Annotated in this window: 56 protein-coding genes, 1 pseudogene and 1 riboswitch (2 of these 58 running past the window's edge); of the genes and pseudogenes, 27 read left to right on the top strand and 30 right to left on the bottom strand. The window is 62.5% G+C overall.

Annotated features, from left to right (window positions below; genetic code table 11):
• The 4 genes from ACSW29_RS11405 to ACSW29_RS11390 form a co-directional block, all read left to right on the top strand.
• Window positions 1–847, top strand: partial view of a Gfo/Idh/MocA family oxidoreductase gene (locus ACSW29_RS11405; RefSeq protein ID WP_448277259.1) — the 3' portion only. The gene continues 179 nt to the left of window position 1, outside the view; the window shows 847 of its 1,026 coding nt (coding positions 180–1,026); the start codon falls outside the window, past its left edge; the stop codon is at window positions 845–847.
• Window positions 844–1,620 carry a TIM barrel protein gene (locus ACSW29_RS11400; RefSeq protein ID WP_448277258.1) on the top strand — a complete coding sequence of 259 codons (777 nt, stop codon included), beginning with the start codon at window positions 844–846 and terminating at the stop codon, window positions 1,618–1,620. The genes ACSW29_RS11405 and ACSW29_RS11400 overlap by 4 nt, the downstream gene beginning before the upstream one ends.
• 174 nt (window positions 1,621–1,794) lie before the next feature.
• A complete protein-coding gene (locus tag ACSW29_RS11395; RefSeq protein WP_448277257.1) occupies window positions 1,795–2,979 on the top strand; it encodes a phytanoyl-CoA dioxygenase family protein in 1,185 nt (394 codons plus the stop codon).
• Between the two features lie 61 nt (window positions 2,980–3,040).
• Window positions 3,041–3,355, top strand: coding sequence for a hypothetical protein (locus tag ACSW29_RS11390; protein ID WP_448277256.1), 315 nt, complete (start codon window positions 3,041–3,043; stop codon window positions 3,353–3,355).
• Window positions 3,356–3,394: 39 nt separating this feature from the next.
• Here ACSW29_RS11390 and ACSW29_RS11385 read toward each other — a convergent pair whose 3' ends face one another.
• The 5 genes from ACSW29_RS11385 to ACSW29_RS11365 all read right to left on the bottom strand — a co-directional run bounded on the left by ACSW29_RS11385 (window position 3,395) and on the right by ACSW29_RS11365 (window position 7,973).
• Complete coding sequence (locus ACSW29_RS11385; RefSeq protein WP_230812387.1) at window positions 3,395–3,820, bottom strand: hypothetical protein; 426 nt, start codon at window positions 3,818–3,820, stop codon at window positions 3,395–3,397.
• A gap of 58 nt (window positions 3,821–3,878) precedes the next feature.
• Window positions 3,879–5,315 carry a rifampin monooxygenase Iri gene (iri, locus tag ACSW29_RS11380; protein ID WP_448277255.1) on the bottom strand — a complete coding sequence of 479 codons (1,437 nt, stop codon included), beginning with the start codon at window positions 5,313–5,315 and terminating at the stop codon, window positions 3,879–3,881.
• Window positions 5,316–5,436: 121 nt separating this feature from the next.
• A complete protein-coding gene (locus tag ACSW29_RS11375; protein WP_448277254.1) occupies window positions 5,437–5,838 on the bottom strand; it encodes a hypothetical protein in 402 nt (133 codons plus the stop codon).
• A 142-nt stretch (window positions 5,839–5,980) separates the two neighbouring features.
• Window positions 5,981–7,129 carry a Gfo/Idh/MocA family protein gene (locus tag ACSW29_RS11370; protein ID WP_448277253.1) on the bottom strand — a complete coding sequence of 383 codons (1,149 nt, stop codon included), beginning with the start codon at window positions 7,127–7,129 and terminating at the stop codon, window positions 5,981–5,983.
• A 106-nt stretch (window positions 7,130–7,235) separates the two neighbouring features.
• Window positions 7,236–7,973, bottom strand: a complete 738-nt coding sequence (locus ACSW29_RS11365; protein ID WP_230812384.1) for a GntR family transcriptional regulator — start codon at window positions 7,971–7,973, stop codon at window positions 7,236–7,238.
• A gap of 199 nt (window positions 7,974–8,172) precedes the next feature.
• On the opposite strand from ACSW29_RS11365, the gene iolC reads away from it, so the two are divergent.
• Genes iolC through ACSW29_RS11325 form a run of 8 tightly spaced genes read left to right on the top strand, consistent with a single transcriptional unit; the run spans window position 8,173 to window position 17,375 of the window.
• Complete coding sequence (gene iolC, locus ACSW29_RS11360) at window positions 8,173–9,177, top strand: 5-dehydro-2-deoxygluconokinase (RefSeq protein ID WP_230812382.1); 1,005 nt, start codon at window positions 8,173–8,175, stop codon at window positions 9,175–9,177.
• Window positions 9,170–10,069 (top strand): Cgl0159 family (beta/alpha)8-fold protein, encoded by a 900-nt coding sequence (locus tag ACSW29_RS11355; RefSeq protein ID WP_448277252.1) that lies wholly within the window; start codon window positions 9,170–9,172, stop codon window positions 10,067–10,069. The genes iolC and ACSW29_RS11355 overlap by 8 nt, the downstream gene beginning before the upstream one ends.
• 21 nt (window positions 10,070–10,090) lie before the next feature.
• On the top strand, window positions 10,091–10,963 hold the full coding sequence (gene iolB / locus ACSW29_RS11350; protein ID WP_448277251.1) for a 5-deoxy-glucuronate isomerase: 873 nt from the start codon (window positions 10,091–10,093) through the stop codon (window positions 10,961–10,963).
• Between the two features lie 14 nt (window positions 10,964–10,977).
• A complete protein-coding gene (iolD, locus tag ACSW29_RS11345; protein WP_448277250.1) occupies window positions 10,978–12,933 on the top strand; it encodes a 3D-(3,5/4)-trihydroxycyclohexane-1,2-dione acylhydrolase (decyclizing) in 1,956 nt (651 codons plus the stop codon).
• 52 nt (window positions 12,934–12,985) lie between these two features.
• Window positions 12,986–13,891, top strand: coding sequence for a sugar phosphate isomerase/epimerase family protein (locus ACSW29_RS11340; RefSeq protein ID WP_448277249.1), 906 nt, complete (start codon window positions 12,986–12,988; stop codon window positions 13,889–13,891).
• Between the two features lie 26 nt (window positions 13,892–13,917).
• Window positions 13,918–14,958 (top strand): Gfo/Idh/MocA family protein, encoded by a 1,041-nt coding sequence (locus tag ACSW29_RS11335; protein ID WP_448277248.1) that lies wholly within the window; start codon window positions 13,918–13,920, stop codon window positions 14,956–14,958.
• A gap of 2 nt (window positions 14,959–14,960) precedes the next feature.
• A complete protein-coding gene (locus tag ACSW29_RS11330; protein WP_448277247.1) occupies window positions 14,961–15,845 on the top strand; it encodes a sugar phosphate isomerase/epimerase family protein in 885 nt (294 codons plus the stop codon).
• A 24-nt stretch (window positions 15,846–15,869) separates the two neighbouring features.
• The gene (locus ACSW29_RS11325) at window positions 15,870–17,375 is read left to right on the top strand and encodes a CoA-acylating methylmalonate-semialdehyde dehydrogenase (protein WP_448277246.1); all 1,506 of its coding nucleotides are present in this window, start codon (window positions 15,870–15,872) and stop codon (window positions 17,373–17,375) included.
• A gap of 62 nt (window positions 17,376–17,437) precedes the next feature.
• On the opposite strand, the gene ACSW29_RS11320 is transcribed toward ACSW29_RS11325, so the two are convergent.
• Complete coding sequence (locus tag ACSW29_RS11320) at window positions 17,438–18,010, bottom strand: dihydrofolate reductase family protein (protein ID WP_448277245.1); 573 nt, start codon at window positions 18,008–18,010, stop codon at window positions 17,438–17,440.
• Window positions 18,011–18,129: 119 nt separating this feature from the next.
• The gene (locus ACSW29_RS11315) at window positions 18,130–18,528 is read right to left on the bottom strand and encodes an Rv0361 family membrane protein (protein ID WP_448277244.1); all 399 of its coding nucleotides are present in this window, start codon (window positions 18,526–18,528) and stop codon (window positions 18,130–18,132) included.
• A gap of 103 nt (window positions 18,529–18,631) precedes the next feature.
• Here ACSW29_RS11315 and ACSW29_RS11310 point away from each other — a divergent pair, with 103 nt between their 5' ends.
• Window positions 18,632–19,942: a D-alanyl-D-alanine carboxypeptidase family protein gene (locus tag ACSW29_RS11310; RefSeq protein WP_448277243.1), complete on the top strand. Its 1,311-nt coding sequence runs from the start codon at window positions 18,632–18,634 to the stop codon at window positions 19,940–19,942.
• Here the strand turns inward: ACSW29_RS11310 and yhjD are convergent.
• The 7 genes from yhjD to ACSW29_RS11275 form a co-directional block, all read right to left on the bottom strand.
• The gene (gene yhjD, locus ACSW29_RS11305; protein WP_448277242.1) at window positions 19,939–20,973 is read right to left on the bottom strand and encodes an inner membrane protein YhjD; all 1,035 of its coding nucleotides are present in this window, start codon (window positions 20,971–20,973) and stop codon (window positions 19,939–19,941) included. The two genes, ACSW29_RS11310 and yhjD, sit on opposite strands and share 4 nt — an antisense overlap.
• A gap of 51 nt (window positions 20,974–21,024) precedes the next feature.
• On the bottom strand, window positions 21,025–22,059 hold the full coding sequence (trpS, locus tag ACSW29_RS11300; protein ID WP_448277241.1) for a tryptophan--tRNA ligase: 1,035 nt from the start codon (window positions 22,057–22,059) through the stop codon (window positions 21,025–21,027).
• A gap of 26 nt (window positions 22,060–22,085) precedes the next feature.
• Window positions 22,086–22,580, bottom strand: a complete 495-nt coding sequence (locus ACSW29_RS11295; protein ID WP_448277240.1) for a barstar family protein — start codon at window positions 22,578–22,580, stop codon at window positions 22,086–22,088.
• Window positions 22,580–23,107: a ribonuclease domain-containing protein gene (locus ACSW29_RS11290; RefSeq protein ID WP_448277239.1), complete on the bottom strand. Its 528-nt coding sequence runs from the start codon at window positions 23,105–23,107 to the stop codon at window positions 22,580–22,582. The genes ACSW29_RS11295 and ACSW29_RS11290 overlap by 1 nt, the downstream gene beginning before the upstream one ends.
• A gap of 26 nt (window positions 23,108–23,133) precedes the next feature.
• A complete protein-coding gene (locus ACSW29_RS11285) occupies window positions 23,134–23,979 on the bottom strand; it encodes an exodeoxyribonuclease III (protein WP_448277433.1) in 846 nt (281 codons plus the stop codon).
• A 36-nt stretch (window positions 23,980–24,015) separates the two neighbouring features.
• Window positions 24,016–25,155 carry an MFS transporter gene (locus tag ACSW29_RS11280; RefSeq protein ID WP_448277432.1) on the bottom strand — a complete coding sequence of 380 codons (1,140 nt, stop codon included), beginning with the start codon at window positions 25,153–25,155 and terminating at the stop codon, window positions 24,016–24,018.
• A 199-nt stretch (window positions 25,156–25,354) separates the two neighbouring features.
• A complete protein-coding gene (locus tag ACSW29_RS11275; RefSeq protein WP_019747659.1) occupies window positions 25,355–26,578 on the bottom strand; it encodes an NADP-dependent isocitrate dehydrogenase in 1,224 nt (407 codons plus the stop codon).
• A 305-nt stretch (window positions 26,579–26,883) separates the two neighbouring features.
• Window positions 26,884–27,024: riboswitch (SAM riboswitch) on the top strand.
• A 143-nt stretch (window positions 27,025–27,167) separates the two neighbouring features.
• On the opposite strand from ACSW29_RS11275, the gene ACSW29_RS11270 reads away from it, so the two are divergent.
• The 4 genes from ACSW29_RS11270 (at window position 27,168) to ACSW29_RS11255 (ending at window position 32,149) form a co-directional block, all read left to right on the top strand.
• Entirely contained in the window at window positions 27,168–28,493 is a 1,326-nt protein-coding gene (locus tag ACSW29_RS11270) for a bifunctional o-acetylhomoserine/o-acetylserine sulfhydrylase (RefSeq protein ID WP_347872014.1), read from the top strand.
• The gene (gene metX, locus ACSW29_RS11265; RefSeq protein WP_448277238.1) at window positions 28,490–29,626 is read left to right on the top strand and encodes a homoserine O-acetyltransferase MetX; all 1,137 of its coding nucleotides are present in this window, start codon (window positions 28,490–28,492) and stop codon (window positions 29,624–29,626) included. Before ACSW29_RS11270 ends, metX begins: the two co-directional genes overlap by 4 nt.
• A 169-nt stretch (window positions 29,627–29,795) precedes the next feature.
• Complete coding sequence (locus ACSW29_RS11260) at window positions 29,796–31,574, top strand: DEAD/DEAH box helicase (protein ID WP_448277431.1); 1,779 nt, start codon at window positions 29,796–29,798, stop codon at window positions 31,572–31,574.
• Window positions 31,574–32,149 (top strand): hypothetical protein, encoded by a 576-nt coding sequence (locus tag ACSW29_RS11255; protein ID WP_448277237.1) that lies wholly within the window; start codon window positions 31,574–31,576, stop codon window positions 32,147–32,149. Before ACSW29_RS11260 ends, ACSW29_RS11255 begins: the two co-directional genes overlap by 1 nt.
• 5 nt (window positions 32,150–32,154) lie before the next feature.
• Here the strand turns inward: ACSW29_RS11255 and ACSW29_RS11250 are convergent, their stop codons facing one another.
• Window positions 32,155–32,439 carry a DUF3017 domain-containing protein gene (locus tag ACSW29_RS11250; RefSeq protein WP_230812347.1) on the bottom strand — a complete coding sequence of 95 codons (285 nt, stop codon included), beginning with the start codon at window positions 32,437–32,439 and terminating at the stop codon, window positions 32,155–32,157.
• 5 nt (window positions 32,440–32,444) lie between these two features.
• The gene (locus ACSW29_RS11245) at window positions 32,445–33,302 is read right to left on the bottom strand and encodes a bifunctional methylenetetrahydrofolate dehydrogenase/methenyltetrahydrofolate cyclohydrolase (protein ID WP_007727401.1); all 858 of its coding nucleotides are present in this window, start codon (window positions 33,300–33,302) and stop codon (window positions 32,445–32,447) included.
• A gap of 31 nt (window positions 33,303–33,333) precedes the next feature.
• On the opposite strand from ACSW29_RS11245, the gene ACSW29_RS11240 reads away from it, so the two are divergent.
• Entirely contained in the window at window positions 33,334–33,846 is a 513-nt protein-coding gene (locus ACSW29_RS11240) for a GNAT family N-acetyltransferase (protein ID WP_448277236.1), read from the top strand.
• 32 nt (window positions 33,847–33,878) lie between these two features.
• The gene (locus tag ACSW29_RS11235) at window positions 33,879–34,154 is read left to right on the top strand and encodes a DUF1905 domain-containing protein (protein WP_448277235.1); all 276 of its coding nucleotides are present in this window, start codon (window positions 33,879–33,881) and stop codon (window positions 34,152–34,154) included.
• Window positions 34,155–34,160: 6 nt separating this feature from the next.
• Here ACSW29_RS11235 and ACSW29_RS11230 read toward each other — a convergent pair whose 3' ends face one another.
• Entirely contained in the window at window positions 34,161–34,781 is a 621-nt protein-coding gene (locus ACSW29_RS11230) for a pentapeptide repeat-containing protein (protein ID WP_448277234.1), read from the bottom strand.
• Here ACSW29_RS11230 and ACSW29_RS11225 point away from each other — a divergent pair.
• Window positions 34,771–35,391 carry a hypothetical protein gene (locus tag ACSW29_RS11225; RefSeq protein WP_448277444.1) on the top strand — a complete coding sequence of 207 codons (621 nt, stop codon included), beginning with the start codon at window positions 34,771–34,773 and terminating at the stop codon, window positions 35,389–35,391. The two genes, ACSW29_RS11230 and ACSW29_RS11225, sit on opposite strands and share 11 nt — an antisense overlap.
• A gap of 17 nt (window positions 35,392–35,408) precedes the next feature.
• Here ACSW29_RS11225 and ACSW29_RS11220 read toward each other — a convergent pair.
• Window positions 35,409–35,504 (bottom strand): annotated as a pseudogene (locus ACSW29_RS11220) (DUF2510 domain-containing protein); the annotation flags it as partial.
• Between the two features lie 135 nt (window positions 35,505–35,639).
• Between ACSW29_RS11220 and ACSW29_RS11215 the strand changes: the two are divergent.
• Window positions 35,640–36,104, top strand: coding sequence for a tRNA (cytidine(34)-2'-O)-methyltransferase (locus ACSW29_RS11215; protein WP_200315653.1), 465 nt, complete (start codon window positions 35,640–35,642; stop codon window positions 36,102–36,104).
• Between the two features lie 6 nt (window positions 36,105–36,110).
• Here ACSW29_RS11215 and ACSW29_RS11210 read toward each other — a convergent pair whose 3' ends face one another.
• On the bottom strand, window positions 36,111–40,295 hold the full coding sequence (locus tag ACSW29_RS11210) for a molybdopterin-dependent oxidoreductase (protein ID WP_448277233.1): 4,185 nt from the start codon (window positions 40,293–40,295) through the stop codon (window positions 36,111–36,113).
• A gap of 180 nt (window positions 40,296–40,475) precedes the next feature.
• On the bottom strand, window positions 40,476–41,309 hold the full coding sequence (locus ACSW29_RS11205; protein ID WP_448277232.1) for a DUF3626 domain-containing protein: 834 nt from the start codon (window positions 41,307–41,309) through the stop codon (window positions 40,476–40,478).
• Window positions 41,310–41,400: 91 nt separating this feature from the next.
• Between ACSW29_RS11205 and ACSW29_RS11200 the strand changes: the two genes are divergently transcribed.
• Window positions 41,401–41,571, top strand: a complete 171-nt coding sequence (locus ACSW29_RS11200) for a hypothetical protein (RefSeq protein ID WP_317825321.1) — start codon at window positions 41,401–41,403, stop codon at window positions 41,569–41,571.
• A gap of 12 nt (window positions 41,572–41,583) precedes the next feature.
• Here ACSW29_RS11200 and ACSW29_RS11195 read toward each other — a convergent pair whose 3' ends face one another.
• Window positions 41,584–42,495: a LysR family transcriptional regulator gene (locus ACSW29_RS11195; RefSeq protein ID WP_230812341.1), complete on the bottom strand. Its 912-nt coding sequence runs from the start codon at window positions 42,493–42,495 to the stop codon at window positions 41,584–41,586.
• Between the two features lie 90 nt (window positions 42,496–42,585).
• Here ACSW29_RS11195 and ACSW29_RS11190 point away from each other — a divergent pair, with 90 nt between their 5' ends.
• Entirely contained in the window at window positions 42,586–43,671 is a 1,086-nt protein-coding gene (locus tag ACSW29_RS11190; protein ID WP_317825320.1) for a TDT family transporter, read from the top strand.
• Between the two features lie 74 nt (window positions 43,672–43,745).
• A complete protein-coding gene (locus tag ACSW29_RS11185; protein WP_317825319.1) occupies window positions 43,746–44,387 on the top strand; it encodes a dihydrofolate reductase family protein in 642 nt (213 codons plus the stop codon).
• A 48-nt stretch (window positions 44,388–44,435) separates the two neighbouring features.
• Here the strand turns inward: ACSW29_RS11185 and ACSW29_RS11180 are convergent, their stop codons facing one another.
• Window positions 44,436–44,744, bottom strand: a complete 309-nt coding sequence (locus ACSW29_RS11180) for a rhodanese-like domain-containing protein (RefSeq protein ID WP_230813203.1) — start codon at window positions 44,742–44,744, stop codon at window positions 44,436–44,438.
• Between the two features lie 85 nt (window positions 44,745–44,829).
• Here ACSW29_RS11180 and ACSW29_RS11175 point away from each other — a divergent pair, with 85 nt between their 5' ends.
• Both ACSW29_RS11175 and ACSW29_RS11170 read left to right on the top strand, forming a co-directional pair.
• Complete coding sequence (locus ACSW29_RS11175; protein WP_317825318.1) at window positions 44,830–45,669, top strand: CPBP family intramembrane glutamic endopeptidase; 840 nt, start codon at window positions 44,830–44,832, stop codon at window positions 45,667–45,669.
• 33 nt (window positions 45,670–45,702) lie between these two features.
• Window positions 45,703–46,593 (top strand): poly(ethylene terephthalate) hydrolase family protein, encoded by an 891-nt coding sequence (locus tag ACSW29_RS11170; RefSeq protein WP_448277231.1) that lies wholly within the window; start codon window positions 45,703–45,705, stop codon window positions 46,591–46,593.
• Here the strand turns inward: ACSW29_RS11170 and ACSW29_RS11165 are convergent.
• The 4 genes from ACSW29_RS11165 to ACSW29_RS11150 all read right to left on the bottom strand — a co-directional run bounded on the left by ACSW29_RS11165 (window position 46,580) and on the right by ACSW29_RS11150 (window position 52,280).
• Window positions 46,580–47,587, bottom strand: coding sequence for a zinc-dependent alcohol dehydrogenase family protein (locus tag ACSW29_RS11165; protein WP_448277230.1), 1,008 nt, complete (start codon window positions 47,585–47,587; stop codon window positions 46,580–46,582). The genes ACSW29_RS11170 and ACSW29_RS11165 overlap by 14 nt on opposite strands.
• A 57-nt stretch (window positions 47,588–47,644) precedes the next feature.
• Window positions 47,645–48,415, bottom strand: coding sequence for a glucose 1-dehydrogenase (locus ACSW29_RS11160; protein ID WP_448277229.1), 771 nt, complete (start codon window positions 48,413–48,415; stop codon window positions 47,645–47,647).
• Window positions 48,416–48,429: 14 nt separating this feature from the next.
• Complete coding sequence (locus ACSW29_RS11155) at window positions 48,430–48,777, bottom strand: hypothetical protein (protein WP_230812334.1); 348 nt, start codon at window positions 48,775–48,777, stop codon at window positions 48,430–48,432.
• A gap of 215 nt (window positions 48,778–48,992) precedes the next feature.
• On the bottom strand, window positions 48,993–52,280 hold the full coding sequence (locus ACSW29_RS11150) for an error-prone DNA polymerase (protein WP_448277228.1): 3,288 nt from the start codon (window positions 52,278–52,280) through the stop codon (window positions 48,993–48,995).
• Between the two features lie 268 nt (window positions 52,281–52,548).
• Between ACSW29_RS11150 and phoA the strand changes: the two genes are divergently transcribed.
• Complete coding sequence (phoA, locus tag ACSW29_RS11145; protein ID WP_448277227.1) at window positions 52,549–54,081, top strand: alkaline phosphatase; 1,533 nt, start codon at window positions 52,549–52,551, stop codon at window positions 54,079–54,081.
• A 31-nt stretch (window positions 54,082–54,112) separates the two neighbouring features.
• On the opposite strand, the gene ACSW29_RS11140 is transcribed toward phoA, so the two are convergent.
• The 4 genes in view from ACSW29_RS11140 to ACSW29_RS11125 are tightly spaced (at most 32 nt apart) and all read right to left on the bottom strand, a layout consistent with a single transcriptional unit that may run on beyond the window.
• Window positions 54,113–54,883 carry a (2Fe-2S)-binding protein gene (locus ACSW29_RS11140; protein WP_317825312.1) on the bottom strand — a complete coding sequence of 257 codons (771 nt, stop codon included), beginning with the start codon at window positions 54,881–54,883 and terminating at the stop codon, window positions 54,113–54,115.
• Window positions 54,880–55,677 (bottom strand): ABC transporter ATP-binding protein, encoded by a 798-nt coding sequence (locus ACSW29_RS11135; RefSeq protein WP_347871998.1) that lies wholly within the window; start codon window positions 55,675–55,677, stop codon window positions 54,880–54,882. The genes ACSW29_RS11140 and ACSW29_RS11135 overlap by 4 nt, the downstream gene beginning before the upstream one ends.
• Window positions 55,678–55,709: 32 nt before the next feature.
• Complete coding sequence (locus tag ACSW29_RS11130; RefSeq protein WP_448277226.1) at window positions 55,710–56,750, bottom strand: FecCD family ABC transporter permease; 1,041 nt, start codon at window positions 56,748–56,750, stop codon at window positions 55,710–55,712.
• Window positions 56,747–57,120, bottom strand: partial view of an ABC transporter substrate-binding protein gene (locus ACSW29_RS11125; protein ID WP_448277430.1) — the final stretch only. 622 nt of this gene lie beyond the right edge of the window; the window shows 374 of its 996 coding nt (coding positions 623–996); the start codon falls outside the window, past its right edge — the gene reads right to left on this strand; the stop codon is at window positions 56,747–56,749. The genes ACSW29_RS11130 and ACSW29_RS11125 overlap by 4 nt, the downstream gene beginning before the upstream one ends.

Here is a 57,120-nt window from a genome sequence, read left to right as displayed (position 1 = left end):
CCTTGAGCTGATTGCCGATCCGACCGTCGAAGCGGTGCTCATCAGTACGCCCGCATCAACTCACACCGATCTCGTGGTGGCCGCCGCGGAGGCCGGCAAACATGTCTTCTGCGAAAAGCCGATGGCCTTGACACTCGAGGACGCCGATCGCGCGATCGGCGCGTGTGCCGCGAACAACGTTGCGCTGCAAGTCGGTTTCAACCGGCGCTTCGCCGCCGACTTCACCGCGGCCCACGACGTGATCACCGCCGGCGGGATCGGAACCCCACAGCTACTTCGTTCTCTGACCCGCGATCCGGGAATCACCGCCGACGTCGCCTCCCGAGTCAAGCCGTGGACCATCTTCAACGAGACGCTGATTCACGACTTCGACGCTCTGCTCTGGCTCAACCCCGGCGCACGCGTCGTCGAGGTGTTCGCGCAGGCCGATGCTCTCATCCATCCGCAGTACAAGGAGCAGGGGTACCTCGACACGTCGATGGTTCAGTTGCGCTTCGACAACGGCGCCCTCGCGTCGGCCGAGGCCAGCTTCCAAGCCACCTACGGTTACGACGTTCGCGGCGAAGTTTTCGGTTCCGGTGGAATGGTGAGTGCAGGCGAGGTCACGCGGACCGCGATGCGTCATTACAGCGCACCGGGCGTTCTGGCCGACACACCTCGGGTGAACATCGAACTGTTTCACGACGCATATGTTGCCCAGCTGGCGCACTTCGCAGACTGCATCCGCTCCGGCAGTGCGCCGTCGGTCGACGGTCTCGATGCTCGCAACGCCCTGGAAATTGCCTTGGCTGCAAAAGAATCCGTGGAAACCGGGCTGCCGGTGTCGCTGTTGTCGGTGCCGCGATGAACCCCTTCGACTTGGCGGTCTCCGCCGAAATGACGTTCACCGAGCTCCCCTTCGTCGAGCGTGTTCGGCGGATCTCGGATGCGGGTTTTGCGGCAGAGATCTGGAGTTGGCAGGACAAGGACCTCGACGCTCTTTTCGCCACCGGAGCTCGGTTCTCCTCGATGACCGGCTACCTGCACGGCGATTTGTTCGACGAGGCGGGCAGCGCCGAACTCGTACGCACGGCGCAGCTGTGCCTCGCTCCGGCAGCGAAACTTGGCGTTCCACGGCTGAACTTCCATACCGGTGAGCTGATCGACGGGCAGGCTGCGCGCCCGCAGTATCGAACTACCGGGGCGATGTGGCTGACCGCCGGCCGCGCACTCGAGAAGATCGCGCGCCTCGGCGAAGACGCCGGAGTTGTCTTCTGCCTCGAGAACCTCAATACGATCGTCGACCACCCTGGTGTACCGATGGCCCGAGCCAAAGACACTCTGGCACTGGTGGAATCCGTCTCACACCCGAACCTCAAGATGATGCTCGACCTCTACCACGCGCAGATCGGCGAGGGGAACCTCATCGAACTCGTGCGGCGTTGTGGTGCGAACATCGGAGAGGTTCAGGTGGCCGATGTACCAGGTCGCTGCGAACCCGGAACCGGCGAGATCAACTACCCCGCGATCGCACGCGTTCTCGCCGACCAGGGTTACACCGGCACAATCGGTTTGGAGGGTTGGGCGTCCGGAGACAGTGAAACCGCACTCACTGCTTTCCGGAAGGCCTTTACTCTCTAGCCCTCCCCCGGGAACGTGATCCCGTCGCAGCGCGCGGATCTTCCGTCACTGGTCGAGTCCACGGGGAGCGCTTCCTGAGGTCCTTTTGATGGGTTCCAGGGGTAGTTTCGATGACTTCTCCTTGGCAGTCTTTGAGGTACAGCGCATCTTGAACACTGCAGGAAAGGTCCCCGAATGACTCCAGCACTGACCGACCACACCGTGCCGTCCGCGGGTAGGTTGCACCGAGAAGATTGCACCATCGAAGACTTCGCCGCTCTGGTCGCACACGAGACAGACCTCGCCGATTACCCGTACGCCCACTCGGTGGCCGACGGCGTCCTTCTCTACCGCTCGGATGCGCTGGTCGACCCATCGTCGAATCCTGACATCCGCGCCGAGATTCAGGACGAGATCGCCCGGGCGTTGCTTACCGGTCCAGGTATCACAGTCTTCCAAGGCGCGTTCGACGCGGAGGTATTGGATCGCGCCAGTGCGGTCTTTCGTGAAATCATTGCGCGCCAACACGAATCCGGCGCGACGTCCGGGGATCACTTCGCCAAACCCGGATCCAATGACCGAATCTGGGGCGCACAGATGAAGTTGGCGCTCGAAGATCCCGGCGCCTACGTCGACTACTACTCGAACTGCATCGTCGCTCTGGCTTCCGAAGCATGGCTCGGCCCCATGTACCAGGTGACGTCGGACGTCAACGTCGTCAATCCTGGTGGCATCGCGCAGAACCCGCATCGCGACTACCACCTCGGTTTCATGTCGAGCGACGTCGCTGCGAAGTTCCGGGCGCACGTTCACCGCTTGACCCCCGCACTCACCTTGCAAGGTGCAGTCGCCCACGTGGATATGCCAGTCGAGACGGGACCGACGAAATATTTGCCATACTCCCAGCAATTCGAATCCGGATACCTCGCGTTCGAGCGTCCCGAGTTCAAGGAGTTCTTCGAAGCCAACTACGTCCAATTACCTTTGAAGAAGGGAGATGCCGTCTTCTTCAACCCAGCACTGTTCCACGCGGCAGGCCACAACAAGTCCGCGGACGTCCTGCGTATGGCAAATCTTCTCCAGGTGTCGTCGGCCTTCGGTCGAGCCCAAGGAACCATCGACCGGGAGGCACTCGTCAACGCGATCTATCCGGCACTGCTCGCTCTCAGCGAGGCGGGGTCCGACGAGGCAGTTCGGTGCGCCGTCGCCGCCTCGGCCGAGGGCTACGCCTTCCCGACCAATCTGGACCGAGACCAACCGATCGACGGCCTCGCGCCTCAGACGCAGGCCGAACTAGTGACGGATGCGGTTCGCGATCGGATCTCGCCTGACCATCTTGCAGAGTTGCTGAAGGCACAGTCCGAAAGGCGAATGAGCTGACGGATGGCAGCGCTGAAGAGACTTGGGTCGCTTAATGCCGGTCAGTCGGTACGCTCGTGGCATGGGGTGGGACTTGTTGGTGCTGTTCGCCATGATCGGCCCGTTGGGCGTGTTCGGGTGGGCGACTGTCCGGGCAAAGCGCCGCGGACTCGGCGGATCGTTCGTCGGACCGTTTCAGGAGATGTTCGATCCCGGTGCTGCGCGAGCCCAGACCGTAATCGAACAGATCGCGGAACTACCGGATCCTGCGGACTCCGGCGACCCGGACAACGACGACGTGCCGTACACAGTCACCTACGAGGGGGTTCGGCTCTACATCAACCCCGGTAAGGATCGACCGCGTGCAGGCGAAGGGACCGCCAAGCGAGCCGAGTGACAGTCGGACCGGATACAAACTGAAGGAGAACTGGTTCGGTCAGGACCGGCGCAGTTGATAGGTGACACCGTTTTCCAACTCGTCCGAGCTGAAGGACTCCGGGGAAAAGCGGCCCAAGCTCACCTCGTAGTTTCTCTGGTTTGCGGGGACGGCATCAAAATGTGCGGTGTAGGAGCACGTGCTCATTCCGTCAGGAAGTTGATCGATTGCCTCGACCTCGAGTGTCGACCTGGCGGACGCAGCGCCACTGCCCCCGAAAATTTGAATCTGGTCGTTCGGAGCCACACGGATCGAGTCGATCACGCACTCTCCAGAGCCGGCCTCGACTTGCTCTGCCTGACCGGTCACCGTCAATGTGGCAGCAAATGTTTTCGGCACATCGACATTGGTCGTGCAGCCCGTGAGTATCAGCACTCCGACGGCGATCAAGGCCGCGGGCGCGATCTGCCCCAATCCTTGTCCCATAAACGGCAACGGTAATGCACCCGAGGTGTCACGGTGCTCGGTTACCGAAATCGAAGGGTCACGCGCGGTCCCTCGCCGGCCGGCCGAACCACTTGGACAGCTGAGTATCCAACTCCGCCTGCGTTTCCCCGACCCATGCCACATGACCGTCCGGCCGAAGCAGGACAGCCGGAGCGTCCCATTCAGTGCTTGTGTCAACGATATGGTCGGCGCGATCGCTCCAACCATCGACGGACAGTTGGCCACCCTGGTCGAGAAGAAGTCCGCGGCCGGATCGCATCAAGTCGTAAAGGTTGCCGCGGGTCAACGCGATGTTCCGCAGCCGCCGACCGAGTAGGTCGTCGCCTTCGCCGAAATCGTAGCGAATCGAGATCGCAGTGATCTTCTCGGTCAGATAACGCTTGACGTCTTCGAATTCCATCAGCTCGGAGATCAAGCGCCGCACAGCTTGTGGACCGGCTGCGGTAGAGATCAGCTCGGCCTGCGCGCGCGTGTTGTCGAGAACGTCGGCAGCCACCGGACGCCGTTCCGATTCGTAAGTGTCGAGCAGGCCCTCCGGTGCCCAGCCGTTGATCTCGGCGGCGAGCTTCCAACCTAGGTTGAAGGCGTCCTGAACACCGAGATTGAGGCCTTGACCACCCATCGGTGGGTGGATGTGAGCGGCATCGCCGGCGAGGAACACCCGGTCACGCCGGTAGTGCTCCGCCAGTCGGGTGGCGTCACCGAAGCGCGAGAGCCACCGCGGGGAGTGCACACCGAAGTCGGTGCCGGCAATGGCCAATAGTTGTTGCTTGATGTCGTCGAGGGTGGTCGGAACCGCGCGTCCGCTGGCAACTTCGGCCGCAGGGACCACGACACGAAAGGCACCATTGCCGGCGGGTCCGATTCCGAATCGTTTGTGCGTTTCCCGGATTTCGGCGACAACGGCGGCCAGTTCATCAGCCGGCATTGTCACGTCCATTTCGCCGATCAACGTGTCCGCGCTCGATGGCTCGCCGGGAAACCCGACGTCGATCAGCTTCCGAACGGTGCTACGCCCGCCGTCGCAGCCAACGAGGTAGCGCGCGTGAAGTGTTGTGCCGTCGGATAATTCCGCTGTGACGTTGTCGGTATCTTGACGGATCGCGACGACGCGCTTCCCTCGCTGAATGTCCGCGCCAACTTCGGTGGCATGTTCGGCAAGAATCCTGTCGATCTCGGGCTGCGGTATGCCCAGTACGTACCCGTGCGCAGTATCCAGGTGCGCGGGTGCCGGTTTGCTGATCCCTGCGAAGAATCCGCCGAGCGGGTACTTGCGGCCGTGCGCGAGGAACTTGTCCAGCAACCCGCGCTGCTCCATGATTTCGATGCTGCGAACATGAATACCGAGGGCACGGACGAACTGAGTCGGCTCCTCGTCTTTGTCCACGACGACGACATCGGCGCCCTGTAGCCGGAGCTCACCTGCCAGCATCAATCCGGTTGGTCCAGCACGGACAATGATGACGTCACTCATGCGATCCCCTCCTTCGGGCAAGGCATTTGCTTGCTCGCAGCAGACGAGTGTGCACCATCACCCGGGCCTTGCCGCAAGCCCCGTGTCCCGCGTTATGATGAAGGTGGCGGGAAGCCCCTCTTCATCGGCGCGCCAACACCACAGCACCTGTATCGCGTGGGAGCCGCCAACTTTCGATCACCGTCGGCACCAGCATGATTCCAAGAACACCCAGAGTCAGCGAAAACGGCGCTCCGCCGCCGAGATCGCCCGACTCCGCCAACGGTGTGCAGAGCGTGATCACCAACGCGGACAGTGCAATACCCAGACCGGATGCCAACTCTTGCAGCGTTGCATACAGAGTATTGGCATCGGTCAGCTCACCCGAGTCGACGTCGGCGAACGCCAAGCTGTTGTACGCGGTGAACCCGATGGATCGCAACGCGCCACTGACAAACAGTGCGACAGCGATAACGACGTCCGGTGTCGTCGACGAGATCAGTACCAGCGCACCGAAGCACACCATTGACGTCGACGGCGCCAACTCCGAAGGAGTGGGCTATCGACGGCAGTGCCGTTGCGAGAATCGTCGCGTCGAGCATCTCCATGAACAGCGCTGCTGCCACGAGCAGCGCCAGCCCGCGGGGAAATGTCAGTGCACCAGAGCCTTTCGGAGGCGCTGTCGATCAGCCGAGAGTGATCCAACCGCCGGAGGAAACCGAGGCGACCATCGCGTCCAGAGCCTGCGCCGACGCGACTGCATCAGCGATGGTCGCGCCCTGCGGCGCTCCGTCCATGATCGAGGCGATGAAATTGCGAGCTTCGATTACTTTCAGATCGTCGTAGCCCATCGCGTTGGCCGCGCCAGGCTGGAAGCGGCCGAACTCGCCCGACTCGGGGCCGACCAAAACCGTCGTGACGGATTGGTCCTGGTACTTCGAGCCTAGGCTGGTGCCCAGTTCACCCATCCGGCGGTAGTCCCAGAACACGGCACCTTTCGTGCCGTGAATCTCGAATCCGTAGTTGTTCTGCTCTCCCACGGCGACGCGGCATGCTTCGAGGGTGCAGCGGCCACCCGAACCGAGGCGCAGCAGTGCGCTGACGAAGTCTTCGTTCTCGACAGCCCCCATCTCCCCACCACTGGACCGTGCATGTCCACTGGTCGCGGCGGACGGACGCGCACGCTCCGGGATGAAGATCGCAGTATCCGCAACGAGAGCATCGACGTCGCCGAGGAGATGACGGATCAGATCGATACCGTGCGAAGCCAAGTCACCCAGGACTCCGGCGCCGCCGCGCTCACGCTCGTATCGCCAGCTCAAAGCGCCTTCGGGGTGCGCCGCATAATCGCTGAGGAAGCGAAAACGTGAATGAGTGATCGTGCCCAACTCCCCCGTGTCGATCAGGCTCTTTGCCAGGGCCACGGCCGGCGCGTTTCGATAATTGAAGCCGACGCTCGACTGCACACCGGCCTTCGAGACAGCTGCTGCAACAGCTTTCGCGTCTTCCGTGGACAACCCGACGGGCTTCTCGATCCAGATGTGTTTGCCGGCCTCTGCCATTGCGACGCCGATGTCACGGTGCAAGAAGTTCGGGGCCGTGATGCTCACCGCGTCGATGGTCGGATCGGCCGCGATGTCACGCCAATCCTGGGTGAAAGCCTCGAAACCGAATTGGTCCGCCGCTTCCTGCCCTCGGCCTGGCACCTCGTCGGCGACGGCGGCCAGGCGGATCACGGGGAGCTGGGGATAGTGCTGCCGCAGACGCAGATACGCCTGCGTGTGGACGCGGCCCATCCATCCGAATCCGGCAACTGCTACTGAAATGCCTGTCATGAGGCTCCGTTCGGGTCAAATGATCGAAGGATCGCAGAAATGCTGGGATAACGAATCACCCCCACTGACTCGGTCAGGCGGGTACTCGTGTCACCGGGATCGAGATCTAGCGGTCGACCACGGTGGTGTCGAAGTAGTAACGCGACGCTCGGTAGCAGTGGCTGCCGTACTCGACGGCGCTACCTGAATCGTCAAATGCAGTGCGGCTCATGGTCAAGAGGGCAGCACCCACTTTCTCGTCGAGCAATCCTGCTTCTTCGCGAGTCGCCGCCCGAGCGCCGATTCGCTGCCGCGCCACACGGATGTGAACGCCGCGAGTTCGCAAGGTCTGGTATAGCCCCTGCGTCTCCAACTCCTCGGGATCGGGTGCGATGTCCACCGGAATGTAATTGGTCATCACTGCCAGCGGTTCACCGTTGGTGCTCCGCAAACGCCTGATGGTGGCCACTTCAGCGTCGGGTTCGAGGTTGAGTTCCGCGGCAACGTCCTCGCCGGGAACTCCCACCGTGAACTCGAGCAGCTTGGTCGTCGGCGCCTGGCCGGCTCTAGCGAGGTCGTCGAACAGGCTGGTGAGCTCGACCGGGCGGTGCACCGGACTCTGCACCACCTGCGTTCCGACTCCCCGCTTGCGAACAAGTAGGCCCTTGTCCACCAGTTCCTGGATCGCGCGTCGCGTGGTCGGACGGGAGAGATTGAGCCGTTTGGCCAACGCCAGTTCGTTCTCGAAGCGATCACCTGGGGCAAGTTCGCCACCGAGAATAGCGCCCTCGATTGCCTGGGCCAGCTGAAAATACAGCGGCACCGGGCTCGAGCGGTCCAACTCGACGGCGAGTGCTGCGACCACGGCCAACTCCGATCTGTCTTGGGAAGGCGCCGTATCGACGCTACTTCTCTCGGCAGTGTATGCGAACACTAACATTCACTTGACCGCAAGTCATAATGTCCGGACAAACTGTTGACAATCGCTGTGTCGCGGCGCACAGTTTCAGTCATACATCGGTGCCCTGCGCGGGCAGCCCACCACGAACTCTCGGGAGTCAGTCTTGACAAGCATCAACACTCACCAGAGCGGGTCACACATCCCTGACGCACCCTTCGACGTGCTTGCCATCGGCCGATCGGGGGTCGACATTTACCCACTTCAGACGGGCGTCGGACTCGAAGACGTCGAGACGTTCGGCAAGTTCCTCGGCGGCAGCGCAGCCAATGTCTCGGTAGCGGCCGCCCGCCTCGGTCGGCGAGCAGCATTGATCTCCGGTGTCGGGGACGATCCCTTCGGAAAGTTCGTCACACGTGAGTTGGCGCGTCTCGGTGTCGACAACAGGTTTGTCGTCACCAATTCCGAGTACCCGACACCCGTGACGTTCTGCGAGATATTTCCCCCTGACGACTTCCCGCTGTACTTCTACCGCAAGCCGCATGCGCCTGATCTTCGGATCACCCCGCAAGACATCGACCTCGACGCCGTTCGAACAGCCTCGCTGTACTGGTCGACTGTGACGGGGCTGTCCGAAGAACCGAGCCGCAGCGCACACTTCGCCGCCTGGGAAGCCCGCGAACGCCGCCCGCTGACAGTTCTCGATCTGGACTACCGCCCGATGTTCTGGTCGACGCCCCAGGAAGCGACCACTCAGGTGCAGCGCGCCCTCGCACACGTGACTGTGGCCGTGGGAAACCGTGAAGAGTGCGAAATCGCGGTCGGTGAGACCAACCCGAACAAGGCGGCCGACGCACTTCTCGACCTCGGCGTCGAACTGGCCATCGTGAAGCAGGGCCCGAAGGGCGTTCTCGGAAAAACGCGAAAGCAGTCGATCACCGTGCCGCCCAACACCGTCGACGTGGTCAACGGGCTGGGAGCAGGCGACAGCTTCGGCGGATCACTGTGCCACGGTCTGTTGGCCGGGTGGCCGCTCGAGAAGGTACTGCGCTATGCCAACGCGGCCGGTGCGATAGTCGCATCTAGGCTCGAATGCTCCACTGCGATGCCGACCGCTGAAGAAGTCCACGATCTCGCCGAAGCCACAGCAACGGAGGCAGTCAATGTCTGACAAGCTCGCCGCCCGCACCCTCGCCACCACCTACGCCGACGTGACGGAGCTGCGTGCGAATGATCCGCAGATCATCGAAAAGTCCTGGGCTGCAAGAACTCCTCGCGCCACTGTTCGAGGCAATGGTCGACTGATGATCGTCGCTGCCGATCACCCAGCGCGTGGGGCACTCTCTGTCGGCGGCAAGCCGACAGCGATGAACAGTCGTACCGATCTGCTCGACAGATTACGCACTGCGCTCGACAATCCCGGAGTCGACGGCGTCCTCGGTACCGCGGACATTCTCGACGATCTGCTCCTCCTCGGGGCCCTCGAGGACAAGGTCGTCTTCTCGTCGATGAACCGCGGCGGTCTGGCAGGTGCGAGCTTCGAACTCGACGACCGCATGACGGGATACACCGCGGCCGGCACCGCGAAGTTCGGCATGAACGGCGGAAAGATGCTGCTGCGCATCGCCCTTGACGACGCGGGCACTCTGCCCACCATGACGGCATGTGCCGAAGCCGTGGACGAACTGGCCGCGGCCGGACTGATCGCGATGCTCGAGCCGTTCCTCTCCAGTCGCGTCAACGGCAAGGTGGTCAACGATCTCAGCCCCGACGCCGTCATCAAGTCCATCCATATCTCCCAGGGCCTCGGCTCCACCTCGGCGTACACGTGGATGAAGTTGCCAGTCGTCGACGAGATGGAGCGGGTCATGGATGCGACGACTCTCCCGACGCTTCTGTTGGGCGGCGATCCGCAGATCGCGCCGGAAGAGACGTACGCAAAGTGGGACGCTGCCCTTCAGCTGCCGTCCGTGCGCGGATTGATAGTCGGGCGCGCGCTGCTCTACCCACCCGACGGCGACGTGACGGCTGCCGTCGACACCGCAGTCAAGCTCGTCCACTAGACCCGATCTGGCAGGAGCAAGATGTTCAGTAAGTACTACGTCCCCGCCGGCTCTTCCGCCGACGGTGATTTCACGACAGTGGTCACACCAGAGTCCGCCGGGTGGACCGAATCCAGCTTGTGGACACTCGAACTCGCCCCTGGCGCTGACGTCCACCTGCAGTCCGGCGAGAACGAGATAATCGTCGTTCCACTGGCGGGTTCGGCCGTGGTTGTTGCCGAAGGTACGGAGATCCCCCTGACTGGCCGCGCATCGGTTTTCGACGGTCCGAGCGATTTCGCGTACGTAGGACGCGACGCCGACTACTCGGTCGCCAGCGCAGACGGAGGCCGCTTTGCGCTGTGCGGAGCACGCGCCGACGCAAAGCTCCCCCATCGCTACGGTCCCGCATCAGGAGTTGCGGTCGAACTCCGCGGCGCCGGAAATTGCAGCCGACAGGTTCACAACTTCGCCACCGCAGACACTTTCGAGGCAGACTCCATCATCGCGTGTGAGGTCATCACCCCCGGCGGGAACTGGTCGTCCTATCCCAGCCACAAGCACGACGAGAACAGCGACGTCGAATCAGCCCTGGAAGAGATCTACTACTTCGAGATCGACCGAAGCCCCACCGGCACCGAAGGATTCGGCTACCACCGCGTGTACGGAACCGCCGAGCGACCAATCGAGGTGCTCGAAGAAGTCCGCTCCGGCGACGTCGTCCTCGTGCCGCACGGCTATCACGGCCCGTCCATCGCAGCTCCGGGGCACCACATGTACTACCTCAACGTCATGGCAGGTTCGGGCGAGATCCGGGCGTGGAACATCTGTGACGATCCGCAACACACCTGGCTACGCGGAAGCTGGGATCACCAGGACATCGACCCTCGACTGCCGTTGCAGTCCCACAACTGACGGAAGTGAAAGCTGTGGCACCCACCAACAACGCAACCGGCAATCGTCTACCTCGCGACGAGCCGACCGTTCACCTCACCGTTTCTCAAGCTGTCGTCCGCTTCCTCGCCAACCAGTACACCGAACGCGACGGCCAGCACACCAAGCTGTTTGCCGGCTGCTTCGGAATCTTCGGGCACGGGAACGTCGCCGGGTTGGGGCAGGCACTCTTACAGGCCGAGATCCAGGACCTCGACGCCGGCCGCGAGCCGACACTCCCCTACGTGCTCGGCCGCAACGAACAGGCGATGGTGCACTCGGCAGTCGCCCACGCCCGCATGAAAGACCGCCTGCAGACGTGGGCAGTCTCATCCAGCGTCGGCCCGGGTGCCACCAACATGATCACCGGCGCGGCACTGGCCACCATCAACCGTCTACCTGTACTACTTCTGCCCGCAGATACTTTCGCGACCCGAGCCAGTGCTCCGGTCTTGCAGGAACTCGAACTCCCGTCGAGCGGCGACGTCACAGTCAACGACGCTTTCAAACCAGTCTCGCGATACTTCGATCGGGTATGGCGTCCCGAGCAGCTGCCCAGCGCTCTGCTGGCAGGCATGAGAGTTCTCACCGACCCCGTCGAGACCGGCGCAGTCACCATCGCCATCCCGCAGGACGTACAGGCCGAGGCTTTCGACTGGCCCGAGTCGTTCTTCGCCGAACGAGTCTGGCACGTGGCCCGCCCGCTCCCCGAGCGATCGGTGATCGAACGCGCAGTCGCGATCATCCGTTCGGCTCGCAAGCCGATGATCGTCGCGGGCGGCGGCGTGATCTACAGCCAGGCTACGGACTCCCTGGCAGCGTTCTGCGCGCAGACCGGAATCCCCGTGGGGCAGAGCCAGGCCGGCAAGGGTTCACTGGTCTACAACCATCCACAATCCGTCGGAGCAGTGGGGTCCACTGGCACTACGGCTGCAAACGCGCTGGCCACCGAGGCTGACGTCGTCATCGGAATCGGTACGCGGTACAGCGATTTCACGAGCGCATCGCGCACCGCGTTCACCGATCCCGATGTTCGCTTCGTCAACATCAACGTCGCTTCACTGGACTCCGTGAAGCAGGGTGGTGTCAGTGTTGTCGCCGACGCACGTGAGGCTCTCGACGCCCTAGCGCTCGCACTGAGCGACTACCGGGTGAACGACGAGTACGCGTCCAGGATCGGTGAACTCGCTCGTGATTGGGATGCTGTCGTCGAATCCGTCTACAACCCGGCCGAACCCGCTGCCGACGGGTCACTGAATCAGAATCAGGTGATCGGCCTGGTCAATACTCTGTCCGATCCACGTGACGTCGTGGTGTGCGCTGCCGGGTCGATGCCGGGTGACCTCCACAAGCTGTGGCGTACTCGCGATTCGAAGGGCTATCACGTCGAATACGGATACTCCTGCATGGGATACGAAGTTGCGGGAGGTCTGGGCGTCCGGATGGCCTGCCCCGATCGCGACGTGTTCGTGATGGTCGGCGACGGTTCCTATCTGATGATGGCCACCGAATTGGTCACCGCCGTGCAGGAACGCCTCAAGGTCATCGTCATCTTGGTGCAAAATCACGGATTTGCCTCCATCGGTTCGCTGTCCGAGTCGCTCGGTTCCCAGCGCTTCGGCACGCAGTACCGCTACCGCTCGAATGACGGACGTCTCGACGGAGGGGTTCTCCCGGTCGATTTGGCCGCGAACGCCGCCAGCCTCGGCGTCGACGTCATCCGCGCCAACACCGCTGCCGAGTTCACCGACGCGATCAAGATTGCCAAAGCAAGCGACACCAGCACGGTCATCCACGTCGAAACCGATCCGCTGATCGGAGCCCCTGACAGCGAATCCTGGTGGGATGTACCGGTATCGGCCACCTCCGAACTGGAATCCACCAAGAACGCACGGACAACCTACGAGTCCTGGAAGAAGATCCAGCGACCGTACCTCCGTCCATCCGAATGAAAATTCCGCACAACCACACCCCATAAAGCTTGCCCGCGAAAGGAATCTAGACATGAGCGCGATTCGCGTCGGATCAGCCCCCGACTCCTGGGGCGTGTGGTTTCCGGACGATCCACAGCAGACCCCTTACACACGATTCCTCGACGAGGTATCCGTGTCGGGATACGAATGGATCGAACTCGGCCCGTTCGGATACCTTCCGACCGATCCAGCCAAGTTGGCTGACGAACTCGGCACCCGCGGCCTGAAGCTTTCGGCCGGTACCGTTTTCGAACACCTGCACCAAGACGATTCCTGGGATGCCGTCTGGAATCAGATCAAGGACGTCGCCAAGTTGACCGCAGCCGTCGGCGGCCAGCACGTGGTGGTCATCCCCGAGATGTGGCGCGATCCTTCCACCGGAGCGGTACTCGAAGATCGAAATCTGACTCCCGAGCAGTGGCGCAAGAAAACCGACGGCATGAACGCTCTCGGCAAGGCAATGCTCGAGGAGTACGGCGTCATGGCGCAGTACCACCCTCATGCCGACAGCCACGTCGACATCGAGGACAACGTCTACAAGTTCCTCGAAGGTACCGACGAGCGTTTCGTGAACCTGTGCCTCGACACCGGCCACATCAGCTACTGCGGCGGCGACAACCTGGCCATCATCAACAAACATCCGGAGCGCATCGGGTACCTACACCTCAAGCAGGTGGATCCGGCGATCGTCGCCAAGGTGGAGGCGGAGGACCTGCCGTTCGGTGAGGCCGTCAAACTCGGTGCCATGATCGAACCGCCGCGCGGAATCCCCGACATGCCACCGCTTCTGGAGGCCATCGAGAAGCTCGGCATCGACGTGTTCGCGATCGTCGAGCAGGACATGTATCCCTGCCATCCCGACACACCGCTGCCCATCGCAGCGCGCACCCAGAAATACCTGTCCACCTGTGGCGTCCCCGCCGTCCGTTTCAGCTGAGCAACACAATCGAGGAGTACCACCGCATGTCTGACAACCAGGATCTCCGGATCGCAGTGCTCGGCGTCGGCATCATGGGGGCCGATCACGTCGACCGCATCACCAACAAAATCGGCGGTGCCCGCGTCACCGTCGTCAACGACTACTCGCTTGCCCGCGCCGAGGAAATCGCAGCATTGACGCCGGGGTCACGCGTCGTCGTCGACCCGTTCGATGCCATCGCAGCCGAAGACGTCGACGCCGTTGTTCTCGCAACCCCGGGCCCGACCCATGAGAAGCAGGTACTTGCCTGCCTCGAAGCAGGCAAGCCCGTTCTCTGCGAAAAGCCGCTGACCACCGACGCGGACAGTTCGCTGGCGATCGTCAAAGCCGAAGCAGCGCTGGGAAAGAAACTGATCCAGGTCGGCTTCATGCGGCGGTTCGACCACGAATACACCCAGCTCAAGGATTTGATCGACAGCGGCGATCTCGGTCGCCCACTCGTGGTGCACTGCGCGCACCGCAATCCTGCGGTTCCGAACGGCTTCGACAGCGCGATGATCGTCAAGGACTCACTCGTCCACGAGATCGACGTGACGCGATTCCTGCTCGACGAAGAGATCACCTCGGTGCAGATAATTCGGCCGTCTGCGAATTCGCATGCTCCCGAGGGCATTCAAGACCCACAGATCGCTATATTCGAGACCGAGTCCGGTAGGCACGTCGACGCCGAGGTGTTTGTCACCACCGGCGTCGCCTACGAGGTGCGCACCGAAGTTGTCGGCGAACTCGGCAGCGCGATGATCGGACTCGACGTGGGACTGATCCGAAAGAGCAAGCCCGGCAACTGGGGTGGACAGATCACCCCAGGATTCCGCGAACGCTTCGGGCAGGCCTACGACACCGAGTTCGCCCGCTGGATCAAGGCCGTCAAGACCGGCGCCGGCACTGGCAACTACATCGACGGACCTGGTGCCTGGGACGGGTACGCCGCAGCCGCTGTCTGCGCCGCTGGCGTGAAGTCTCTGGAGACGGGTCAACGCGTCGTCGTGGACATGGTTGCGCGCGACTCTGTGGCCGGGGCGTAGCGATGAAGGTCGCTCTCGATCCCACACCGTTCCATCACGACTACTCGCTGCTGGAGCTTCCCCGAGTTGTTGCCGATCTCGGGTACGAGTACCTGCAGCTCACACCGCACGTCGACATGATCCCGTTCTTCAATCACCCCAAAGCCGACGACGCGCTCGTCGCCAAATTTCGGAAGGCCTGCGCGAGTGAGGGAGTCGGCATCGCTTCGGTGCTCCCGGTCCTTCGCTGGTCCGGCCCGGACGAGGACGCCCGCGAAGCAGCAGTGCGGTACTGGAAGCGGGCAATCCAGATCACCGTCGACCTCGGCGTCAACGTCATGAACACCGAATTCTCCGGCCGCCCCGAAAAGGCCGAAGAGTCCGAGCGTGCGTTCTATCGTTCGATGGAGGAACTGGTTCCGATCATCGAACGCGAGGGAATCGACGTCCTGATCGATCCGCACCCGGACGATTTTGTCGAAGACGGACTTGCCGCGATCCGCACGATCCGTGGTGTGAATTCCAAGAACCTCGGAATGGTGATCGTGGCGTGCCACCAATTCCACATGGGCGGTGACCTTCCCGCCATCATGGAGGCCGCCGGCGACATGATTCGTCTCGTGCACGTGGCGGACACCATGGATCATCACCGTTCCCACGGACTGCGCTACATCACCAATCCGCCAGGCAATGCCGTTCGAGTGCATCAGCATCTCAAGATCGGTGACGGAGACGTCAACTGGGACGAATTCTTCGGCGGTCTCGGCAAACTCGGCTTCTACGAACGTGAGAACACCGTGATTGTGTCGAGCGTCTTCGCCGAGAACGAAAACGCGCACGAGGTTTCCCGGTACCAGCGCGAGACGATGAACGACTACGTCGCCAAGTACACCTCCCCGAACTCCTGAGCCACCAGACCACTAGGAAATACCATGACCAGCACTGATACTCGTGTCATCGCGCACTGGCTGGACGGCAAGTCGTTCGCCGGAACATCCGAGAACACCGCCCCCGTCACCAACCCCGCCACCGGACAGATCACCGGCCGACTCGCCCTGGCGAACCTCGAGGACGCCCGCGCCGTCATCGACGCTGCTGCGGCGGCCTACCCCGCCTGGCGTGACACCTCCCTGGCCCGGCGCACACAGATCCTGTTCAACTTTCGCGAACTCCTCAACGCTCGCAAAGGCGAACTCGCCGAGATCATCACAGCCGAGCACGGCAAGGTCCTCTCCGACGCTCTCGGCGAAATCAGCCGCGGACAAGAAGTAGTCGAATTCGCCTGCGGAATACCGCATCTCCTCAAGGGCGGATACACTGAGAATGCATCGACCAAGGTCGACGTCTACTCCATCCGCCAACCCCTCGGACCCGTAGGCATCATCTCCCCCTTCAACTTTCCCGCGATGGTCCCGATGTGGTTCTTCCCGGTCGCCATCGCCGCCGGGAACACCGTGATTCTCAAGCCCTCGGAGAAGGACCCCACCGCCGCTATCTGGCTCGCCGAACTCTGGGCCGAAGCCGGTCTGCCTCCCGGCGTCTTCAACGTCCTCCAAGGTGACAAACTCGCCGTGGACGAACTCCTGGAAAACAAAGCAGTCAAAGCGATTTCGTTTGTCGGGTCCACCCCCATCGCCCAGTACGTCTATGCCACCGGCACCGCCAACGGCAAACGAGTGCAAGCACTCGGCGGCGCCAAAAATCACGCCATCGTTCTGCCGGACGCCGACCTCGACCTTGCAGCCGACGCAATGGTCAACGCTGGATTCGGTTCTGCCGGCGAACGCTGCATGGCAATCTCCGCCCTCGTAGCGGTCGGCGACATTGCAGATGAACTCGTGGCCAAGATCGTCGAACGCACCACTCCCCTCGTCACCGGCGACGGCACCAAGAACTCCGACATGGGTCCGCTTGTCACCAAGGCCCACCGCGACAAGGTCGCCTCCTACGTCGATGCAGGAGAGAAGGACGGCGCCACCATCGTGGTCGACGGACGCACAGTTCAGGCCGATGGTGGACCTGACGGCTTCTGGCTCGGGCCCACCCTCATCGACCACGTCACCACCGACATGTCGATCTACACCGACGAAATATTCGGGCCCGTCCTCTCCGTCGTGCGCGTCGATACCTACGACCAAGCCCTCGAACTGATCAACAACAACCCGTACGGAAACGGCACCGCCATATTCACCAACGACGGCGGCGCTGCCCGACGCTTCCAGAACGAGGTGGAGGTCGGCATGATCGGCATCAACGTCCCCATCCCGGTTCCTATGGCCTACTACAGCTTCGGCGGCTGGAAGAACAGCCTCTTCGGTGATACTCACGCTCACGGGACCGAAGGTGTTCATTTCTTCACGCGAGGTAAGGCCGTCACCAGTCGCTGGCTCGACCCCAGCCACGGCGGGATCAACCTCGGCTTCCCCGAGAACAGTTAGCCGACAAGACAACTGTGGCCGAGACTCTCGAAGAGGCTCGGCCACAGATGTATTCGACAGGTCTACGCGGCCGTGGGGTGGTACGTCAGCACCTGAACTCCGGATTCGTACCGACGATCGTCCTTCAACTCCAGGACGATCTTGTCGGCCGATTCGGGGAACACCCTCCCGCCTGACCCAAGAATGACCGGGAAGACTATCAGGCGCAGCTCGTCGACCAAACCGGCCAGCAACAACGCGTGGACGAGCGTCCGACTTCCCGCCACCAGAATCTCACCGTCGACCTGATCCTTGAGCTTCGGGACGGACTGCTCGATGGGACCGGTGAGCGCCGTCGAGTTGTTCCATTCGAGCGGCTCCGTCGAACTCGTGACGACGTACTTGGGCATCTCGTTCATCTTGTCCGCAAAGCCTTGGTCGTCCTCGCGCTCAGGCCAGGCGCCGGCGAAGCTCTCGTAGGTCCGTCGACCGAGTAGAAGCACGTCCGCGGCGAGGGTTTCGTCGAGTTTGAACTTCATCTGATCGCCCTCCTGGTACGGAAAGACCCATCCAGAGTGCGCATAGCCCGGTTCACCACCGGGCGCTTCCATGACCATGTCCAAAGACACGAATTCCGTCACCACGATCTTGCCCATACCGATCCCCTGTCGTCAGTGTTCCTGCACCGTGCGAGTAGTCGACTACCCCACTGTTACAGACTCTGGTTGGTCGGGGAACTCATCGACGGCAATCGGCAGCGTCAGCACCCGAAGAATCAGCACACAACCCAGGCACCGTTCTCCTTGATCAACGTGATGTCCTCGCGCATCATCCGGGACGGATCCTCGGTGCTGTAATGGCGAGTGTTAGCCGTCGCCGAATCGCCGTTCACCACGATGTTCTCCACACCGTCCAGTCTCAGACCGGCGAGTGTGTCGTCGAACGGCGACTCTTCGACCCGCGAGCTCTCGCTGCGCATCGAACTGCATTGAGTGCTGTCGACTGCCTCCCAGTCCCTTTCGGCCATGAATTCGAAACTCTGACCGACGACGGCAGAGATTTGGCTCTCGGACGACGGTTCCGAATTGCCGGAACATCCGACGACAGCGGCCAATGCTCCGACGAGTGTCATTGCCGCGAGCGTCCGGCGTCTACGTGTGCCTGCGAGGTCCATCTGCCCACTATGACCGATGTACAAACCGAATCGCCTGTTTTCGGCCCATGCGCTCGCGTGGCGATTCGGACGTTCCTTCGCGTTCGCATACCCTCGTATATCGATGATGTGGCGTCGAAAGTGTGCAGTGGCAGTGGCCGGAACAGTGCTCTCAGGGAGCATTGCGTTTTCCGGTGTCGTAGGTAGCTCGGGAATCGCCGGCGCCGAACCGGCCCCGCCGCCGACCACCACCACCGAGGCGCCGTTCACAACACCCAACACCGACAGCTGCCCGTTCACGAGTATTCCGGCACCGGCGATCGATCTCTCCGAAGCTCCCGCGCCCGGATCCACGGTTCCGACTGCTGTCCCGATTCCGGAAAGCCCCGTCGGTGGAGACAAGCTCGGCGAGTGTGGTGTTGTGCTCCCAGACGGCGCTCCCCCGCTCCCGGCCGACATCGCGGCATCCGGATGGGTACTCGCGGACGCCGAAACCGGTGAGGTCCTCGCCGCCAAAGATCCGCACGGTCGCTACCGACCGGCCAGCACCATCAAGATGCTGTTGGCTCTCGTCGCGCTCGACGAACTCGATCTCGACACCGAAATCACTGCAACTGCCGAAGACGCGGACGCCGAAGGTAGTGCCGTCGGCATCGGCAAGGGCGGTAAATACACCAACCGGCAGCTGATGCAAGGCCTGGTCATGGCGTCGGGAAACGATGCAGCGCATGCTCTTGCCCGCCAACTCGGCGGTGACGCTGCGGCCGTATCGAAGATGAATGCCCTCGCCGCCGACCTCGGCGCCCTCGACACCCGCACGGCAACTCCGTCCGGACTCGACGGCCCGGGGATGAGCAGCTCACCGTACGACCTGGCCGTGATTTTCCGTACCGCACTGCAGAATCCGACATTCGCCGGTCTGATCCATACCGAGACCGTCGAGTTCCCCGGCTTCCCCAAGGACCCGACAATTCCCGATGATCAGGACCGGCCCGGATTCACACTCGCGAACGACAATCAGTTGCTCTACAACTACGACGGTGCGTTGGGCGGCAAGACCGGCTTCACCGACGACGCCCGCCACACGTACGTGGGTGCTGCGGAGCGTAACGGCCGGAAACTACTGGTGACATTGATGGGCGGCGAAGCCAAGCCGATCCGTCCGTGGGAGCAAGCTGCCCGTCTACTCGACTACGGATATGCACTCCCAGCGAGCACAACCGTCGGCTCGTTGACGGACCGTTCGACCGACGACGCCACGCCCGACGTCACTCGCACACCGTCTGCCGCTGCACCTGGCTCGATCTCGGCAGCGCCAACCGCCACCGACAGAGAGTCGGACACCACTGACCGCATCCTCATCGGCGCGGTCGGTGGAGTGCTGGTGATCGCGCTGGTGTCGGGAGCAGTCGCACTCAACCGTCGACGGCGCTAGCGCGGCCGACGACGCAGGAAGCCCGAAAGACCCAGACCGGCAACCGCACCCGTGGCGATCAATGCAACGGCACGCGACGGCGAGCCACTATCGCTGACAACCACGCGCGGCGAGATCACTGCGGGATCGGGCGGAGGAACGAAGGCCAGAGCCATACTTTCCTTTGTCGTCGCCGCCCACGCCGTGCAGAAAAGCAGCATCCTCGACGCCGTGAACACGAACACGAGCAAACCGATGATCGGGCCGAATGCCACGCCCGCCGGGCCACCGGTGACGGCAGCGAGGTAGATCGCACCCACCTGCTTGAAGATCTCGAACACAACCGCGGCGATGAGCGCTGCCTGCGCGGCGCTGCGCAGCGTGACGGGCTCGCGCGGTAGCCGGGCGATCACCCACAGGAAGACCGCCCACGTCGCCAGCAGTGACAGCAACAGCGAAACGACTCTGAGCCCCACACCGACACCGGTGATGTTCTCGAGGTTGAGCCACTTCACGATCTGAGTGGCTACCGGCCCGCTGCTCAGCGCCGACATTCCGAGCGAGACGACCATGGCGAGGGCCAGACCGATAAGGGCCCCTGCGTCACCGAGTTTGGTTCGCACGAAACCCTTCGGCTCGCGCTTGCTCTCCCACATGGCCGTCAGCGCGTCGCGAACATTTGCCATCCAACCGAGACCCGCGTAGGCGGCACCCAGGAGACCGAAGATTCCGACGCTGGCGCGCGAATCGATAGCCGAATCGATCAGTGTGTTGATGGTGTCACCCAAGCTGCCCGGAATGCTCTTGGTAATCTGCTCCTGAATCGACTCCAGGTACTCGGGATGCCCGGCCAATACGAAACCGGCCACCGCAAACGCGACCATCATGATCGGAATCAGTGCCAGGACGCTGAAGTACGTGATTCCCGCAGCGTAGTAGTCGCCTTTTTGCTCTTGGAACCGCCCAGCGGCGCGAACCAGATGATCGAGCCAGGGTCGCGCTGCCCGTTGCTTCTCGAGAAAACTGGGTGCGTCGTCGTCCGTTTCAGCCATTGCCGTCCCCCTCATGTTCGGTCAGGCGCCGTGAGTCCGAATTCGCGTCGGTCAGCCCTTCGGTGCCAGGAATCCGACCTTGTCATAGACAGCGGCGAGAGTGCGTGAAGACACCTCGCGGGCGCGGTGCGCTCCGGCCGCGATGATGCGATCCAGCTCCGCCTCGTCGGCGAGGTAACCGTCCACCTTCGCTTTGAGCGGGGTGACGAACTCGGTCAGCACATCAGCGGTATCGGTTTTGAGGTCGCCGTATCCCTTACCCTCGTAGCCCGCCACCAGAGTCTCGATCGGTACTCCGGAGAGAGCCGACTGAATGGTGAGCAGGTTGCTGACGCCGGGCTTGGCCTGCGGGTCGAAGCGAATCTCGCGCTCGTTGTCGGTGACGGCCGACTTGATCTTCTTCGCCGACACCTTCGGATCGTCGAGCAGGTTGATCAGTCCTGCCGCACTGGCAGCGGACTTGCTCATCTTCGCGGTCGGATCCTGCAGGTCGTAGATCTTTGCCGTGCCCTTGATGATCTGCGGCTCAGGAACGACAAACGCCTTGCCGTAGCGGGTGTTGAACCGGCCGGCCAGATCGCGTGCGAGTTCGAGGTGCTGGCGCTGATCCTCACCCACCGGGACTCGTTGCGGGCGGTACAGGAGGATGTCAGCGGCCATCAGAACCGGATAGGTGAACAAACCGACACTGGCGTTGTCGCTGCCTTGCTTGGCGGACTTGTCCTTGAACTGAGTCATGCGGCTGGCTTCACCGAAACCGGTGATGCAGTTCAGGACCCACGCCAACTGCGTGTGCTCAGGAACTTGACTCTGCACGAACAGCGTCGCCCGATCGGGATCGATACCCACTGCGAGGAGCTGAGCCACCGCAACCTTGGTGCGACGACGCAGTTCCTTCGGGTCCTGCGTCACCGTGATGGCGTGAAGATCCGGAATGAAGTAGAAAGCGTCGAAATCGTCCTGCAACGGAACCCACTGCTGCAGCGCACCCAGGTAGTTGCCGAGGTGGAAAGAATCCGACGTCGGCTGGATTCCGGAAAGCACGCGAGGCTTTGTGGTGGGCTTCTGTTCTGCAGGGGTCGACATGGTTCCGATCTTTTCACGAGTGGAAATCAGTGCAGTGGCGTGGTGCCCGGGTAGTCGAGTTCGACGAGGTCTTCACCGGTGGCGCTGGGGCCGTCCTCATCGAACTGGTAGACGGTCCGAAAAACGACGGGTGCCCATTCTTCGGCGTAGAAGTCCATCGTTCCGCGGAACCACGCCAACTGATCCTGTTGCTCGGACAGTAGAGAACCCGCGCCTCGGATCACAACTACATATCCGGCGCCCAATCCGAGTACATCGTCCAGATCGCGCATGACGTCGTCGAAAGCATCCTTGTTTCGTCCGAAGTGGGACGGAAACTGGAAGGCCGCCGCGAACTCGTCGAAGACCTGCGCCGTGGTCCGCATCTTCTCTCCACGAACCACCCGAATGACAAAATCCTCGCCACGGAGTTCACGCGCAAGATCATCCGCGACCGCTTGCTCGCCGCGCAGGGCCACCGAAGTCACGACGGAAGACGGGTCCAGCCACTGCGTCACGCTGACCGTGGACGAGTCGGACATCAGCGAATCCTCACAAACGTGTCGTAGTGATCGAGGGTGTACCACGCCGAACCGTCGTTGCCGGTGACGATTCGCTCGGCGTCGCGGCCTTGGCCGTTCTTCTTCGGGTTCACATCCCATTCCTGATAGACGACACGTCCGCCACCGGCACCGACAGCCGGTAGACGCCCTTCGCTGTTGCGGAAGGTGATGCCGCCCTTGGTGCCCGGCGCGTTGGCGGAATCCGGCCACCTCTTGGCGTCGATCTCCACCAGCGTGGCGAGAACTCGCGCCGGCGCATCGCTGTTCGTCTGCTGCGTTGTCTTGGCAGCGGAACTCGACGGCGCGGAACTCGACGGCGCAGCCTTGGTGGTGGCGCCAGGCTTGGCTTGAACACTCGAGGACTGAATGCTCGAGGACTTGGTGACCGACGACGCCGAAGACGCCGAACTGTCGGAGTCGTGTGAAGAAAGCGTCACCGCCAGCACAAGCGCCACCACGGCCACGACGACGGTGATGATGGCGTTGCGTGTCTTTGCGCTCGGCATTTTCAGACCTTCAGGCATGCCCGTCCCTACCGGTACGAGACGGTGACAGGTGCGTGATCCGACCAACGAAGGTCGTAGGACTCAGCGCGTTCCACGAGGGCAACCTTGGCCCGCTCGGCGTATCCGCGGGTGGCAACCTGGTAGTCGATGCGCCACCCAGAATCGTTGTCGAAGGCTTTTCCTCGGTACGACCACCACGAGTACGGACCGTCGACACCCGGATGGAGGGTGCGGAAGACGTCCACCCACGCGGAGTCCTGCGCGAACAGAAGGTCCATCCATGCGCGCTCCTCGGGGAGGAATCCCGAGGACTTCCTGTTGGTCTTCCAGTTCTTGAGGTCGAGTTCGGTGTGCGCGATGTTCCAATCTCCACTGACCACCACGTGGCGATCGGCAGCCTCGGCCGCCGCAGCGGTGGAGGCGAGGTGAACTGCGAAGGATGCCATGAACCGCTCCTTCTCTTCCTGCTTCGGCGTGAGCGCCTCACCGGAGGGCAGGTACAGGCTCGCGACGGTCAGATCGGCGAAGTCGGCTTCGATGTATCGACCGGCGTCGAGAAACTCGTCGTCCCCGTGGCCGATCCGCACCGCGTCGGGCTCGGTACGCGAGAGCACGGCGACTCCGTTGCGTCCCTTCGCGGACGGCTCGGCGGAGACCAGGAACCATCCGTTGCCGAGCGCCGGTTCGAGAGTCTCGCGAAGCTGATCGTCCGACGCACGCGTTTCCTGAAGGCAGATGAAATCCGCCGACGTCTTCTCCAGCCAGTCGAGCATGCCCTTACGGGCCGCTGCTCGAACGCCGTTGACGTTCACGGACGTGATGGTGTGGGGCGCAAGAATGTGGGAGTCAGCAGTTTGTGGCACGGCAAGCACCGTAGCCGATTCCACCGACGCGGATGGGCTCCCAGATCAGCGCACGGCCCTACGCTGCAGAATCACCGCAACCGCCAGCACGACTAGACCCGCGACGGCCAGCAAAGACCCCACCGCCGCCGGCGCCGTGTACCCGTAACCGGCCGCGATGACGACGCCGCCGATCCACGCTCCGAAGGCATTGGCGATGTTCAGCGCGGCGTGATTGAGAGAAGCAGCCAGGGTCTGGGCGTCCTCGGCGACGTCCATCAACCGTGTCTGCAGACCCGGAACCATCGAGGACCCCGCGAGACCGATGAGGAAGACGAAGACCAGTGCCGTGTACGGATTGCGCACAGCGATCACGAAGACCGCGAGGATCACCACGAGGGATCCCATCGACAAGAACAGGCCCTTCATCAATGCGCGATCCGCGAGGTATCCGCCGACGAAGTTGCCTGCCACCATGCCCAGTCCGTAGAGCATGAGTGCCAGGGGAATGAACGAAGCGCCAAGCCCGGACACGTCGGTGAGCGTCGTACTGATGTAGGTGTAGACGGCAAACATGCCGCCGAACCCGACCATGCCCACGATCAGCGTCATCCACACCTGGACACGGCCCAGTGCCCCGAGTTCGGTGATCGGATTCGTCACCGGCATACCGTCCAAACGCGGTATCCAGACGAACAGCGAAGCAACCGTTGCCACTCCGATTACCGCAACCAAGGCGAAGGCGCTGCGCCAGCCGAGTGCCTGACCGATCCAGGCGGCGACCGGTACCCCGATCACGTTGGCCACGGAAAGACCCATCATGACCATCGCCACGGCCTTCGCGCGTTTGCCCGGTTCGGCCAGGTGCGCTGCGACCAGCGCGGCGACTCCGAAGTAGGCGCCGTGCGGCAATCCGGCGACGAAGCGAGCCATCATCAGCGTCGTGTACGAGGGCGCGAAAACCGAAGCGGCATTGCCGACGGTGAAGGCGACCATGAGCGCGATCAACAGTGTGCGGCGCGGTACCCGTGCGGAGAGAGCAGCGATCAGCGGAGCGCCGACGACAACGCCGAGCGCGTACGCGGAGATCACGTGGCCTGCGATGGGTTCCGAGACGCCGAGCCCGGATGCCATTTCCGGGAGCAATCCCATGGCGACGAACTCGGTGGTGCCGATACCGAAACCGCCGAGGGCGAGAGCGAGCATCGCCGGACCTCTAGCGGAACGAACCCCGGGTGTCGAGGCGTCAGAACGGGAGAGGGTAGACGAAGTCACTGATCAATTGTGATCTCACACCTGGTTGAACTTCCAAGTGAGAGCGGGTGAGTTCACTCACGTGAGACCGCGAACACAAATGGGACGCCCGGTTTCCCGGACGTCCCATTCGAAAGGTGAAGCGGTGAATCTACTTCGCGGCCATGGCCTTCTGCAGGTTCACGTCGAGCGCGCCGAGGAACTCCTCGGTGGTCAGGTAGCCCTGATCGCCGCCGACCAGCATCGAGAGGTCCTTGGTCATCTGGCCGCTTTCGACGGTCTTGATGACAACGTCTTCGAGCGCCTGCGCGAAGCCGATGACCTCAGGGGTGCTGTCGAGCTTGCCACGGTGCTCGAGCCCGCGGGTCCACGCGAAGATGGATGCGATCGGGTTGGTCGAGGTGGGCTTGCCCTGCTGGTGCTGACGGTAGTGACGCGTCACGGTGCCGTGAGCAGCCTCTGCCTCACAGGTCCGTCCGTCCGGTGTGAGCAGAACCGACGTCATGAGGCCGAGCGAGCCGAAGCCCTGGGCCACGGTGTCGGACTGAACGTCACCGTCGTAGTTCTTGCATGCCCAGACGTAGCCGCCCTCCCACTTGAGTGCGGAAGCGACCATGTCGTCGATGAGGCGGTGCTCGTAGGTCAGACCTGCGGCATCGAACTCAGCCTTGAACTCGGTCTCGTAGACGTGCTGGAAGATGTCCTTGAAGGCACCGTCGTACGCCTTGAGAATGGTGTTCTTGGTGGACAGGTACACCGGGTAGTTCTGCTGCAGTCCGTAGGTGAGCGACGCGCGAGCGAAGTCACGGATGGACGTGGTGAAGTTGTACTGCCCCTGGACGACGCCGCCCTCTTCGGGGAAGTTGACCAGTTCGTGCTCGATCGGTGCGCTGCCGTCCTCAGGCGTGTAGGTGATCATCACCTTGCCGGGGCCGGGGACCTTGAAGTCTGTGGCGCGGTACTGGTCGCCGAATGCGTGACGGCCGATGATGATCGGCTTGGTCCAGCCCGGAACGAGTCGCGGAACGTTGGAGATGATGATCGGTGCGCGGAAGATCGTGCCGCCGAGAATGTTGCGGATCGTTCCGTTCGGGGAACGCCACATCTTCTTGAGACCGAATTCCTCGACACGTGCCTCGTCCGGCGTGATCGTGGCGCATTTGACGCCGACGCCGTGCTTCTGGATCGCGTGCGCTGCGTCGATGGTGACCTGGTCGTCGGTCTCGTCGCGGTACTCGATACCGAGGTCGTAGTACTCGAGGTTCACATCGAGATACGGATGGATCAACTTGTCTTTGATGAACTGCCAGATAATGCGCGTCATCTCATCGCCGTCGAGTTCGACGACGGTGCCCTCAACCTTGATTTTGGACATGGGTGCTTCGCGTCCTCCTAGGAAGTTTCCCTGGTTACACGGTTGCGGTCACACTTTGTGAGTGGGTCCGCGAACGGTTCGATTATCAAACCTAGACGGTGTGGACTGATCTCGGGAGATGAGTCCCAAACAAGACAAGCGTACTGCTAACCCGTGAGGCTGCAACCGGCAGGTCCACCCATCGGTCTCTACTCGCGAGTAACTTTTGCCTGCTAGTGGGCTGCGTCGCTCTGCCCCGCGTGCGGTTGCGGCTCACATTTCGCCCCGCGTCAGGACTGCGCTCACTTCCCGGTAGAATCCGACTTGGTCATGAGTGCCAGCGTCAAGCCCCGGCTCGCTGGACGGCAACCCTCCAACCGCGGTGGGGTGCCCCGGGTGATGACCAGGTTTCCCGACGTGGATCTGCTCGCGCAGTTCCACCGCAATTCGGGTGACAAGCGCGGGTCCGACAGGGACGGACCCCAGACCGGGCCGAGCCCCACGGAGGTATTTCAGTATGTGTCGCACTTGTAGATAGACCCCAGCACGGGGCGGCGATCATTCGCCCCCGTCCGACATCTATCCGTCAGACCACTGGAGTGAACAAATCATGACCGACAACACAGCCGACGCCGCAGCAACTTCTGATCCGACCGCGAACTGGTCGTTCGAGACCAAGCAGGTGCACGCCGGGCAAACAGCGGACACCGCCACCAATGCGCGCGCTCTGCCGATCTACCAGACCACCAGCTACGTCTTCGACAGCACCGATCACGCTGCGGCACTGTTCGGCCTCGCCGAGCCGGGCAACATCTACACGCGGATCATGAATCCCACACAGGACGCCGTCGAGCAGCGCATCGCTGCCCTCGAAGGCGGAGTCGCCGCACTCCTCCTCTCCTCGGGTCAGGCTGCCGAGACCATCGCGATCCTCAACATCGCCGAGGCCGGCGACCACATCGTCTCCAGCCCGTACCTGTACGGCGGCACGTACAACCTCCTGCATTACACCCTTCGTAAGCTGGGCATCGAAGTCACGTTCGTCGAGGATCCTGACGATCTCGACCAGTGGCGCGAAGCAATTCGCCCGAACACGAAGGCGTTCTACGGCGAAACGATCGCCAATCCGAAGAACCACATTCTCGACCTACCCGGCATCTCGTCGCTGGCCCACGAGAACGGTCTTCCGTTGATCGTGGACAACACTGTCGCGACGCCGTACCTGCTCCGCCCGCTCGAACACGGCGCCGACATCGTCGTCCACTCCGCCACCAAATACCTTGGCGGACACGGCACCGCGATCGCCGGCGTCATCGTCGACGGCGGCACCTTCGATTGGACGCAGGGTCGCCACACGAACTTCACGACGCCTGATCCCAGCTACCACGGCGTCACCTTCGCAGACCTCGGCGCGCCGGCGTTTGCACTCAAGGCTCGCGTCCAACTGCTGCGCGATCTCGGCTCCGCCGTGGCGCCGTTCAACGCGTTCCTCATCGCGCAGGGCATCGAAACCTTGAGCCTGCGCATCGAGCGTCACGTGTCCAATGCACAGAAGGTCGCCGAGTTCCTCGACGGCCACGGCGAGGTGGCCTCCGTTTCCTACGCGGGACTTCCCTCCTCGCCTTGGTTCGAACGCGGAAAGCAGCTGATGCCCAAGGGAACCGGCGCCATCGTCACCTTCGAGCTGCCCGGCGGGATCGATGCGGGCAAGAAGTTCGTCAACGCCCTGACACTGCACAGCCACGTCGCCAACATCGGTGATGTTCGCTCACTCGTCATCCACCCCGCGTCGACGACGCACTCGCAGCTCACCCCCGAAGAGCAGCTCGCTTCGGGTGTCACGCCCGGACTCGTCCGCCTCGCGGTCGGGATCGAGGGAATCGACGACATCCTCGCCGATCTCACCGTCGGCCTGGCTGCGGTGGCAAACTCGTGACCGTGAACGAATTGGAGCCCAGGATCGACCTCCTACCCCCGGCCGACGGTCAGGTGGGGTTCGTCGACATCGGCGCTCTGGAACTCGAAAGCGGCGCGGTACTCCCATCCGTTTCGCTCGCCGTTCAGCGGTGGGGTGAGCTGTCCCCGAACTGCGACAACGTCGTACTCGTCGAGCACGCACTGACCGGAGACTCGCACGTCACCGGTCCGATCTCCGCGAATCAGCCATCCCCCGGCTGGTGGAACGGGATGGTCGGCCCCGGCGAACCGATCGACACCGGCGAATGGTGCGTCATCGCAACCAATGTCCTCGGTGGTTGTCGCGGCACGACCGGTCCCAGTTCACTGGCCGACGACGGCAAGCCGTGGGGCAGCAGGTTCCCGGAGATCTCCATCCGGGATCAGATCGCGGCGGAGAAGAAGCTTGTCGATCTGCTCGGGATCGACCAGTTGGCCTCGGTGGTCGGCGGATCCATGGGCGGCATGCGCACCCTCGAGTGGGCAGTTACCTACCCGGACAGCATTCGCTCCGCGTTGGTGCTCGCAACCGGTTCACGGGCGACCGCAGATCAGATCGGCACCCAGACGACGCAGATCGCGGCCATCGTCTCCGATCCCGACTGGCAAGGCGGTAACTACCACGGAACGGGTCGGGCACCGCGCGCCGGACTCGGCATCGCTCGTCGCATCGCGCACCTGACGTATCGCACAGAGTCCGAACTGGACGCACGCTTCGAGAACTCCGCTCAGAACGACGAAAACCCGTGGAACGGTGGACGATACGCGGTGCAGAGTTACCTGGAACATCAGGCGGACAAGCTGGTCGACCGCTTCGACCCGAGCACGTACGTCCTCCTGACCGAGGCCATGAACCGGCACGACATCGGCCGTGGACGCGGCGGCGTTGCAGCGGCGTTGGCATCGATCACGGCACCGGTCGTCGTGGGCGGCGTGGATTCGGATCGGCTGTATCCCCTTCGTTTGCAAGAGGAGATCGCCGACGGAATTTCCACGTGCAGCGGCCTCGAGATTCTCAAGTCCAAGGACGGCCACGACGGCTTCCTGACGGAGGCGGACGCCGTTGCCGGACTCCTTCGCCGCACGATGGGGTTCGCACGCACGGCTCGCTGATCCGGCACAGAGCCACATTTTCAGAATTCGTCAATGTCGGGAAAACCACAGCTGATCTGCGGGTTTTCCCGACATTTTCATTGGCGAACGTGAGCCGGCGCGGCTAGCATCGGCGAACGTGAATCAGCCATGCTCGACGCGCCTGCAGGCTACGTACATTCCCGAGCACATGTCCTTCGCGTTCTGGGGTGACGCAGACCCGGCAGCGCGGCTGTCGGCACTGGGGATGCCGACCGGATCGCCGGGCATGTGCAGGCTTGCGATCCCGGTCGACGAGTCGATCACAGCAACCGACGTCGAAGCACAACTGCTCGACCTCACCACCGCGATCGACGCGTTCCACAACCTCGATGGAGGTCGCGGCGACCTCGGACCGTCGTTGCTCGCGTGGAAGCGCGTCATCGACACCGGCGCACATGACATTCCGACCGCAGCGCATGCAGCGATCGACCGTGACGACACGAAAATCAGAAGCGCCCGGTCCACGCTGCAATTGTTCACGCAAGCGCGCGCGGCCATCGAGAGTCTTCGCCGAGCAAAGATTCAGGCGACATTGCGCCCGTATCAAGTGCAGGGAGTTGCCTGGTTGACTGCACTGTCGGGTTCGGGCGGTGGGATCTTGGCCGACGAGATGGGTTTGGGTAAGACACTGCAAGCGATTTCGATGATCGCGATCCGCGCCGACGACGGTCCGCATCTGGTTGTGTGTCCCACCTCGGTGATCGGAAACTGGCGCCGCGAGATCGAGCGATTCGCTCCGCATCTGCCACTGCATGTTCATCACGGGACTGCTCGCGCACTTCCCACTCGTATCCCCGCTGGCACCACGGTTCTGACCAGCTACAGCGTCTTGCGTTCCGATGCGGCCCAATTGACCCCGATCCACTGGAGTTCGGTGATCTTCGACGAGGCGCAGCAGATCAAGAACCCTGCTTCCCTCGCTACGAAAGCGGCAATGCAGTTGTCGGCCAACGTCAAGGTGGCGATGACCGGCACGCCGGTGGAGAACCGCCTCGAGGAGTTGTGGTCACTCTTTCGCGTTGCCAATCCCGACGTCCTCGGAACTCGCGCACGTTTTCGTCAACGCTTTGCCGTACCGATCGAATCCGGTCGATCCGCAACTGCGGCGACCAGGCTTGCCGCGGTCATCGATCCTTTCATTCTGCGCAGAACCAAAGACACAGTGGCCAAGGATCTTCCGCCCAAACAGTTCTCCACTGTCTCGTGCACTCTGACATCGGAACAGGCGCGGATCTATCGGTCGGCAGTTGCTGATGCGTTCGACACCGGATTGGGTACGGGAATTGCCCGGCGCGGCAACATCCTTGCGCTGCTGACCACCCTCAAACAGGTATGCAATCACCCCGCGCAGGTGACCGGCGATACGGACGACCTCTACGGAAGATCCGGAAAGCTCGACCGCGCAACGGAAATGATCGCCGAGATCGTCGACGACGGCGATCGTGCGCTGATCTTCACGCAGTACCGGACGATGGGCGAGATGCTTTCGCGGCACCTGGGATCCGAATTGGGAATCGGTGCCGTGCCTTTCCTTCACGGCGGCCTGAACACCGACAAGCGCGACGGGATGGTCGACGCGTTCCAGAACGACGCGGATTCCCCGCCGGTTCTGATTCTGAGCCTGCGCGCCGCCGGCTTCGGCCTCAACCTCACCCGCGCGAGTCACGTCGTGCACTACGACCGGTGGTGGAACCCAGCCGTCGAAGATCAGGCAACCGACCGGGCACACCGCATCGGCCAGAAGCGCACCGTCAACGTCCACACCTTGGTGACAGGCGGAACCGTGGAGGATCACATCGCAGCGATGCACGAGTCCAAACGAGCTGTAGCCGATGCTGTTTCCGGCAACGTCGAGGCCGCCCTGGCAGATCTTCCCGACACCGAATTGCGTGAACTTCTCGAACTCGACGGCGCGGTGATCATCTGATGGCCAACGAATTCGGCGTCACCGCTTGGGGTCGGGCGTGGCTGCGCACGGTGGAGCGGACCGCGGCATCAGGTCCGAACCCGTCTCTGCCGAGGGCTCGTACCCTGGCACGCAACGGGTCGGTGGAATTCACAGTGGTCTCATCGGGGACCGTCGTCGCCGAGGTGAGCACCAAAGCAAAAACCTCGTCGGTGACGATTGCCGTCCCGCTCTGGACCAAATCCGAGATCGCTGCAGTGAAGAGCCTTCTCCGCTCGGAGGGAAAGGCCAACAGATCCGTCTCCACAGGCGAACTACCGGACAGCGTCGTCACCGAACTGCAAGCTCGAAATATCGCAGTCGCCGTTGATCTTTCGGAGTGCACTGCCAGCTGCAACTGCTCGGGTCGGCGCTCGCCGTGCGTTCACCATCTCGCCGCGATCTACGCTCTGGCCGGGCGGATCGACGAGGAACCGGTCCTCGCAGTGACGCTGCGAAGTGCACCGGACAAGGCCGGAAAGAAGTCGGCATCCACGCAGTCACCGGAGTGGATCCCGTTGAGCGACATCGACATCCGCTCGTTCTACGGGAACTGACCTTCTCAGTCGGTACCGAGCGGATCGATGGTCAGGGCAAGCGTCGCGATCAACGCTCCCATGACGCCCATCGCCGCGGTGTCGAAAACCCTTCCGCGCACGGCAAGCAACCCCACACGATTCTCGGGAACGAACCACCGCGCGGCAGCACCGATGATGACGGCAACACCGAAGACGAGGGCGCCGCGGCGCCACCGGTCGGCCAGTACGAGAACAACAGCTGCCGCGATCACGGCAAGGACCGCGAGCATGGGCAGATTCTTCTTCGCGAGGCCGACCAGTGAGGACATCGGACTCAGACTCCGGCCAGAACCCGCTCGGCACGCTCGACCACGTTGGTGATTAGGAACGCGCGGGTCAGCGGTCCGACTCCACCGGGATTGGGTGAGACGAAGCCGGCGACCTCGTTCACGTCGGCTGCGACGTCGCCGCGCAGGCCGTCGTCGGTGCGACTGACGCCGACGTCGAGGACCGCTGCCCCGGGCTTGACCATGTCTGCGGTGATGAGGCCGGGAACGCCGGCGGCAGCGACAATGATGTCGGCGCGGCGAACCTCGGCCGCGAGATCGCGGGTACCGGTGTGGCAGAGCGTGACCGTCGCGTTCTCGCTACGACGCGTCAGCAACAATCCGATCGGACGACCGACCGTGACGCCGCGTCCGACAACCACCACGTGTGCACCGGCAATCGGGACCTCGTAGCGACGCAGAAGGTGGAGGATTCCACGTGGGGTGCACGGCAGCGGGGCTTCCTTGCCCAACACCAGTCGACCGAGGTTGACCGGATGCAAGCCGTCGGCATCCTTGTCGGGGTCGATACGCTCGAGGGCCGCGTTCTCGTCGAGGTGCTTGGGAAGGGGCAACTGGACGATGTAGCCGGTGCACTCGGGATTGGCATTGAGCTCGTCGATCGTCGCGTTGAGCTGCTCCTGCGTGATGTCGGCAGGCAGGTCGCGTCGCAAAGAATTGATACCGACCTTGGCGCAGTCGTTGTGCTTGCCGCGCACGTAAGCAGCGGATCCGGGGTCGTCGCCCACCAGGATGGTGCCCAAGCCGGGTGTGATGCCCTCTGCCTTCAGAGCGCTCACCCGCACCTTCAGGTCTTCGAAGATTTCGTCGCGGGTAGCTTTGCCGTCGAGGATCGTTGCAGTCACGGCGACCATTGTTCCAGGTTAGGGTCGATGAGTGACAACGGCTCCGGAACTACGCGGCCCGAGGGTGCTCCTCTCCCCCGTCTCGCCCGACCATCACGCCCGTCTGCGGGCAATTCACCTGCACCCGGACGTCGTGCACTGGTGGCAAAATCCCGACGACGACTGGCCTGCAGCGCCGGAGGCCGGCACCACGCGCTACAGCATCTACTACGGCGACCACCTGATCGGCTTCATCCAGTGGTATGAGGCGGAGGACAACCCCGACTTCCGCCACGCCGGGCTCGACTTGTTCCTCGATCCCGACTTTCACAGCAAAGGGTTCGGTCGCGAATCGATACGGGTGCTGTGTGCCCATCTGATCGACGACCTCGCATTCCACCGTCTTGTCATCGACCCCGAGGTCGACAACTCCGTCGCCATCGCGTGCTATCGATCTGTGGGGTTCAAAGACGTCGGGGTGATGCGCGAGTACTCGCGAGATCGCCACGGTGTGTGGAAGAACGGTCTGTTGATGGATCTCCTCGCTCGGGAATTCATCCGCTGATCGACAGGCCCCAACCCGAGAGGACAGACATCATGTTGCTGGACAAGGAATTCACGGCCACCTTGCAGAAGAGTGACGCCAAGGGTGGGTGGACCTGCGTCATCTGGCCGGAGTCCGCCGAGTTCTTCGGAACCCGCGGCCTGGTCAAGGTTCGCGGGACGATCGACGGACATCCGTTCCAGAGTTCGTTCATGGCCTTGGGAGACGGCAACCACAAGCTGCCGGTCAAAGCCGATCTTCGCAAAGCCATCGGCAAGGAGACGGGCGAACTGGTGACCGTGCACCTCGAGGAGCGCTTGCAGAGCTAGGCGCCACTACTTCATGTCGACGACAAGACCGTGCGCCGACGCATAAGCCACGGCCTGCATCAACTCGATCTGCGCGTTTCCGATAGACGCGGACGTCCACAGGCTCGGATCGATCCGCGCACCGCGCAGATCTGCACCCTCGAGTTTGAGTCCACCCGTGCGAGCACCGGACAGATCCGCCGACGCCAGAACCGCGCCCCGCATGTCGGCCCGAACCAGGTTCGCTTCACGGAAGCGGCATGAGGTGAAGTCGATCTTCCTCAAGTCCGCCCCGCCCAGTGAGGTCAACGAGAAGTCGACTTCGTCGAGCGTCAACGGCCGGATGCGGCAACCGTCGAACGTCGACCCGAGCAGACTGCAGTTTCGGAACGTGCTGTGCCACAGGCTGGTCCGAGCAAAATTGCACGAGCGGAACGCTGTTCCCGTGTGCACGGACTCCCCCAGATCGGTGCCGGTGAAATCGCAGTCGGTGAACACCACCGATTCCGTCGTGAGTCCGGTGAGATCGGCGTCTCGGAAATTGCAATTGGTGAAAGTGCGCTGACGCCACTTCTGCCCGGCCAGTCGCGCGTCTGAATAATCTTCGCCGACGACCTCGTCGGATTCTTCGGGGAGCATGCCGTCCATACTGCCCCGCCGCACCGACACCGGTTCAGCGCCCCTGATGGCAGCCGACAATCAGCCGGCCGACACCCAGCGATCTCGTCCATCGCTGCCAATCCCACACACCATCGGAGTGCCCTTCTTTGTCACGCCTGTCGCGCCAGGGGTCGAACAGAACGAGCCCGGATTCACCGTTCCTCCCGACGGTTTCGGTGGAACGTACGCAGGTTCCATTGTCTTCGGCGGCGTGTACGCCGGAGCGGGCGGAACGTACGGCGTAGTCGTGGTCTCCGGGACCTGCGGCACCAGCGGCACTATTGCCACGGTGGTCGTCGTCGGTGGCTGCACGATCGTTGTCGTCGTCGGCAAGAGGGACGAAGTTGTGGTCTTCGTCGTCGATGGGACAGTGGTTTTGGTTGTCGTCGCTGCAGCTGTCGTCGAAGAGGTCACAGCAGGCGTCGTCGATTCTTCCGACTTGCCCGCCCCCGTCGCCGCAGCGATGGCCACCAACCCTACGACTGCTGCGCCGGCGATCCACGGCCACTTACGCCGCGTCTTGCCTTCCTCGGCGTTTGCGTCCGGCGACGGAGATCCCGGTGCACCGAAGACTTGCGTCGGAGTACCGAATGCTTGAGTGGGTGCATCGACGCCCTTGGGCCGTGTCTGGGCGGTCCACTGCTGACCGTCCCAGTAACGGTCGATCGTGGGGTCGAAGGGGTCGGGGTTCCAACCGGCGGGAGGGTTCATGAAATGTCCGTTCTGAGAAGAGTGCCGGAAATAGATTCGCACGGACTGGCCGGTTTGTTACCAATTTGCCCACACTTCTCGACCGGTCTTCTCACGGACGCGGGCACCGATACGACGCCCGGTACAGTTCCTCGAGTGTTCCGAGTGATGTTCCACGAGCCCCGCATCCCACCCAACACCGGAAACGCGATCCGCATGGTCGCGGGCACCGGTTGCGAACTCCACCTGGTCGGCCCTCTCGGGTTCGACTTGTCGGAGCCGAAGCTCAAGCGCGCAGGCTTGGACTACCACGATCTGGCGACTGTCACGGTCCACGAAAACCTGGCCGCCGCCTGGGATGCCGTCACCCCCGCTCGCGTATTCGCCTTCACCGCGCACGCGACCACGTCATATGCCGATATCGCCTACCAACCCGGCGACGTCCTGCTCTTCGGGCCCGAACCCACCGGGTTATCCGAGGAAGTGCTGGCGGACGAACACATCACCGAGCGCCTACGTATCCCGATGCTTCCCGGACGCCGATCCCTCAACCTGTCCAACGCTGCCGCCCTGGTGACGTACGAGGCCTGGCGCCAGCACGGGTTCAAGGGCGCCGTCTGATCGACGTCAGTAGACGTCCCGGACGTAGCGCTTCTCCGCCGAAAGAGCCTTCACATACGCCTCGGCACTACGAGGGGCCAGTTTTCCGTGTTGAGCGACCACCCCGTTGAGGGCACTGTCGACATCCTTGGCCATCCGGTTGGCATCGCCGCAGACGTAGAAGTGCGCTCCCTTCTGCAACCACTCCCACAGCAGTGCACCACGCTCTCGCATCCGGTCCTGTACGTAGACCTTGTCGGCTTGATCCCGGGAAAATGCGAGGTCGAGTTCAGTGAGGAATCCGTCTTTCCGCAATTCTTCGATTTCTTCGCGGTAGTAGAAGTCGGTCGCGGCGTGCTGTTCCCCGAAGAACAGCCAGTTCGGGCCCGTGTGCCCCAATGCCCGACGCTCATGCAGGAAGGCACGGAACGGCGCGATGCCGGTCCCCGGGCCGACCATGATCATCGGGGTTTCGGGATCGGACGGTGGCCGGAAATGGGTCGACTTCTGCACGAAAATGCCGATGTCATCATCGTGGGCGTGGTCTGCGAGGTAGGTCGAGCACACCCCACGCCGTGGGACACCCGCGACGTTGTAGCGCACCGCGGACACCGTCAGCTGCACTTCGCGTGGGTTCTCCTTCGGACTGGAGGATATCGAATACAGCCGCGGCTGAAGCGGTTTGAGGAGGGAGAGCCATTCGTCCGTCGAGGCACGAACGGGCGACTGCGCAAGTACGTCGATGGACTGTCGTCCCCACGACCAGTCTTTGAGCGTGGAGATGTTCTCCGGTTTCATCAACTCGGCCAGGTCCGCATCGCGAGTCCGTTGATGCACGAACCGAATCATGTCGCTCGAGATTCGAGTGATCTCCAGGCGTTCGGTCAACGCGGTACGCAAGGTCATCGCGCCGTACTGCCCCAGATCGACGGTCTCCTCACCGTCGAGGCCGGTAAGGGTGAGCCACTCGTCGACAAACGGGGAACTGTTTCGCGGCCAGACTCCGAGAGCGTCGCCGGCTTCGTAGCTGACCGTGTCGTCCGGAAGGTGAAAACCCAACTGCCGCACATCTTTGGAAGAGCCTGGCCGGTTGAGCACGACATTGCGCGTCAAAGCTGTAGTCAGTGGCGCCTTCTTGTTGTACTGCAGCGGCGCCGACATCGCCGGTGAAATCGGCGCGGCCACAGCAGTTGTGCCGGAGTTCTTCAATGCAACGACGACGTCGGTCGACTCGCCCGCCTCCGTGCTCTGAAGTTCGGCCGTGACCGCATCGAGCCATCCAACAGCTGTGTCTTCGAAATCAGGCTCGCAGTCGACGCGATCGACGATACGACTGGCTCCCAGTTCAGCAAGGCGAGCGTCGAGTTTTCGCCCGTGTCCACAGAAGTCGTCGTAGTTCGAGTCCCCGAAAGCAATTACTGCATAACGTGTCTCGACCATGCTGGGCGCTGTGTCAGCAGCCAAGGCTTCCCAGAAACCGCTGCCGTTGTCCGGGGATTCGCCGTCACCGGAGGTACTGGTGATCAGCAGGACCTCTCGGGTGGCCGCCAGGTCGGCAGCCGGGAACTCGTCCATTGCGTGTATCACCACGGGCAAACCGACTTCCCCGAGACGAGCAGCGCAGGCGGCGGCAAACTCCTCCGCGTTTCCGGTCTGCGATGCCCAGAGCACGACGATCGGCGCCCGCTCGGAGGCAGTGTCCGTACCCGATGACAACGCGGGCCCGTCAGTGCCAGGGAGTGAGGTCCTTGAGTACAGGCCGGCCAAGACACCGTCTACCCACATCCGCTTTTCGCCATCGAAGGGTGCAGCCGGAGGCAAGGTCGGCACTCCGACAGTGCGATCGGCATCCGCACGCAACGCCGCGAGAAGACCTGCCAGGTAGCTCTGTTGGAGCGGATCGAATACCACTGCAGGTGTTCCTGTTTGGCCGATGACATCAGCGAGGACATCGGTTCGCGACAAAGCCCGATCAGTCGCCACGGGAGCCACCCGCGGCGATTCGGCGAGCTCCGTTTCGGGCGTGTTCACGGCGACCTTCGTCATAGTGACGGCACAGGCTTTGAACTCCGGTTGCTGGGAGGCAGGGTCGATGGCGTCGTTGGTGACGGCGTTGATCGAGAGATACTCGCCGAAGGCGTCGTTCCAGTGAAACGGTGCGAAGCAGTTTCCCGGACGCACTCGGTCGGTGACCACGGCCGGGAGCACTGCGCGGCCGCGGCGTGAGGCGACCTCGATCGCGTCCTTGTCGACGACGCCGAGGCGTGTGGCGTCGTCGGGATGGATCTCGACAAAGGGCCCGGGATTGAGTTTGTTCAGCTTGGCCACCTTGCCGGTCTTGGTCATGGTGTGCCACTGGTGCGCAAGACGACCGGTGTTGAGCAGGAACGGATAGTCGTCGTCGGGCATTTCGGCGGGAAGCATGTGTGGCCGGGCGAAGAACATCGCGCGGCCCGTGGCGGTGGGGAACGCGAGGCGTGGAGTGCTGCCGTCCTCTCGGACCAGAAGCCTCTGACTGACACCGTCATTGAGGTATCGGATGGGATGACGGTCCTGATTACTCTCGGGCGGACATGGCCACTGGATCGGCGACTTGCGGAGGCGCTCGTAGGTGACGCCGCGTAAGTCGTAGCCGGTCTTCGGATTCCAGAACTGCTTGATCTCCTCGAACACCTCCTCGGCACTGGCATAGGTGAATGCCTCGGCATAGCCCATCTCGCAGGCGATTCGGGCGATGATCTGCCAATCAGGCAGAGCCTGCCCGACCGGATCCAGTGCCTGTTGGAAGAGCGTCAGGTTGCGTTCGGAGTTGATCATCACTCCGTCGGACTCTGTCCACAGCGACGCCGGCAGCAGCACGTCGGCGTATTCGTTGGTCTCGGTGCCCAAGAACGCATCCTGGGTGATGACGAGGTCAGCCTTCTCCAATCCGTCGATGACGGTCTTGCGGTTGGCAACCGTCGCAACAGGATTGGTGCAGATGATCCAGCACGCCTTGATTTCACCCGCCGCCATTCGGGAGAACAGGTCGATGGTCCCACCGCCGGTTTCGGTGCGCAGCGAACCCTGCGGGATCCCCCATCGCTCCTCGACGAAGTCGCGATCGGCGTCGACCATCACGGCACGCTGACCTGGCAAACCTGGCCCCATGTAGCCCATTTCACGACCACCCATGGCGTTCGGCTGCCCGGTCAACGAGAACGGGCCGCTGCCAGGCGTGCAGATCGCACCGGTCGCCAGATGAAGGTTGCAGATGGCGTTGGTGTTCCACGTGCCGTGGGTGCTCTGGTTCAGACCCATTGTCCAACAGCTCATCCAGTTGTCGGCCTCACCGATCCATTGCGCTGCGGTGCGAATGTCGGCTTCGGGGATGCCGGTGATCTCGCTGACCTTCTCCGGTGTGTACTCCTCGAGGAAGGTGGGCATCGCCTCCCAGCCTTCGGTGAATTCGGCGATGAAGTCCGGATCGGTGTGCCCGTTCACGACGAGTAGGTGGAGAAGTCCGTTGAGTAGTGCGAGATCGGTGCCGGGGGCGATCTGCAGGAACAAGTTCGCCTTGTCTGCGGTGGCGCTGCGTCGAGGATCCACGACGATCAACTTCGCGCCTGCCTTGACCCGCTCCTGCATTCGAAGGAAGAGGATCGGATGGCAGTCTGCCATGTTCGCACCGGTCACGAAGAACACGTCGGCGTGTTCGAAGTCCTGGTAGGAACCGGGCGGTCCGTCGGCCCCGAGCGATTGCTTGTATCCGGTGCCGGCACTGGCCATGCACAGCCGGGAATTCGATTCGATCTGATTGGTGCCGATGAAGCCCTTGGCCAGTTTGTTCGACAGGTACTGGGCCTCGAGAGACATCTGCCCGGACACATACAACGCAAATGCGTCGGGGCCGTGTTCGTCGATTATTGCCCGCAGGCGGTGGGCAGTTTCGGTGATGACTGCACTCATATCCGCAGCTTCGATCGCCTCGCCTCGGTGTGGACGCCGATATGCAGATTCCATGCGCCCCGGGCCGGCGAGCATGTCCGCCGTCGTGGTGCCCTTGGTGCACAAACGTCCGAAATTGGTGGGATGTGTCTTCAGACCGGACGACTTCGCGGCCTTCCGACGCCCTGTCTCCGGATCGGTGATGATGTCGAGGACAAGACCACAGCCCACCCCGCAGTACGCGCAGAGGGTGTCGACACTGGTGGTAGTGAGTTGAGCGCCCATCGATTCATGCATCCCTTCGACCGAGGATCAAGGTCGACTTCCATCTTCGGATGCAGTTGTTTCGGGAGTTCATGCACGATGTTGCGTATCAATCACTCTTTCCTCACCGCCGCCTTCGGACTGATGTGCGCTCCCGGAACCATCAGTCGTCGACGGGCCGGGGCACGCGAATGCCCAGTTCTACGCCCTGCCGCCGAATCGAGCGATGTAGTGCCAGACCCTTTTGAGGTCCTGCGGATCGTAGTAGCCTCGCCGGGCGAGACCCAGGATGGCAGGCGTCAGTCGACCATCGAGCGCAACCTCTCGGGCAATGTCGACGACGGTAGCTCCCCGATAGTCGGGATGTTCGGCGACCTCGTCGGCGTCGACCGCGTAACCGTCGTGCCACAACACCGGGCACGTGAGCGAGTGGGCGATCTCTTCGATCCGTGTGCCCTGGTAACTCGGATCCAGAACGAGCGCCTCGACGTCCGTTCCGATGTCGACGACGCCGTGAACGTGTGCCTCGATGTAGTGGTCGAGCGGATCCTCGAACTCGTCGGCTACGGCGGCGTCAACCAAGCTCATCGCTTCCGCCGTTCCGAAGAGACCGGGCTCGAAGACGCTGTCCGGAAAGCAGAAAGTGGTGCGGTCGAGCGTGTGCTCGGCAAGCCGGAAGTAGGACGAGCCGAATCGAGGAGATGCCCCGTACAGATCGGCGGAAAAGTTCAATGATCCGTACTTCGGCCGTTCCGACAACTCTCGCTCGTCGTAGGCTCCGCCGAAAATCCGACTCTCCCAACGCCAACGGTCGCCGCCGAGGTGTGCCGTCAGTCCCCCGTTGCTCGTACGAGTCTCGAACTGGGTCACGTAGGCGCCTTGACGTGCGATCGAGGCCAGTGTCAGACCACTTTCACAAGGGAGGTCTGGATGAAAGTGCAACGTCACCCGGTGATTTCGATCCAGCGGGCCACCCTTCGAGAGGTCGTGCACGTGCGCAATCGCGGCGGACGCGGGAGAGGAATCGACAGGCATTCGCCCATTATCCGGATACGGAAGCTTCACCGGTGAAGAAGTCGACCAGCGAGTAGGGTGCGCCTTCACCGAGGCAGAGATCAAGGATCACGTGCAAGTCCGCGCATTCCTCGCGACCGTCGCCACGCGGTGGGAAGAACTCGACTCCGCGAAGTACCCGTTCCTCAATCGGGTGACGGCACGACTGCGCGATCACGACGACCGCGAGCAGTTCCTGGCAGGCATCAACCTCACCCTCGCGGGGATCGACACCGTCCGATAGCAGCAGCAGCCGTCAGCGTGAATGAACAGCGGTGTTGGAACCGAGCGCAATGTCGAGGAAATCTCGTGCCGCACCGCGCAATCCGCGATCGGGATCCCAGACGGCCTGCAGCCGCCGCGGCATCCGCAAGCCGTCGACGTTGACCGCGACCAGTCGGCCGTCCGTCAGGTCGGCCGCAACCGCCAGCGACGACAGAACGGCCGGGGCGTTGCCTGCCACCACCGCAGCCTTGACGGCGGTGCACGAGGTGAGCTCGAGCAACGGCGGCACACAATCGGGAACAGCATTCTCGAGCGTCAGACGGGTACCGGACCCTGACTCGCGCTGAATGAGCGGTGTGCGCGCGAGGTCCGCGACCGGAACCGGCGCACCATTCGCCCAGTCATGCCCCGGTGGAACCACCACGACGAGGTGATCACGCGCCACCTCGCACGACGCGAGCGCTGACGGCACATCCGGCCCTTCGACAAATCCGATATCAGCCTTGCCTGCCTGGACTTGAGCGGAGACGTCCGAGGAGTTGTGCAAACTCACCGACGCTACGACGTTGGGGAACTTGTGGCGCATCGCAACCGTCCACCCGGGCACCAGATATTCGGCAATGGTCATGCTGGCCGCGACAGTGACGGCAGCGTCGCGTTCACCGCGGAGAGCAGCAACCCCCGACGCCATTTCCTCGGCACTGACCAGGATGTGGCTGGCCCATTCGAGAATCAGTCCGCCCTCGGCAGTGGGACGTACACCGGTCGCCGCTCGATCGAAGACCTTGATTCCGAGCTGACGCTCGACCGAACGCACGCGCGCACTGACTGCCTGCTGACTGAGCCCGTGCTCCCGGCCGGCAGCACCCATGCTGCCCAGACGCCCCACGGAAAGCAGGACGTCGAGGGCACTGAGTTCCGGCACCCGAGGAGACAACGACATGACCCAAGATTAGACCCACAAGGCGAGTTTGTGGGCATTCAAGGACAACCGGTCTACCGGTACGAACCGGATGAGACGACAGTGGAATACATGACCACCACCACGAGTCCCACCTTCGCCCACATCACCCCGAACTGGTTCGCGGCAGCGATGGGAACGGGAATCGTGTCGGTGGCCGCGGCTTCGCTCGAACCGGAGATCGAGGGCTTGAAACTGGTCTCGGAGATCTTCTGGGTGCTGGCGGTTCTCGTGCTGTGCGCCCTGATCGGAGCATTCGCCACCCATTGGTCACAACATCGATGTCAGGCCCTCGCCTACCTGCACAGCCCCGCGATGTTCCCGTTCTACGGCGCCGTCGCCATGGCGCTTCTGACCGTGGGATCCGCAACCGGCATCACCGGCCCGGACTTTCTCGGCCACGACGTGGCGATCACCGTGTCGCTGACACTGTGGACACTCGGCACGGCACTCGGCCTGATCACCTACGTCGTGATGATGATTCGTCTGGTTCGAGATGCGGGAATGGCAACTGCTATGCCGTTCTGGCTCATGCCCGTCGTACCTCCGATGGTCTCGGCCACCACCGGCGCAGCGGTCAGCACGCACATGCCCGATGGTGCATTGCGCATCGCGGTACTGGTTTTCTGCTACATCCTGTTTGTTCTGGCACTGACCGCCGCCATCGGCATTCTGGTTGCCGTCGCCAGGCAGTTCGCACGCAACCGCTCGGCAGGCGTTGATGTGATCCCGTTCAATGCCATTCCCTCACTGTGGATTCCGTTGGGCGTGATCGGACAGTCGATCGCTGCATCGAACTTGTTGGCCGCCGCCTCACGGCATGTACTCAGTACCGAGCATGCCGACGCCCTGCACGAATTCGGAATCGCGTACGGAACCGTCGTCGGAATCATCGGCGTGATCGCCTTTGTCACAGTCACCACCGTCACCGTCCACGCACTGCGCCGCGGCTTGGACTTCTCACTCGGGTGGTGGAGCTTCACATTCCCCATTGGAGCGTGTGCTGTCGGCGCAAATGCCTTCGGAGTCGCCACTGGTTCCACTGCAATCCTGGGTATCGCGCTTGCACTGTTGACTGTGCTCATCCCGATCTGGGCAACCGTCGCGGTGAGGACCGTCCGATCGATCCGCAGTGGAACCCTCCCGGCAGCGGCGTGAATTCGCACCGATGAGTTTTGCCGCGCCGTACGGTCTGTACTCACGTAGACCATTGTCGAGAGCGGGAGTACACGGTGAGTCAGTTATTGCGAGTGCAGAATTTCAGCGTTTCCAGAGACGGAATAGCCTGCGGTCCGGACCAAAGCTTCGAGAGCCCGTTCGGCCTCGACCACGGTGAAATGTTTGCGTGGGCAGGAGCCACGGCCAGCTGGCCCAATCGCACCGATCCCGGCGGCAGCCGAGGCCTCGACGACTATTTCACCCGGGACTTCTCCAACAATATCGGTGCCGAAATCATGGGCCGCAACAAGTTCGGCCCTCACCGTGGTCCTTGGGAGAATCTCGAGTGGCAGGGCTGGTGGGGCGACGAGCCACCGTTCCACACCCCGGTTTTTGTCTTGACCCACCACGTGCGGCCCTCGTTCACACTCTCGGACACGACATTCTACTTCGTCGACGCAGACCCCGCGACAGCCCTCGAGCAGGCACGTGAGGCAGCGCAGGGCAAGGACGTTCGGCTCGGCGGCGGAGTCAGCACTATCCGTGAGTTCCTCGACGCCGACCTTGTCGACGCCATGCACGTGGTGGTCTGCCCGCTCGAATTCGGATCCGGTCTACGGCTGTGGGAGTCACCCGACGAGTTACGAGACCGCTTCAACCTCGAAATAGTGCCGAGCCCGAGCGGCGTGACGCACCACTTGTTCTGGCGAAAGTAACCTGTTGGGGCAGCTCCGGAAAACTGGAGCTGCCCCAACGGTTACGCCCTAGGCCCCGGTCTCGACCTGGCGCCCCGACTGGTACCACGCCATCGTTCCACCGGCCACCGAAACCGCATTGATGCCGCGAGCCTGCAAATACTCTGCCGCTTGCAAGCTACGGCCACCGACAGCGCAGATGACGTAAACGGTTTCGGCGTCCGGAATCTCGCCTACACGAGCGACGAACTCGCTGAGCGGAATGAGCGTCGCACCCGGAACTCGAACCTGAGCGAACTCGTCGGCCTCACGGACGTCGATCAAGGGCTCACCCGCTGCCAAAGCCGTGTCCAGTGCATTCAAATCGACTTCCAACATTATTTCTGCGCCCGCCTTCATGTTCGCTGCTGTCCGAATAGACCGTACCCGCGCGCGTTCCTGCGACTCCCCTTACGATCTGACAATGACCAATACGGTTCCCGAAAAGTCCGGTTTTTGGAGTCGCCCCACAGTGTGGAAAGTACTCCTGCTGATCGTCGGCTACCTGGCCTTCTATCTCGCTGTCGGGCAGGTCACCTCTCGTGTTTTTGCAAACCAGATCGACACGGACAACGTCGTCGCGAGCGCCTCCAGCATCATCTTCGGAGTCGCATTGCCCATCGCGATCGGCGGGATCGCCCTGCTGGTTTTCGCGACCAAGGTCGGCTGGCTGCGCGAAATCTTCGGCCCACAGCCCATTCGTGGGCGGGGTTGGATGTGGATCGGTCCGATAATCGTGGTCGCCGCCGTTGTTGCGCATCTCGCGGGAACTGACTGGAGCGCGTGGACCACCGGCGAGATAATCGCCCTGCTGGTACTCGGTGCGTGTGTCGGACTGACGGAGGAACTGGCCACACGCGGTCTGGCAGTGAAGATGCTGCGCGACGCCGGCCACCGCGAGCGCTTTGTAGCCGTCGTGTCTTCATTGGTGTTTGCACTCATGCACACGGTCAACCTCATCGCCGGGATGAAGCCGTCGACCGTCCTTGTCACCGTTGTCTACACGTTCGGATTCGGTATGTGCATGTACCTGACCATGCGTGTGACGGGCACGATCTGGGCCGCAATCGTGTTACACGGCCTCACCGACCCCACCACCATTCTCTCGACCGGCGGGCTGGACACCTCGGTGACGTCGGAAGTGAGTGGGGTCGCAGCCGTCACCTCTTTACTCACGGTCCTCTTGGTCGTCTTCGGGGTAATCGCCATCTTTCTCATCCGGGATCGAAACGGCGAAGAACGGCCCACACGCGTCTCGGCCTGACCGACCGCGACCGTACAAGACATACTTGTGCCCATGCCTTCTCGAACCACGTACTCGATCGCCGTCATGACTGCATCGTGTGTACTGGCGCTCTCGGGTGCCGTCACTCATGCCACCGCGGGGGTTCCGACAACTTCCGGCGTGTCCACGACCGAGACCGTCGTACAGCAGTCGGTCAGTGAGATATTCGCGAATCCAGGTTCCCACGAGGTCACCGAGGAATCGGTGACGGGGTATCGGCTCTTCTATCCCACCGATATCGCCACAGTCGAGGAACAGCATCCCGTCGTCACCTTCGGCAACGGCAGCTATGCGACTTACGAAGAGTACGAAGCGCTCCTGCAGCATCTCGCTTCTTGGGGTTTTGTCGTTGTAGTGGCCGACAGCAGCGTCACCGGCGACGGGACGGAGATCTTGGGGGCTGCCCAGTACGTCGTCGATCAGAACACCAACGCTGAGAGCATTTTTTACCAGCGGATCGACACCGACAACATTGCCTCGGTCGGACACTCCCAGGGCGCCGGTGGCGCGATCAACGCGGCAACCCAGTCCGCGAATCTGATCACCGCCACGGCGGTACTCGATTTGCCTGACCCGTGGTGGGCCTCGCGACCTGTCGACGTGATCGACGTGACCCAGTTGACCGGACCGACGTTCTTCATGACCGGCGCCGACGACCCGGTCTCCACCGCCGATCCGCAAGCTGAGTACTTCGACAAAACCACTGGGCCCGCGGTCCGCGGCAGACTGCTTGGAGTCAGCCACAATTGGGCCGCAGACGGTGAAGGATTTCGTGGCTACCTCACCGCGTGGCTGAGGTTCACCCTCAGCGGCGATCAGACCGCTGCACCTGCCTTTGTCGGCGACGCGGCGGAAATTCTCACCGATCCCCACTGGGACCGGCAAGCCGTCAAGGGTTTGTGATGACGATCTTGCCGTAGGCGCGCCCTGATTTCTGTTGCTGGAATGCGTCAGCGAGGCGGTCGAGGCTGTAGGAAGAATCGATGACGGGACGAAGCGCGAGGCTCTCCAACCCGGCGACCATCTCCTCCTGGTGGGCACGACTGCCCACCAGGACACCTTCGATGATGACCTGTTTTGTCAGTAGCGAAGTCAGGTCGATCGACGACGAGGGGCCGTTCATGATGCCCAGCGCGCAGATCCGCCCGCCTGGTCGGACTGCCGCCAGAGATTGGCCGAGGGTGGAGGGCCCGCCGACGTCGAGGACAAGGTCGATCCCGCCGCTGAGCCGCATCGCTTCCGAACCCCAGTCCGGACGCTCACGGTAGTTGACCACGTGATCGGCACCGAGCTCGACCAATCGAGCCATCTTGTCGGGAGCCGACGAGGTTGCGATCACCTGAGCTCCAGCAGCTTTGGCAAGCTGGACGGCAAACAGCGCTACCGTGCTGGTCCCGGGAATCAACACCGAAGAACCAGGGATGATCGGGACGCCGGCAAACAGTGCACGCCACGCGGACAAGCCCGCAGTGGGCAAGGTAGCGGCTTCCTCGTACGTGTAGTTTCGCGGCATCGACGTCACTGCCGATACCGGCACGGTGACGGTGTCACGGGCGAACCCGTCGACGCCGTCACCGGGTGAATTTCCGAATCCGTCGAAATCCGGTGCACCGCTGCGCCAATGCGGCAGATAGGTGCTCATCACTCGGTCCGCGACGCTGAACTGTGTGACGCCTTCGCCAACGGCGATTACTTCACCCGCAGCATCGGACAACAGAATGCGAGGGCCGTCGGTCGGGATCTCGCCGGTCACCACGAGGTAGTCGTGATGGTTGAGCGAATTCGCGCGGATCGCGATCGTCACCTCACCCGTACCTGGCCCTGGCGTCTCGATCGTCCTCGATTCGAGGTTGTTCAACCCTCCAGGCGGAAGTACGTACACGGCGCGGTTGGTCATGGTGTGGATCCTCGCACGATTGATGATTTCGGGTGACGTTCGGAAAGGCTCTGCTGCTCAGAGGAGAGAAGCGGTGAACCCTCCGTCGAGAACCAGACTGCTGCCGTTGCACCACGACGACTGGTCGCTCGCAAAGAACACTGCTGCGGCGGCCACTTCCTCGGTCCGCCCGTAGCGCGTCTGCTTAGTGACCATCAGGTCGTCGAATCCTCCGGGCTCGAGGCCGAGCGCGTTCTCGAAATCCTGCTGGTGACTCTTGACCAGGTCAGTGTCGATGAATCCGGGTAGCAAGGCATTGGCTCGGATTCCATGGAAGCGAAGTTCGGCCGAGAGGGTTTCGGTGAGGTTGCGAACCGCAGCCTTGGCTGCGGCATAGCTGCCGATCAAAGGCGATCCGGTTGTCGACGAGATCGACGAGATGTTCACGATCGAACCGCCCCCGGATGCGACGAGCGCGGGCAGCGAATGACGGACGGTCAAGAACACTCCGTCGAGGTTGACGGACATGACTTTCCGCCAGTCCTCGAACGAGGTATCGATCAGTGGAGTCGTGGTGGCGATGCCGGCATTGGGTACTACGACGTTCAGTCCGCCGAACTCTTCGACCGCTCTGGCGACAAGATCCTTGACCTGCTGTTCGTCGGTGACGTCCGCGGTGACAGCGATAGCGCCGTCGATCGAGTCCGCCACGGTCTGTGCTGCGTCACCGTTGATGTCGGAGACTACGACGCGTGCACCCGCCGCCCCGAATGCCCGGGCAATGGCGGCGCCGATGCCTGCGCCTGCTCCGGTGACTATCGCAACTTTGTTCTCGAGTAGATCTGACATGTCGGCTGCTTCCTTCAGTTCTCGGTCGGGACGTAGAAAAGCAATTCGGGTCCGGTGTCACCGGTGGTCGCGATGGCCTCGGACATGTCGAGAGTTCCGTCGCCCAAAGCACTTCCCAACGCCTGGGCGGTGCCTGCGAGATCTTCCGTGTCGAGTTGATAGATGCTCAAGTAACGGCGCGCAGGCAATGCGTCCTCGGGCAGCAACTGCACATCCGCGAGAGAGAATCTGGAGGCGGAGACAACCCCAGGCACTCGTTCGACGACCTGCGGGATATGCACGTCGTCGTACCAGCGGTTGAATGCTTCTTCCGAAGACGGATCGGTGGGGTGTACGTGTGCGACGAGGATCGCTGTGCTCATGGAGTTCCTGTTCGATTCGAAGTGCTTTGGGTTCAGCGTGTTTGGAAGGCGACGATATTCACCTGCAAGGCAACTGACCGTGGCTGCGTGTGGTGAATCGATCGCACTCAAGCGACAACCCTAGAGAGCAAATGTGACCCGCACCATATGCTCGGAGGTCAGAGTTGAGCTCCACATTTGTCCTCTCGGCACAAAACGGTGGCCGGAATCAGGCGTTAACGGAAGTCTCGCGATTTGGCCGTGACTCGCAGATCCATCAGCTGCATCCGGTCTGCCACGACAGTGACAGCGCCTTCTGCATTTTGCACCTTTCCTCGAATAAGCAACGCCGGCGCCGTATTTGCAAGTTTTCGATACTTTGCCCACAACCCCACCGAACATACGACGTTCACCATTCCGGTTTCGTCCTCGAGATTGATGAACGTGACGCCCGCAGCTGTTGCCGGTCGCTGCCGGTGTGTGACCGCTCCCCCCACCAGCACACGGTCACCGTCCGGGATGTCGAGAAGTCTCGACGCCGGCACCACGCCGAGCGCGTCGAGCTGCGGGCGGAGAAACTGTGTCGGGTAGGTGTCGGGAGATACTCCTGTCGCCCAGACATCCGCTGCCGCCAATTCGACGTCGCTCATGCCGGGCAGAGTGGGAGCTGTGACCGATGCACCGATACCGGGCAAGCGGTCGGGACGCTCCCCCGCCGCAGCGCCCGCTGCCCACAGCGCTTCTCTACGCGAGATACCGAAGCTGGCAAGCGCACCGGCTGTCGCCAGCGATTCAGCTTGTGCGGTAGTCAGTTCCACCCGCCCGGTCAGATCGAGAAACGACGTGAACGGTCCACCGAGGTCGCGCTGTTCGACGATCTTCTCGGCCAGTGCATCGCCGATGTTGCGCACTTCCCCCAGTCCCAGCCGAACCTCGAATCCACCTGCCTCGACGGTGGCGTGCGCGAGGCTGACGTTGATATCGGCACCGTGTACCTGCACTCCGTGCCTGCGCGCATCGGCAACCAAGGACTGCGGTGAGTAGAAACCCATGGGCTGCGCGCGCAGAAGCCCAGCGCAGAACGCAGCGGGGTGATGGAGTTTGAACCACGAGGAGTAGAAGACCAGCGCGGCAAAACTTTGTGAATGGCTTTCCGGGAAACCGAAATTGGCAAACGCATACAGCTTTTCGTAGATCCGGTCGGCAACCTCGTCGCCGATACCGTGTAGGTCTCGCATGCCCTGGTACAGCCTCGCCCGCAGTTGCTCCATCTTCTCGGTCGAGCGTTTCGATCCCATTGCCCGACGCAATTGGTCGGCCTCGGACGGCGTGAAACCCGCAACGTCGACGGCCATCTGCATCAACTGTTCTTGGAACAGCGGAACCCCCAGCGTGCGTTCGAGTGCCTTCTCGAGCGATGGATGGTCGTAGGACACAGGTTCGAGTTTGTTGCGCCGACGAATGTACGGATGCACTGATCCGCCTTGAATCGGCCCCGGACGGATGAGCGCGACTTCGACCACCAGGTCGTAGAAGTTTCGAGGCTTCAGACGCGGCAGTGTCGCCATCTGCGCACGTGATTCCACTTGGAACACCCCCACCGAATCTGCCCGCTGCAACATCTCGTACACCGCTGTTTCCGACAGATCGAGTTGCGCCAGATCGACTGTGATGCCTTTGTGTTCGGCCACCAGATCCATCATGTAGTGCAAAGCGGAGAGCATACCGAGGCCGAGCAGATCGAACTTGACCAGCCCAGCGGCAGCACAATCGTCCTTGTCCCATTGCAGGACACTGCGATTGGCCATCCGCGCCCACTCCACCGGGCAGACGTCGGCGATGGGACGATCACAGATGACCATGCCGCCTGAGTGGATGCCCAGGTGCCGCGGATAGCCTTCGATCTGCGCCGCCAGTTCTAGTACCGGACGCGGAATATCTGTATCCGCGTTCTTGTCGATACCGCCCCACCGGCCGACCTGCTTACTCCACGCATCTTGCTGGCCCTGCGAAAAGCCAAGTGCCCGAGCCATGTCCCGCACCGACGACTTTCCTCGATAGGTGATGACATTGGCGACCTGCGCGGCATACGTACGCCCGTACTTCGCGTACACGTGCTGGATCGCCTCTTCCCTGCGGTCGGACTCGATGTCCACGTCGATGTCCGGCGGGCCGTCACGTTCGGGCGCAAGAAACCGCTCGAACAACAATTTGTTGCGAACCGGATCGACATTGGTGATGCCGATCGCGTAACACACCGCCGAGTTCGCAGCGGAACCTCTTCCTTGACAGAGGATGTCGCTGTTCTTGCAGAACGACACGATGTCATGCACCACCAGGAAGTATCCGGGAAAGCTCAATCCCTCGATGATGGCAAGTTCATGTTCGAGCTGTTTGTATGCCTTCGGCGCGCTTTCCGGAGGTCCGTAGCGTTCCAGCGCCCCCACCATGGTGAGCTCACGCAACCACGACGCCTCGGTATGCCCGGTGGGAACGTCGAACGGTGGCAATTTGGGCGCGATGAGCTTGAGATCGAAAGCACACTCACGTCCCAGATCGGCGGCACCACTGACGGCCTCGGGATAGAGCGAGAACAGTGTCGCCATCTCCGCGCCGGACCGCAGGTGCGCTCCGCCGTTAGGGGCCAACCACCCGGCAGCCTCGTCCAAACTTTGACGCGATCGCACAGCTGCCATTGCCATGGCGAGGCGTCGACGCGGAGGAGCGGCGAAGTGCGCGGCGGTGGTCGCCACCGTACGTAATCCACGCTCTCTCGCCAGTTCGGCCAGAACGGCATTGCGCTCGTCGTCCTCCGCCAACCCATGATGAGTGAGTTCCACCGACACTCGCTCCGCCCCGAAACGCTCGACCAAATCCTGCAAGGCTTCCGCCGCCGCGTCGCGACCACCCGACGTCAAGGCTTGCCGCACATGACCTTTGCGACATCCGGTCAGGATCTGCCAGTGTCCACCGGCCGCTTCGGTCAGCACGTCGTAGTTGTACTGCAGTTTGCCCTTCTCACCGCCCGCCAGATGTGCGGCGGCTATCTCCCGCGAAAGACGGCGATATCCTTCCTGCCCACGGGCAAGTACCAGAAGATGCGTTCCACCGGGATCTGCCGTGCCGGTTCTGGGTACCGAATCCAGAGACAACTCGGCCCCGAACACGGTCCGCATTCCCCATTCACGCGCAGCCTCCGCGAACCTCACCACGCCGTAGAACCCGTCGTGATCGGTGACGGCAATCGCCTCGAGCCCGAGACGCACAGCTTCCTCGACCAGCTCTTCCGGCGGTGATGCGCCGTCGAGGAAGCTGAAGGCCGAGTGAGCATGCAGTTCTGCGTAAGGAACCACGCCGGTGCCACGGGTGAGCTCGCCTGCGTGATACTCGCCGCGCTTTCGTGACCAGGCAGGGCTGTCACTTCCGTCGCCCGGGAACAAATCCTCATGTTCCACGCGGCCGGGCCGTCCGGACAGCACCCGTTCCATCTCGGACCACGTCGGCGGCCCATTTCCCCAACCCACACTGACCTCGCACCTGATCGAGCCGGCCGTCACGGACGACCGACTGCTCGAGGATGCCGAAAGGGAAGACGCACCACATGCATCGAACTGATGTTCGACACAAATTCAGTCTGACAGGTCACTCACTCGCAGTCAACAGAGCGAATCTCAACCCTCACCGTCTCGTCACATTCAGATGTACGCATGTCTGCACTCCGTTCACTTTGGACCCAGATCATTAGCGGCGTTCATCATCTCCATCCACACTGTTTCCAGGAGTACTACTCGTATGTCGTTCTCGCGCAACACACGTAGGTTGACGGCCGTCGCCGGCGCCGTCGTCGTTCTGGCCGCTGCAGGCTGCAGCAGCAGTGCCGATGAGGCCACGGGCTCGAACGGCACGACTGTCGATCGCGCCGCGACCGGCCAACTGTCCTCGAATGGTGGTGCTCGTCGTATCGACGGTGATCAGTCGGCCGCGGTGCGCGACGCCGTCAACGCTTCCGGCGCGAAGAACGTCATTCTCTTGATCGGCGACGGCATGGGCGACTCTGAGATCACAGCCGCGCGCAACTACGCCGAAGGCGCTGCCGGCAGCTTCCCCGGTCTCGACGCCCTGCCGATCGCCGGCCAGTACACGCACTACGCACTGACCAAGGACGGCAAGCCCGACTACGTCACCGACTCCGCAGCGAGTGGATCGGCGTGGTCCACCGGCACCAAGACCTACAACGGCGCGATTTCCGTCGACATCAAGGGGCAGGCCCAGTCGACCGTCCTCGAGATCGCCAAGGCGAACGGCAAGGCCACCGGCAACGTCTCCACCGCAGAGGTGCAGGACGCCACCCCCGCAGTGCAGGTCGCGCACGTCAGTGGCCGCAAGTGCTACGGACCGGAGGCGACGTCCAAGTCCTGCCCGGAGAACGCCATCGAGAACGGGGGCAAGGGGTCGATCAGCGAACAGCTCCTCGACACCCGCGCCGACGTCACCTTCGCCGGTGGTGCCAAGTCCTTCGCCGAGACTGCGAAAGCCGGTGACTGGCAGGGCAAGACGCTCAACGAGCAGGCCGCAGCTCGCGGCTACCAGCTGGTGAAGAACGCCGCCGAGATGAACGAGGTCGGCAAAGCCGATCAGGATGCGCCCGTGCTCGGCCTGTTCGCCGAGGGCAACATGCCCGTCCGCTGGGAAGGATCCGTCGCCACCCGTGACGGTTACCTGCAGCCCGCCGAAACCTGCGTCGACAACCCCAAGCGAACCTCCGACGTACCCAAGCTCGCGGACATGACTCAGAAGGCCATCGATCTACTGAAGGTCAACGACAACGGTTTCTTCCTCCAGGTCGAAGGTGCCTCGATCGACAAGCAGGATCACGCGGCCAACGCGTGCGGTCAGATCGGTGAAACCGTCGACCTCGACGAAGCTGTGCAGAAGGCACTCGAATTCGCGAAGACCGACGGAGAAACCCTGGTCATCGTCACAGCCGACCACGCTCACACCAGCCAGATCGTCACCAATGTCAGCGCAGACGACATCGCCACCATCGCCAAAGACCAGAACATCCCGGTCGAGCGCGCCCAGGACATCGTCTACCCCGGCCTGACCCGCAAGCTGGCCACCAAGGACGGCTCGGAGATGACGATCAGCTACGGAACGTCCGAAGATCCGGCCGTCGAATCCGAAGGACACACCGGAACCCAGTTGCGCGTAGCAGCTTTCGGCCCGCACGCGGCCAACGTCAGCGGCCTCACGGACCAGACCGATCTGTTCTTCACGATGACCGACGCACTGGGACTCGACCGTTCCAAGGTCGCAGCTCACTGATCCGATAACACCTGAATCCGCCCACCCACAGTCACACCAGAGCGGCCAAGGCGCGCACCCGGTCTTCGGGTGCGCGCTTCGGGCAACTGGTGCACTTGCCTTCACCGGGTACCTCGTAGATCAGGCAGCACGACGCCCGCTGCGTGAATCTGCGTCGCCCGAATGCCACCGGAGTCAATGGATTACCCACGCGCACAGCAGATTCTCTGCGGTCCACGTCCACGAAACGCGGGACCGGAATGCCCGGGTTCTCACCGCGGAGAACTTCGATCAGACCGGCAGCAAATGCACTTCCGCGCTCCCGCGCATTACCGGCGGCGTCGAGGCTGCGATTGGCGATGGAGTCCGTTGTGATCGCCCACAGCGCCTGCTGCCGAACGCCGGACACCTCGGCGAGCACCTCGATCACGGGACTGAGCGAGCGGAACATCGCGTGGCCCAACTCCGCCACACTCCGCGAGATCGAAATTACCGATCCGGCAGCGAAACCGCCCAGATAGCCGTTGTCACGCAGGAAGATCCGCCCACCGTCCAACACTGGATCGGCCGCGAACCCGGTGACCATTCCGGTTCCGATCGGAATGCCGGTCAGCGTCGAACTGGCCGAGTACCACCACAACGTGCCGTTCACTCGACTGTCCGCACTCCCCCATCGCTCGGCCGTATCGGCGACGCGTGCTGCCAACCACTGGGGGTCGGTCATCAACACCGCTGGCACCGTATCCGGATACGCGCTCAGGTTGTCGAAGAACGGCACAGCTACTGCCATACGGGCGTAGATCCCGGCTACCGATTCCGTCATGCCAGCCCCAATATCTCCATCCGCGGACGTACTCCGCGTTCGACTCGCGCCTTGATGCCGAAAACCTCGGCCAACAACGGCTCGTCCAAGACCTCGACCGTAGACCCACACGCGCGGAGTTCACCTTCGGTGAGCACCGCAAGGTTGTCGCAGTACTCGACTGCCAACCGTAGATCGTGCATGGTGACCACAACTGCGAGCCCCGCCGACGCAAGTTCGGCGAGCAATTCCATCACGATCAACTGGTGACGAAGATCGAGATGATTGGTCGGCTCGTCCAACAACAGAACCTTGGGCTCCTGAGCCAACGCGCGCGCTATCGAGACACGTTGCCGCTCACCACCCGACAGGGTGGACACGTCGCGTCCGGCAAGCTCGACCAGACCGACCTGCTCGATGCACCGGTCCACGATGGCGGTATCGCGCTCCGTGCTTCGGTCCAACCAGCTACGGTGCGGAGTTCGTCCGAGCGCGATCGATTCACGAACCGAAAGTCCTGCCGCGACAGTAGGTTCCTGGACGCTCGCCGAGATGGTTTTGGCGATGTCCTTACGCGAGAGCGTCGTCGAGTCGGCTTGATCGATCAGAACTGCTCCACCTGTCGGCGTCAAAGCGTTGTAGCAGCAGCGCAGTGCCGTCGTCTTGCCACTGCCGTTCGGTCCGACCAAGCCCAATATTTCACCGGACGTCACTGCGAAAGTGATGCCGCGCAAGACTTCGCGGTTGCCGAGCCTCGCCCGGGTCTCGACGAGTTCAAGCAGAGGCGCAGCTTCGGCGTCCTTCGGGAGTGTCACTGTTCTGGATTGTGCCACTGTTCTGGCCTGTGTCACTGTTCGAGCCTCCGATACTGCCGGTAGAGCATCCAGACGAAGATCGGCGCACCGACGAGGGCGGTGATCACCCCGACCGGGACTTCAGTGGATTGCGCCACCGAGCGCGCAGCGGTATCCGCGGCAACCATCGCGACGGCGCCCAGCAGGGCTGCAGCAGGGAGCAGTCGAATTGCTCTGGTGCCGACGATGAAGCCTGCCAGATGTGGGATCAGCAGACCGATGAAACCGATTCCACCGGCAACGCTGACTGCCGCGCCCGCCAGTACGGAGACCGCGAGCAAGGACAAGACACGGAACCGTCGGACGTTCATACCGAGTGCAGCAGCCCCGTCGTCACCGGTCTGCAACACGTCCATCCATCGCGAACTGAACAGAAGCGCGGCACCGACGACGACTAGCGCCATCGTCGGGAAGATCAGCGTCGACCATCGCGCATCTCCGAATCCGCCGGCAATCCAGTGCATCACCGACGTCACGTGCCGATCATCGGCCAACACCAGGATGCAAAAGGTGATGAGCGCCGAGAATATCTGGGCGAGCGCGACACCCACCAAAATGATCGCGGTCGGCTGCGGATACCGGCCGCCGATCAGCAGCGCGAGGAACAACGGGATCATCGCCCCGACGAATGCTGCGACCGGAATCGTGAAAACCCCGAGGAGGCCGGCACCGAAACCCAGCACCGACACAAGCACCACCATGAATCCCGCACCCGACGACACTCCGAGTAGATACGGGTCGGCAAGAGGATTCCGTGTGACAGCCTGAGCAACGGCACCCGACATCGCCAAGGACGCACCCACCACCGCAGCCGTGAGGGCACGGGGTAGGCGAGAATCGATCACGATCGACTCCCGCGCCGCGGTCCACCACGTCTCGAAAGTCCCTGGCGCCAAACGAGCTCCGACTATCGCCCAGACGTCACCGACGGGAATGCGAACCGATCCCAAGGAGACGGCCAACCCCAGTACGATCGCCAAGCCGATCGCCAAGCCGACAAGCAGGGCGCCGTACCCGTAACGCGTGCGGGTCACTTCGCCGCGTCAGCGCCCGGATGGAAGGCTGTCGCGATGGTCTGTGCCGAACGCACCAACCGTGAACTCTCGAACAGGTCAGCGAGAGGAACCACGACGAACCGGTTCTGCTGCACAGCAGGGGTGGTCGCCATCAACGGCTGGGCACGGAGGAAGTCGATCTTCTGGTCGGCCGTCTTGTCGCCGTAGTCGATGACCACGATCGCCTGGGGTGCACGCTCGGCAACAGCTTCCCACGATGCGTCGATGTAGGGCTTTGTCCCTTCGGCGAAGATGTTCGAGACGCCGGAGTATTCCGCGACCAATTGACCGACGCCGACTCCGCCGATTGTCGTCGGAACCTGGTCACCGCTGTCGTAGAAGAAGGTCG

Source organism: Rhodococcus sp. GB-02, assembly GCF_053470465.1.
Note: the sequence above shows the minus strand (reverse complement) of the source record. Positions and strands in the feature narration are given on the sequence as shown.

Coding starts and splice junctions, on each gene's coding strand:
- ACSW29_RS11400 (WP_448277258.1), top strand. CDS start 844: ATGAACCCCTTCGACTTGGCGGTCTCCGCCGAAATGACGTTCACCGAG.
- ACSW29_RS11395 (WP_448277257.1), top strand. CDS start 1,795: ATGACTCCAGCACTGACCGACCACACCGTGCCGTCCGCGGGTAGGTTG.
- ACSW29_RS11390 (WP_448277256.1), top strand. CDS start 3,041: ATGGGGTGGGACTTGTTGGTGCTGTTCGCCATGATCGGCCCGTTGGGC.
- ACSW29_RS11385 (WP_230812387.1), bottom strand. CDS start 3,820: ATGGGACAAGGATTGGGGCAGATCGCGCCCGCGGCCTTGATCGCCGTC.
- iri (WP_448277255.1), bottom strand. CDS start 5,315: ATGAGTGACGTCATCATTGTCCGTGCTGGACCAACCGGATTGATGCTG.
- ACSW29_RS11370 (WP_448277253.1), bottom strand. CDS start 7,129: ATGACAGGCATTTCAGTAGCAGTTGCCGGATTCGGATGGATGGGCCGC.
- ACSW29_RS11355 (WP_448277252.1), top strand. CDS start 9,170: ATGTCTGACAAGCTCGCCGCCCGCACCCTCGCCACCACCTACGCCGAC.
- iolB (WP_448277251.1), top strand. CDS start 10,091: ATGTTCAGTAAGTACTACGTCCCCGCCGGCTCTTCCGCCGACGGTGAT.
- ACSW29_RS11340 (WP_448277249.1), top strand. CDS start 12,986: ATGAGCGCGATTCGCGTCGGATCAGCCCCCGACTCCTGGGGCGTGTGG.
- ACSW29_RS11335 (WP_448277248.1), top strand. CDS start 13,918: ATGTCTGACAACCAGGATCTCCGGATCGCAGTGCTCGGCGTCGGCATC.
- ACSW29_RS11330 (WP_448277247.1), top strand. CDS start 14,961: ATGAAGGTCGCTCTCGATCCCACACCGTTCCATCACGACTACTCGCTG.
- ACSW29_RS11325 (WP_448277246.1), top strand. CDS start 15,870: ATGACCAGCACTGATACTCGTGTCATCGCGCACTGGCTGGACGGCAAG.
- ACSW29_RS11320 (WP_448277245.1), bottom strand. CDS start 18,010: ATGGGCAAGATCGTGGTGACGGAATTCGTGTCTTTGGACATGGTCATG.
- ACSW29_RS11315 (WP_448277244.1), bottom strand. CDS start 18,528: ATGGACCTCGCAGGCACACGTAGACGCCGGACGCTCGCGGCAATGACA.
- ACSW29_RS11310 (WP_448277243.1), top strand. CDS start 18,632: ATGATGTGGCGTCGAAAGTGTGCAGTGGCAGTGGCCGGAACAGTGCTC.
- yhjD (WP_448277242.1), bottom strand. CDS start 20,973: ATGGCTGAAACGGACGACGACGCACCCAGTTTTCTCGAGAAGCAACGG.
- trpS (WP_448277241.1), bottom strand. CDS start 22,059: ATGTCGACCCCTGCAGAACAGAAGCCCACCACAAAGCCTCGCGTGCTT.
- ACSW29_RS11295 (WP_448277240.1), bottom strand. CDS start 22,580: ATGTCCGACTCGTCCACGGTCAGCGTGACGCAGTGGCTGGACCCGTCT.
- ACSW29_RS11290 (WP_448277239.1), bottom strand. CDS start 23,107: ATGCCGAGCGCAAAGACACGCAACGCCATCATCACCGTCGTCGTGGCC.
- ACSW29_RS11280 (WP_448277432.1), bottom strand. CDS start 25,155: ATGCTCGCTCTCGCCCTCGGCGGTTTCGGTATCGGCACCACCGAGTTC.
- ACSW29_RS11275 (WP_019747659.1), bottom strand. CDS start 26,578: ATGTCCAAAATCAAGGTTGAGGGCACCGTCGTCGAACTCGACGGCGAT.
- ACSW29_RS11270 (WP_347872014.1), top strand. CDS start 27,168: ATGACCGACAACACAGCCGACGCCGCAGCAACTTCTGATCCGACCGCG.
- ACSW29_RS11260 (WP_448277431.1), top strand. CDS start 29,796: ATGTCCTTCGCGTTCTGGGGTGACGCAGACCCGGCAGCGCGGCTGTCG.
- ACSW29_RS11255 (WP_448277237.1), top strand. CDS start 31,574: ATGGCCAACGAATTCGGCGTCACCGCTTGGGGTCGGGCGTGGCTGCGC.
- ACSW29_RS11250 (WP_230812347.1), bottom strand. CDS start 32,439: ATGTCCTCACTGGTCGGCCTCGCGAAGAAGAATCTGCCCATGCTCGCG.
- ACSW29_RS11235 (WP_448277235.1), top strand. CDS start 33,879: ATGTTGCTGGACAAGGAATTCACGGCCACCTTGCAGAAGAGTGACGCC.
- ACSW29_RS11225 (WP_448277444.1), top strand. CDS start 34,771: ATGCCGTCCATACTGCCCCGCCGCACCGACACCGGTTCAGCGCCCCTG.
- ACSW29_RS11230 (WP_448277234.1), bottom strand. CDS start 34,781: ATGGACGGCATGCTCCCCGAAGAATCCGACGAGGTCGTCGGCGAAGAT.
- ACSW29_RS11210 (WP_448277233.1), bottom strand. CDS start 40,295: ATGGGCGCTCAACTCACTACCACCAGTGTCGACACCCTCTGCGCGTAC.
- ACSW29_RS11205 (WP_448277232.1), bottom strand. CDS start 41,309: ATGCCTGTCGATTCCTCTCCCGCGTCCGCCGCGATTGCGCACGTGCAC.
- ACSW29_RS11195 (WP_230812341.1), bottom strand. CDS start 42,495: ATGTCGTTGTCTCCTCGGGTGCCGGAACTCAGTGCCCTCGACGTCCTG.
- ACSW29_RS11190 (WP_317825320.1), top strand. CDS start 42,586: ATGACCACCACCACGAGTCCCACCTTCGCCCACATCACCCCGAACTGG.
- ACSW29_RS11180 (WP_230813203.1), bottom strand. CDS start 44,744: ATGTTGGAAGTCGATTTGAATGCACTGGACACGGCTTTGGCAGCGGGT.
- ACSW29_RS11175 (WP_317825318.1), top strand. CDS start 44,830: ATGACCAATACGGTTCCCGAAAAGTCCGGTTTTTGGAGTCGCCCCACA.
- ACSW29_RS11170 (WP_448277231.1), top strand. CDS start 45,703: ATGCCTTCTCGAACCACGTACTCGATCGCCGTCATGACTGCATCGTGT.
- ACSW29_RS11165 (WP_448277230.1), bottom strand. CDS start 47,587: ATGACCAACCGCGCCGTGTACGTACTTCCGCCTGGAGGGTTGAACAAC.
- ACSW29_RS11160 (WP_448277229.1), bottom strand. CDS start 48,415: ATGTCAGATCTACTCGAGAACAAAGTTGCGATAGTCACCGGAGCAGGC.
- ACSW29_RS11155 (WP_230812334.1), bottom strand. CDS start 48,777: ATGAGCACAGCGATCCTCGTCGCACACGTACACCCCACCGATCCGTCT.
- phoA (WP_448277227.1), top strand. CDS start 52,549: ATGTCGTTCTCGCGCAACACACGTAGGTTGACGGCCGTCGCCGGCGCC.
- ACSW29_RS11140 (WP_317825312.1), bottom strand. CDS start 54,883: ATGACGGAATCGGTAGCCGGGATCTACGCCCGTATGGCAGTAGCTGTG.